Source organism: Citrobacter freundii ATCC 8090 = MTCC 1658 = NBRC 12681, from assembly GCF_011064845.1.
GTDB classification, from domain to species: Bacteria; Pseudomonadota; Gammaproteobacteria; order Enterobacterales; family Enterobacteriaceae; genus Citrobacter; species Citrobacter freundii.
On record NZ_CP049015.1, the window covers coordinates 1,262,622 to 1,317,226 of the forward strand.

General features: G+C 53.7%; 64 protein-coding genes and 1 other annotated feature (2 of these 65 cut by a window edge). Of the genes, 23 read left to right on the forward strand and 41 right to left on the reverse strand.

Features of this window, described 5'->3' with window-relative positions; translation table 11 throughout:
* Positions 1–1,540: the final stretch of a mechanosensitive channel MscK gene (gene mscK / locus G4551_RS06015; protein ID WP_003835917.1), read on the forward strand. 1,826 nt of this gene lie to the left of the window's left edge; only the last 1,540 of its 3,366 coding nucleotides appear in the window; the start codon falls outside the window, past its left edge; it ends in the stop codon at positions 1,538–1,540.
* A gap of 75 nt (positions 1,541–1,615) precedes the next feature.
* On the opposite strand, the gene rsmS is transcribed toward mscK, so the two are convergent.
* Positions 1,616–1,777, reverse strand: a complete 162-nt coding sequence (rsmS, locus tag G4551_RS06020) for a pleiotropic regulatory protein RsmS (protein WP_003021750.1) — start codon at positions 1,775–1,777, stop codon at positions 1,616–1,618.
* Positions 1,778–1,791: 14 nt separating this feature from the next.
* Positions 1,792–2,319 carry a primosomal replication protein N'' gene (gene priC / locus G4551_RS06025; RefSeq protein WP_003021753.1) on the reverse strand — a complete coding sequence of 176 codons (528 nt, stop codon included), beginning with the start codon at positions 2,317–2,319 and terminating at the stop codon, positions 1,792–1,794.
* A 69-nt stretch (positions 2,320–2,388) separates the two neighbouring features.
* On the opposite strand from priC, the gene G4551_RS06030 reads away from it, so the two are divergent.
* The 8 genes from G4551_RS06030 (at position 2,389) to hemH (ending at position 10,633) form a co-directional block, all read left to right on the forward strand.
* Positions 2,389–2,766, forward strand: coding sequence for a DUF454 family protein (locus G4551_RS06030; protein WP_003835914.1), 378 nt, complete (start codon positions 2,389–2,391; stop codon positions 2,764–2,766).
* A gap of 193 nt (positions 2,767–2,959) precedes the next feature.
* The gene (gene apt / locus G4551_RS06035; RefSeq protein ID WP_003021759.1) at positions 2,960–3,511 is read left to right on the forward strand and encodes an adenine phosphoribosyltransferase; all 552 of its coding nucleotides are present in this window, start codon (positions 2,960–2,962) and stop codon (positions 3,509–3,511) included.
* A gap of 210 nt (positions 3,512–3,721) precedes the next feature.
* The gene (dnaX, locus tag G4551_RS06040) at positions 3,722–5,653 is read left to right on the forward strand and encodes a DNA polymerase III subunit gamma/tau (protein WP_003835912.1); all 1,932 of its coding nucleotides are present in this window, start codon (positions 3,722–3,724) and stop codon (positions 5,651–5,653) included.
* Positions 4,986–5,050, forward strand: a sequence feature (DnaX frameshifting element). It overlaps the preceding gene by 65 nt.
* Before the next feature lie 57 nt (positions 5,654–5,710).
* Positions 5,711–6,040 carry a YbaB/EbfC family nucleoid-associated protein gene (locus G4551_RS06045; RefSeq protein ID WP_003021764.1) on the forward strand — a complete coding sequence of 110 codons (330 nt, stop codon included), beginning with the start codon at positions 5,711–5,713 and terminating at the stop codon, positions 6,038–6,040.
* A complete protein-coding gene (gene recR, locus G4551_RS06050) occupies positions 6,040–6,645 on the forward strand; it encodes a recombination mediator RecR (RefSeq protein ID WP_003021767.1) in 606 nt (201 codons plus the stop codon). The genes G4551_RS06045 and recR overlap by 1 nt, the downstream gene beginning before the upstream one ends.
* Positions 6,646–6,755: 110 nt before the next feature.
* The gene (gene htpG / locus G4551_RS06055) at positions 6,756–8,630 is read left to right on the forward strand and encodes a molecular chaperone HtpG (protein WP_003021770.1); all 1,875 of its coding nucleotides are present in this window, start codon (positions 6,756–6,758) and stop codon (positions 8,628–8,630) included.
* Positions 8,631–8,862: 232 nt separating this feature from the next.
* On the forward strand, positions 8,863–9,507 hold the full coding sequence (adk, locus tag G4551_RS06060; RefSeq protein WP_003021773.1) for an adenylate kinase: 645 nt from the start codon (positions 8,863–8,865) through the stop codon (positions 9,505–9,507).
* 163 nt (positions 9,508–9,670) lie between these two features.
* Positions 9,671–10,633: a ferrochelatase gene (gene hemH, locus G4551_RS06065; RefSeq protein WP_003021775.1), complete on the forward strand. Its 963-nt coding sequence runs from the start codon at positions 9,671–9,673 to the stop codon at positions 10,631–10,633.
* Here the strand turns inward: hemH and aes are convergent.
* Positions 10,630–11,589: an acetyl esterase gene (gene aes, locus G4551_RS06070; protein ID WP_003835907.1), complete on the reverse strand. Its 960-nt coding sequence runs from the start codon at positions 11,587–11,589 to the stop codon at positions 10,630–10,632. The genes hemH and aes overlap by 4 nt on opposite strands.
* Before the next feature lie 152 nt (positions 11,590–11,741).
* Between aes and gsk the strand changes: the two genes are divergently transcribed.
* A complete protein-coding gene (gene gsk, locus G4551_RS06075) occupies positions 11,742–13,046 on the forward strand; it encodes an inosine/guanosine kinase (protein WP_003021781.1) in 1,305 nt (434 codons plus the stop codon).
* Positions 13,047–13,137: 91 nt separating this feature from the next.
* Here the strand turns inward: gsk and ybaL are convergent, their stop codons facing one another.
* Positions 13,138–14,817, reverse strand: coding sequence for a YbaL family putative K(+) efflux transporter (gene ybaL, locus G4551_RS06080; RefSeq protein WP_003835904.1), 1,680 nt, complete (start codon positions 14,815–14,817; stop codon positions 13,138–13,140).
* A gap of 225 nt (positions 14,818–15,042) precedes the next feature.
* Positions 15,043–16,263 carry a fosmidomycin MFS transporter gene (gene fsr / locus G4551_RS06085; protein ID WP_003021788.1) on the reverse strand — a complete coding sequence of 407 codons (1,221 nt, stop codon included), beginning with the start codon at positions 16,261–16,263 and terminating at the stop codon, positions 15,043–15,045.
* 174 nt (positions 16,264–16,437) lie between these two features.
* On the opposite strand from fsr, the gene ushA reads away from it, so the two are divergent.
* Complete coding sequence (gene ushA, locus G4551_RS06090; protein WP_003835902.1) at positions 16,438–18,090, forward strand: bifunctional UDP-sugar hydrolase/5'-nucleotidase UshA; 1,653 nt, start codon at positions 16,438–16,440, stop codon at positions 18,088–18,090.
* A gap of 107 nt (positions 18,091–18,197) precedes the next feature.
* Here ushA and ybaK read toward each other — a convergent pair whose 3' ends face one another.
* From ybaK to copA, 3 genes are all read right to left on the reverse strand, one after another.
* Positions 18,198–18,677, reverse strand: a complete 480-nt coding sequence (gene ybaK / locus G4551_RS06095) for a Cys-tRNA(Pro)/Cys-tRNA(Cys) deacylase YbaK (protein ID WP_003021794.1) — start codon at positions 18,675–18,677, stop codon at positions 18,198–18,200.
* A gap of 202 nt (positions 18,678–18,879) precedes the next feature.
* A complete protein-coding gene (locus G4551_RS06100; protein ID WP_003835900.1) occupies positions 18,880–19,674 on the reverse strand; it encodes a TraB/GumN family protein in 795 nt (264 codons plus the stop codon).
* A 100-nt stretch (positions 19,675–19,774) separates the two neighbouring features.
* Positions 19,775–22,276, reverse strand: a complete 2,502-nt coding sequence (gene copA, locus G4551_RS06105; RefSeq protein ID WP_003835898.1) for a copper-exporting P-type ATPase CopA — start codon at positions 22,274–22,276, stop codon at positions 19,775–19,777.
* 255 nt (positions 22,277–22,531) lie between these two features.
* Between copA and G4551_RS06110 the strand changes: the two genes are divergently transcribed.
* Complete coding sequence (locus G4551_RS06110; protein WP_003835896.1) at positions 22,532–23,233, forward strand: hypothetical protein; 702 nt, start codon at positions 22,532–22,534, stop codon at positions 23,231–23,233.
* A 36-nt stretch (positions 23,234–23,269) separates the two neighbouring features.
* Here G4551_RS06110 and G4551_RS06115 read toward each other — a convergent pair whose 3' ends face one another.
* Positions 23,270–23,521 (reverse strand): Ogr/Delta-like zinc finger protein, encoded by a 252-nt coding sequence (locus G4551_RS06115; protein ID WP_003835893.1) that lies wholly within the window; start codon positions 23,519–23,521, stop codon positions 23,270–23,272.
* Between the two features lie 45 nt (positions 23,522–23,566).
* Positions 23,567–24,697: a phage late control D family protein gene (locus G4551_RS06120; protein WP_042269054.1), complete on the reverse strand. Its 1,131-nt coding sequence runs from the start codon at positions 24,695–24,697 to the stop codon at positions 23,567–23,569.
* Positions 24,698–24,849: 152 nt separating this feature from the next.
* Here G4551_RS06120 and G4551_RS06125 point away from each other — a divergent pair, with 152 nt between their 5' ends.
* Genes G4551_RS06125 through G4551_RS06150 form a run of 6 tightly spaced genes read left to right on the forward strand, consistent with a single transcriptional unit; the run spans position 24,850 to position 30,566 of the window.
* The gene (locus G4551_RS06125) at positions 24,850–26,037 is read left to right on the forward strand and encodes a phage tail sheath subtilisin-like domain-containing protein (RefSeq protein ID WP_003835888.1); all 1,188 of its coding nucleotides are present in this window, start codon (positions 24,850–24,852) and stop codon (positions 26,035–26,037) included.
* On the forward strand, positions 26,038–26,550 hold the full coding sequence (locus tag G4551_RS06130; RefSeq protein ID WP_003835886.1) for a phage major tail tube protein: 513 nt from the start codon (positions 26,038–26,040) through the stop codon (positions 26,548–26,550).
* A 49-nt stretch (positions 26,551–26,599) separates the two neighbouring features.
* Positions 26,600–26,935, forward strand: coding sequence for a hypothetical protein (locus G4551_RS06135; RefSeq protein ID WP_003835883.1), 336 nt, complete (start codon positions 26,600–26,602; stop codon positions 26,933–26,935).
* A 5-nt stretch (positions 26,936–26,940) separates the two neighbouring features.
* A complete protein-coding gene (locus G4551_RS06140) occupies positions 26,941–27,096 on the forward strand; it encodes a GpE family phage tail protein (protein WP_032941227.1) in 156 nt (51 codons plus the stop codon).
* Complete coding sequence (locus tag G4551_RS06145) at positions 27,083–30,061, forward strand: phage tail tape measure protein (protein WP_003835879.1); 2,979 nt, start codon at positions 27,083–27,085, stop codon at positions 30,059–30,061. The genes G4551_RS06140 and G4551_RS06145 overlap by 14 nt, the downstream gene beginning before the upstream one ends.
* Before the next feature lie 16 nt (positions 30,062–30,077).
* Positions 30,078–30,566 carry a phage tail protein gene (locus tag G4551_RS06150; protein WP_003835877.1) on the forward strand — a complete coding sequence of 163 codons (489 nt, stop codon included), beginning with the start codon at positions 30,078–30,080 and terminating at the stop codon, positions 30,564–30,566.
* 194 nt (positions 30,567–30,760) lie between these two features.
* On the opposite strand, the gene G4551_RS06155 is transcribed toward G4551_RS06150, so the two are convergent.
* The 17 genes from G4551_RS06155 to G4551_RS06230 form a co-directional block, all read right to left on the reverse strand.
* Positions 30,761–31,192 carry a tail fiber assembly protein gene (locus G4551_RS06155; protein ID WP_003835876.1) on the reverse strand — a complete coding sequence of 144 codons (432 nt, stop codon included), beginning with the start codon at positions 31,190–31,192 and terminating at the stop codon, positions 30,761–30,763.
* Positions 31,192–32,652 carry a phage tail protein gene (locus G4551_RS23800; protein WP_003835874.1) on the reverse strand — a complete coding sequence of 487 codons (1,461 nt, stop codon included), beginning with the start codon at positions 32,650–32,652 and terminating at the stop codon, positions 31,192–31,194. Before G4551_RS23800 ends, G4551_RS06155 begins: the two co-directional genes overlap by 1 nt.
* Complete coding sequence (locus G4551_RS06165; protein WP_003835872.1) at positions 32,642–33,259, reverse strand: phage tail protein I; 618 nt, start codon at positions 33,257–33,259, stop codon at positions 32,642–32,644. The genes G4551_RS23800 and G4551_RS06165 overlap by 11 nt, the downstream gene beginning before the upstream one ends.
* Positions 33,252–34,148, reverse strand: a complete 897-nt coding sequence (locus tag G4551_RS06170; RefSeq protein ID WP_003835871.1) for a baseplate assembly protein — start codon at positions 34,146–34,148, stop codon at positions 33,252–33,254. Before G4551_RS06170 ends, G4551_RS06165 begins: the two co-directional genes overlap by 8 nt.
* Positions 34,135–34,503, reverse strand: a complete 369-nt coding sequence (locus tag G4551_RS06175) for a GPW/gp25 family protein (protein WP_003835869.1) — start codon at positions 34,501–34,503, stop codon at positions 34,135–34,137. The genes G4551_RS06170 and G4551_RS06175 overlap by 14 nt, the downstream gene beginning before the upstream one ends.
* Entirely contained in the window at positions 34,500–35,081 is a 582-nt protein-coding gene (locus tag G4551_RS06180; RefSeq protein WP_003835867.1) for a phage baseplate assembly protein V, read from the reverse strand. The genes G4551_RS06175 and G4551_RS06180 overlap by 4 nt, the downstream gene beginning before the upstream one ends.
* The gene (locus G4551_RS06185; RefSeq protein ID WP_003835865.1) at positions 35,078–35,716 is read right to left on the reverse strand and encodes a phage virion morphogenesis protein; all 639 of its coding nucleotides are present in this window, start codon (positions 35,714–35,716) and stop codon (positions 35,078–35,080) included. Before G4551_RS06185 ends, G4551_RS06180 begins: the two co-directional genes overlap by 4 nt.
* Entirely contained in the window at positions 35,713–36,177 is a 465-nt protein-coding gene (locus tag G4551_RS06190) for a phage tail protein (RefSeq protein ID WP_003835863.1), read from the reverse strand. Before G4551_RS06190 ends, G4551_RS06185 begins: the two co-directional genes overlap by 4 nt.
* 101 nt (positions 36,178–36,278) lie before the next feature.
* Positions 36,279–36,482, reverse strand: coding sequence for an Rz1-like lysis system protein LysC (lysC, locus tag G4551_RS24085; protein ID WP_124021230.1), 204 nt, complete (start codon positions 36,480–36,482; stop codon positions 36,279–36,281).
* The gene (locus G4551_RS06195) at positions 36,388–36,825 is read right to left on the reverse strand and encodes a DUF2570 domain-containing protein (RefSeq protein ID WP_003835856.1); all 438 of its coding nucleotides are present in this window, start codon (positions 36,823–36,825) and stop codon (positions 36,388–36,390) included. The genes lysC and G4551_RS06195 overlap by 95 nt, the downstream gene beginning before the upstream one ends.
* Complete coding sequence (locus tag G4551_RS06200) at positions 36,822–37,367, reverse strand: lysozyme (protein WP_032941223.1); 546 nt, start codon at positions 37,365–37,367, stop codon at positions 36,822–36,824. Before G4551_RS06200 ends, G4551_RS06195 begins: the two co-directional genes overlap by 4 nt.
* Entirely contained in the window at positions 37,351–37,653 is a 303-nt protein-coding gene (locus G4551_RS06205) for a hypothetical protein (protein ID WP_003835852.1), read from the reverse strand. Before G4551_RS06205 ends, G4551_RS06200 begins: the two co-directional genes overlap by 17 nt.
* Positions 37,644–37,844: a tail protein X gene (locus G4551_RS06210; protein ID WP_003835851.1), complete on the reverse strand. Its 201-nt coding sequence runs from the start codon at positions 37,842–37,844 to the stop codon at positions 37,644–37,646. The genes G4551_RS06205 and G4551_RS06210 overlap by 10 nt, the downstream gene beginning before the upstream one ends.
* A complete protein-coding gene (locus G4551_RS06215) occupies positions 37,844–38,371 on the reverse strand; it encodes a head completion/stabilization protein (protein ID WP_003835850.1) in 528 nt (175 codons plus the stop codon). The genes G4551_RS06210 and G4551_RS06215 overlap by 1 nt, the downstream gene beginning before the upstream one ends.
* 106 nt (positions 38,372–38,477) lie before the next feature.
* On the reverse strand, positions 38,478–39,296 hold the full coding sequence (gene gpM, locus G4551_RS06220; RefSeq protein WP_003835849.1) for a phage terminase small subunit: 819 nt from the start codon (positions 39,294–39,296) through the stop codon (positions 38,478–38,480).
* 51 nt (positions 39,297–39,347) lie between these two features.
* Positions 39,348–40,421: a phage major capsid protein, P2 family gene (locus G4551_RS06225; RefSeq protein ID WP_003835848.1), complete on the reverse strand. Its 1,074-nt coding sequence runs from the start codon at positions 40,419–40,421 to the stop codon at positions 39,348–39,350.
* A gap of 22 nt (positions 40,422–40,443) precedes the next feature.
* Positions 40,444–41,280 carry a GPO family capsid scaffolding protein gene (locus G4551_RS06230; protein WP_003835847.1) on the reverse strand — a complete coding sequence of 279 codons (837 nt, stop codon included), beginning with the start codon at positions 41,278–41,280 and terminating at the stop codon, positions 40,444–40,446.
* A gap of 157 nt (positions 41,281–41,437) precedes the next feature.
* Here G4551_RS06230 and G4551_RS06235 point away from each other — a divergent pair, with 157 nt between their 5' ends.
* The 3 genes from G4551_RS06235 (at position 41,438) to G4551_RS06245 (ending at position 45,353) form a co-directional block, all read left to right on the forward strand.
* Positions 41,438–43,171: a terminase large subunit domain-containing protein gene (locus G4551_RS06235; RefSeq protein ID WP_003835846.1), complete on the forward strand. Its 1,734-nt coding sequence runs from the start codon at positions 41,438–41,440 to the stop codon at positions 43,169–43,171.
* Positions 43,171–44,214 (forward strand): phage portal protein, encoded by a 1,044-nt coding sequence (locus tag G4551_RS06240; protein WP_003835845.1) that lies wholly within the window; start codon positions 43,171–43,173, stop codon positions 44,212–44,214. Before G4551_RS06235 ends, G4551_RS06240 begins: the two co-directional genes overlap by 1 nt.
* 641 nt (positions 44,215–44,855) lie before the next feature.
* On the forward strand, positions 44,856–45,353 hold the full coding sequence (locus G4551_RS06245) for a DUF4760 domain-containing protein (protein WP_003835844.1): 498 nt from the start codon (positions 44,856–44,858) through the stop codon (positions 45,351–45,353).
* 40 nt (positions 45,354–45,393) lie between these two features.
* Here G4551_RS06245 and G4551_RS06250 read toward each other — a convergent pair whose 3' ends face one another.
* The 14 genes from G4551_RS06250 to G4551_RS06320 form a co-directional block, all read right to left on the reverse strand.
* Entirely contained in the window at positions 45,394–46,074 is a 681-nt protein-coding gene (locus tag G4551_RS06250) for a DNA adenine methylase (RefSeq protein ID WP_032941222.1), read from the reverse strand.
* Between the two features lie 102 nt (positions 46,075–46,176).
* Positions 46,177–46,698: a MazG-like family protein gene (locus tag G4551_RS23805; RefSeq protein ID WP_003835841.1), complete on the reverse strand. Its 522-nt coding sequence runs from the start codon at positions 46,696–46,698 to the stop codon at positions 46,177–46,179.
* A 2-nt stretch (positions 46,699–46,700) separates the two neighbouring features.
* The gene (locus tag G4551_RS06265; protein WP_003835840.1) at positions 46,701–49,340 is read right to left on the reverse strand and encodes a replication endonuclease; all 2,640 of its coding nucleotides are present in this window, start codon (positions 49,338–49,340) and stop codon (positions 46,701–46,703) included.
* The gene (locus G4551_RS06270; protein ID WP_003835837.1) at positions 49,333–50,340 is read right to left on the reverse strand and encodes a DNA cytosine methyltransferase; all 1,008 of its coding nucleotides are present in this window, start codon (positions 50,338–50,340) and stop codon (positions 49,333–49,335) included. The genes G4551_RS06265 and G4551_RS06270 overlap by 8 nt, the downstream gene beginning before the upstream one ends.
* 10 nt (positions 50,341–50,350) lie before the next feature.
* Complete coding sequence (locus G4551_RS06275; protein WP_016155221.1) at positions 50,351–50,524, reverse strand: hypothetical protein; 174 nt, start codon at positions 50,522–50,524, stop codon at positions 50,351–50,353.
* A complete protein-coding gene (locus G4551_RS06280; RefSeq protein WP_003835835.1) occupies positions 50,521–50,727 on the reverse strand; it encodes a hypothetical protein in 207 nt (68 codons plus the stop codon). The genes G4551_RS06275 and G4551_RS06280 overlap by 4 nt, the downstream gene beginning before the upstream one ends.
* Complete coding sequence (locus tag G4551_RS06285; protein WP_003835833.1) at positions 50,727–51,692, reverse strand: DNA adenine methylase; 966 nt, start codon at positions 51,690–51,692, stop codon at positions 50,727–50,729. Before G4551_RS06285 ends, G4551_RS06280 begins: the two co-directional genes overlap by 1 nt.
* Positions 51,693–51,702: 10 nt before the next feature.
* Positions 51,703–52,254, reverse strand: a complete 552-nt coding sequence (locus tag G4551_RS06290) for a 3'-5' exonuclease (protein WP_003835831.1) — start codon at positions 52,252–52,254, stop codon at positions 51,703–51,705.
* On the reverse strand, positions 52,251–52,475 hold the full coding sequence (locus G4551_RS06295) for a hypothetical protein (RefSeq protein ID WP_003835830.1): 225 nt from the start codon (positions 52,473–52,475) through the stop codon (positions 52,251–52,253). The genes G4551_RS06290 and G4551_RS06295 overlap by 4 nt, the downstream gene beginning before the upstream one ends.
* Positions 52,476–52,542: 67 nt before the next feature.
* Entirely contained in the window at positions 52,543–52,815 is a 273-nt protein-coding gene (locus G4551_RS06300; protein WP_003835828.1) for a hypothetical protein, read from the reverse strand.
* 18 nt (positions 52,816–52,833) lie between these two features.
* The gene (locus G4551_RS06305; RefSeq protein ID WP_003835825.1) at positions 52,834–53,061 is read right to left on the reverse strand and encodes a phage filamentation protein Fil family protein; all 228 of its coding nucleotides are present in this window, start codon (positions 53,059–53,061) and stop codon (positions 52,834–52,836) included.
* Between the two features lie 12 nt (positions 53,062–53,073).
* Positions 53,074–53,253: a hypothetical protein gene (locus G4551_RS06310; protein ID WP_032941215.1), complete on the reverse strand. Its 180-nt coding sequence runs from the start codon at positions 53,251–53,253 to the stop codon at positions 53,074–53,076.
* Positions 53,254–53,265: 12 nt separating this feature from the next.
* A complete protein-coding gene (locus tag G4551_RS06315) occupies positions 53,266–53,523 on the reverse strand; it encodes a DUF4761 family protein (RefSeq protein ID WP_003835823.1) in 258 nt (85 codons plus the stop codon).
* A 13-nt stretch (positions 53,524–53,536) separates the two neighbouring features.
* Positions 53,537–53,872, reverse strand: a complete 336-nt coding sequence (locus G4551_RS06320) for a hypothetical protein (protein ID WP_003835821.1) — start codon at positions 53,870–53,872, stop codon at positions 53,537–53,539.
* Between the two features lie 249 nt (positions 53,873–54,121).
* Here G4551_RS06320 and G4551_RS23810 point away from each other — a divergent pair, with 249 nt between their 5' ends.
* Both G4551_RS23810 and G4551_RS06330 read left to right on the forward strand, forming a co-directional pair.
* Positions 54,122–54,421, forward strand: a complete 300-nt coding sequence (locus G4551_RS23810; RefSeq protein ID WP_003835818.1) for a helix-turn-helix domain-containing protein — start codon at positions 54,122–54,124, stop codon at positions 54,419–54,421.
* 69 nt (positions 54,422–54,490) lie between these two features.
* On the forward strand, positions 54,491–54,605 hold the 5' portion of the coding sequence (locus G4551_RS06330; protein WP_003835817.1) for a phage integrase. Its footprint extends 908 nt past the window's final position; the window shows 115 of its 1,023 coding nt (coding positions 1–115); it begins with the start codon at positions 54,491–54,493; the stop codon falls past the right edge of the window.

Consider the following 54,605-nt stretch of genomic DNA (forward strand, 5'->3'; position numbering starts at 1 on the left):
TGGCGTGGCAATTCGTCATTTTGGTATGCCAGCAAAACAAACTAGCCATTGGCGCCGCCAAATCGTGCGTATTAGCCTGGCGCTGTTGCCGCTTAATTTTTGGTCGGTCATTGCTGAACTGTCACCGCTCAATCTGATGGACGATGTGCTGGGTCAGGTGGTGATTTTCCTCAACCTGCTGCTGATCGCCTTCCTGGTATGGCCAATGTGCCGCGAAAGCTGGCGTGATAAAGAGTCGCATGGTCTGCGTCTGGTGACGATTACCGTGCTGTCTATTATCCCGATAGCATTAATGGTGCTGACGGCGACCGGCTATTTCTACACCACGCTGCGTCTGGCGGGACGCTGGATTGAAACGGTTTATCTGGTCATTCTCTGGAACCTGCTGTACCAGACCGTGCTGCGTGGGTTGAGCGTCGCGGCACGACGTATCGCCTGGCGTCGTGCGCTGGCGCGTCGTCAGAACCTGGTGAAAGAAGGAGCGGAAGGTGCCGAACCGCAGGAAGAACCGACCATCGCGCTTGAGCAGGTTAACCAGCAAACGCTGCGTATAACTATGCTGGTGATGGTTGCCCTGTTTGGTGTCTTGTTCTGGGCCATTTGGTCTGATTTGATCACCGTGTTCAGCTATCTCGACAGCATTACGCTCTGGCATTACAACGGTACCGAAGCGGGTGCGGCAGTGGTGAAAGACGTCACCATGGGTAGCCTGCTGTTTGCGATTATTGCCTCAATGGTCGCGTGGGCGCTGATCCGTAACTTACCCGGCCTGTTGGAAGTGCTGGTGCTCTCGCGACTGAAGATGCGTCAGGGCGCTTCGTATGCGATCACCACGATCCTTAACTACGCGATCATCGCCATCGGCGCGATGACGGTCTTCGGATCGCTCGGTGTTTCGTGGGATAAGCTACAGTGGCTGGCAGCAGCCCTGTCGGTTGGTCTTGGTTTTGGTTTGCAGGAAATCTTCGGTAACTTTGTTTCGGGTCTGATTATTCTGTTTGAACGCCCGGTCCGCATCGGCGATACCGTGACTATCGGTACGTTCTCAGGAACGGTCAGCAAGATCCGTATCCGTGCCACCACCATTACCGACTTCGATCGCAAAGAGGTGATCATCCCGAACAAAGCCTTTGTGACGGAGCGTTTGATCAACTGGTCGCTTTCCGATACCACCACGCGTCTGGTAATCCGCATCGGCGTGGCCTACGGTTCGGATCTGGACAAAGTGAAGAAAGTGCTGCTGCAGGCGGCGATGGAACACCCGAAAGTGATGCACGATCCGGAGCCTGCTGTGTTCTTTACCGCCTTCGGCGCCAGCACGCTGGATCATGAACTGCGTTTATACGTGCGTGAACTGCGCGATCGTAGTCACACGGTTGATGAACTGAACCGTGCGGTCGATCGTTTGTGCCGTGAAAACGACATTGATATCGCCTTTAACCAGCTTGAAGTGCACCTGCACAACGCGAAGGGCGACACCGTGACCGAGGTTAAGCGTGACATCATTAAAGGTGATGATCCGACGCCTTCGGTAGGTTAATAGAAAAACTCATCAGGCCTGCGAGCTTCGATTCATTCGTAGGCCTGGTAAGTGCAACGCTATCAGGCATTTCAGCTATAGCGCGTTTTTTGAAGAAGAGAGCTGTTTCTTTTCGTAATCCCGTTTAACAATCTCCAGCGCCTTCAGTACGGTTTCAGGTGCAACCTGATTTTCCTCAAGTAAAACAATCAAATCGACGGCCAGTTTGACCTCGTCCGGGGCGTTCTCTAATGACATAAATTCTCCGGGGATTAACGGGTTAAACGCGCCAACACGTTTTCTATTCTTGCCAGAGCATGACGGCAGCGCGCCAGTCGCGCCTCGAATGCTTCTACTTCACGATGAAGTTTTTGCTGTTCTGCAAAGCCGGTAGCCTGAGCCAGACGCTCTTTGCGTTCACGCGTCATTTCAACCAGACGGCGTTCAAACTCCTGATGTTGGACCCGCTTGCGCTGCCAGCGCGCCAGACCTGGAGATGCGCTGTCCCACTCGCGTAGCGACCAACTGGCAGTTTCACGTGAAATCGCCTCTAACTGTGAGGCAAGGTGTTCCGCAAGCCAGGTGATTTGTGGTAGTTGTTGCTGCTCAACGGCGCGACGTAGGGCAGTAAGATTATCGTCAGCTTCATCCAGGCAGGCCTGCAGCAATGTGCTGCGCGTGTGAAACAGATGCCTGTCAAAGCGGGCGCTAAGCGTTGTGTGGTGCGCCAGCGGAGCACAACGCTGTCGCAGGCGGTTAAGCTGGTTTTCGAGCGTCTGTAACAGCATGGCGGTTTTCACAACAACACTCCGATGAAAATGAGAACTGTTATGCTAAAGTAGCGATTCTCTGTGTTAAGTACTGATATTATGCAACGCATTATTCTAATCATCATTGGCTGGATAGCGGTAGTGCTAGGTACGCTGGGCGTAGTATTGCCTCTGTTACCGACGACGCCGTTTATACTGCTGGCCGCCTGGTGTTTTGCCCGCTCATCGCCGCGTTTTCACGACTGGTTGCTTTACCGTTCGTGGTTCGGCGGGTATCTGCGTCACTGGCAAAAACATCGCGCGATGCCGCCGGGAGCAAAACCGCGCGCTATTTTTTTGATCCTGGTGACGTTTGCTATTTCCCTCTGGCTGGTCAATATGATGTGGGTACGCGGCCTGCTGCTGGTTATTCTCGCCTGTTTACTGATTTTTATGTGGCGGATCCCGGTGATTGATGAAAAACAACAAAAGCAGTAAAGCGCAATAATCGCTGTTGCAATTGTCTCTCGCAGCCAGTAAATTCGACCGTTTTCGAGCACAGGCGCAGATGGTCAAAGGTTAACCAAGTGTAACCTTGGCCCTAATATAGACACAAAATCATTCAAGATACGTCGAGGATGAAGTGTATAGTGCGCCGTGAAGTAATACTGTATTAATCAGGCACAAACTTATGACCGCGACTGCACAGCAGCTTGAGTTTCTCAAAAATAGCATCAAAAGCATCCACGACTACCCAAAACCGGGCATTCTTTTCCGTGATGTCACCAGTTTACTGGAAGATCCGAAAGCCTACGCCCTCAGCATTGAATTGCTGGTTGAGCGCTACAAAAATGCGGGGATCACTAAAGTGGTTGGCACCGAAGCGCGTGGCTTCCTGTTTGGCGCGCCGGTAGCGTTGGGGCTGGGCGTCGGCTTTGTTCCGGTACGCAAACCGCGTAAGCTTCCGCGTGAAGTTATTGCTGAGACCTATGAGCTGGAGTACGGCACCGATCAGCTGGAAATCCACGTTGATGCCATCAAACCGGGTGATAAAGTCCTGGTTGTGGACGATCTTCTGGCAACTGGCGGCACGATTGAAGCGACCGTGAAGCTGATCCGCCGTCTGGGTGGCGAAGTGACCGATGCTGCCTTTATCATTAACTTGTTTGATCTGGGCGGCGAGCAGCGTCTGGAAAAGCAGGGGCTGACCTGTTATAGCCTGGTTCCATTCCCGGGCCACTAATTTAGGGCTATCTTTTTTGCCATTTTGGCCCCGGTCAGTGCTCGAAATCCTCACGTACTGCGTGTACGCTCCGGTTTCTGTGCGCTGCCCGAAACCAAACTGACTGCAACGATAACGCCCGAATATAACGTGTCAACCTCGCCGTTGCTGCGAGGTTGTGTTAGCATTACCCTCCTGTGAATCCACCCTCCAGCCTTTCAGAGCCTGCCAATGAGTTATCAGGTCTTAGCCCGAAAATGGCGCCCACAAACCTTTGCTGACGTCGTCGGCCAGGAACATGTGCTGACGGCACTGGCGAACGGCTTGTCGTTAGGGCGTATTCATCATGCTTATTTGTTTTCCGGTACCCGTGGCGTCGGAAAAACCTCTATCGCCCGCTTGCTGGCGAAGGGATTAAACTGTGAAACTGGCATCACCGCTACGCCGTGCGGCGTGTGCGATAACTGCCGGGAAATTGAGCAGGGGCGTTTTGTCGATTTGATTGAAATCGATGCCGCCTCACGCACTAAAGTCGAAGATACTCGCGATCTGCTGGATAACGTTCAGTATGCGCCCGCGCGCGGTCGCTTTAAGGTCTATTTGATCGACGAAGTGCACATGCTGTCGCGCCACAGTTTTAATGCCTTGCTGAAAACGCTCGAAGAGCCGCCCGCGCACGTCAAATTCCTGCTGGCGACCACCGATCCGCAGAAGCTGCCGGTGACCATCCTGTCGCGCTGTCTGCAATTCCATCTTAAAGCGCTGGATGTCGAACAGATTCGCCATCAGCTTGAGCATATTCTCAAAGAAGAGCATATCGCCCATGAACCGCGTGCGCTGCAACTGCTGGCTCGCGCCGCAGACGGCAGCCTGCGCGATGCACTAAGCCTGACCGATCAGGCGATTGCCAGCGGCGATGGTCAGGTCTCGACCGACGCGGTCAGCACCATGCTCGGCACGCTGGACGACGACCAGGCGCTCTCGCTTGTTGAAGCGGTTGTGGCTGCGGACGGCGAACGCGTGATGAGGCTGGTGAACGACGCCGCCGCGCGTGGTATCGAATGGGAAGCGCTGCTGGTTGAGATGTTGGCTTTGCTGCATCGTATTGCCATGGTTCAGCTTTCACCTGCCGCTCTCGGTAGCGATATGGCCGCCATTGAACAGCGTATGCGTGAACTGGCGCGAATTGTACCGCCTACCGATGTGCAGCTTTACTACCAGACCCTGTTAATCGGGCGCAAAGAACTGCCGTATGCGCCGGACAGGCGAATGGGCGTCGAAATGACGCTGCTGCGTGCGCTGGCTTTTCATCCGCGCATGCCGCTCCCGGAACCTGAAGTCCCGCGCCAGTCGTTTGCCCCGGTCGCACCCACAGCGGTGATGACCCCGACGCAGGTGCCACAGCAGCAACCTGCGCCAGCGCAACAGCAACAGAATGTGCCGCTTTCCGATGCCACCAGTCAGGTGCTGGCGGCGCGCAGTCAACTGCAACGTGCTCAGGGAGCAACCAAAGCAAAAAAGAGTGAACCGGCAGCCGCTTCCCGCGCGCGGCCGGTGAATAATGCTGCGCTGGAAAGACTGGCTTCGGTGTCGGAACGTGTTCAGGCGCGCCCGGCAGTCTCTGCGCTGGAAAAAGCACCGGCGAAGAAAGAAGCGTATCGCTGGAAAGCGACCAATCCTGTTGCAGAAGTCAAAGAAGTCGTCGCCACGCCGAAAGCGCTGAAAAAAGCGCTTGAGCATGAAAAAACGCCGGAACTGGCAGCAAAGCTTGCGGCTGAAGCCATTGAACGCGACCCGTGGGCCGCCCAGGTGAGCCAGCTCTCGCTGCCTAAACTGGTGGAGCAGGTGGCGCTTAATGCCTGGAAAGAAGAGAATGGCAACGTGGTTTGCCTGCACCTGCGTTCCACGCAGCGACACCTTAATTCCAGTGGCGCGCAGCAAAAACTGGCCGAAGCACTGAGTTCCTTAACGGGGTCAACGGTTGAATTGACCATCGTTGAAGATGATAATCCTGCGGTGCGTACGCCGCTGGAGTGGCGTCAGGCCATTTATGAAGAGAAGCTCGCGCAGGCGCGTGAGTCGATTATTGCGGATAATAACATCCAGACGCTGCGTCGTTTTTTCGATGCGGAGCTGGACGAAGAGAGTATTCGCCCCATTTGATCGTCAGCCTAATGGTTTGACGGTCGTCATCCCTTAACGTGATTGAGAGAGAAGCCTATGTTTGGTAAAGGCGGTCTGGGTAACCTGATGAAACAGGCCCAGCAGATGCAAGAAAAAATGCAGCAGATGCAGGAAGAAGTCGCCAAGCTGGAAGTGACCGGCGAATCTGGCGCGGGTCTGGTAAAAGTGACCATCAACGGCGCGCATAACTGCCGTCGCGTGGAGATCGATCCAAGCCTGCTGGAAGACGACAAAGAGATGCTGGAAGACCTGGTTGCTGCGGCATTCAACGACGCGGCGCGTCGCATTGAAGAGACGCAGAAAGAGAAGATGGCCTCTGTTTCTTCCGGAATGCAGCTGCCGCCTGGCTTTAAGATGCCGTTCTGATGCAAACCAGCCCGCTGTTAACTCAGCTTATGGAAGCACTGCGCTGTCTGCCGGGCGTTGGCCCGAAGTCGGCGCAGCGCATGGCGTTCACGCTGCTTCAGCGCGATCGCAGCGGCGGGATGCGTCTGGCGCAGGCGTTAACGAAGGCGATGTCGGAAATCGGCCACTGTGCCGATTGCCGCACCTTCACAGAGCAGGACGTCTGCAACATCTGTTCGAACCCGCGTCGCCAGGAAAACGGTCAGATTTGCGTGGTGGAGAGTCCGGCGGACATCTACGCCATTGAGCAAACCGGGCAATTTTCCGGACGTTACTTCGTGCTGATGGGACACCTGTCGCCGCTGGACGGTATCGGGCCTGATGATATCGGGCTGGATCGTCTTGAACAGCGACTGGCGTCTGAGCAAATCAACGAACTGATTCTGGCGACCAATCCCACGGTCGAAGGAGAGGCGACCGCCAACTATATTGCTGAGCTTTGCATGCAATATGGCGTTGAAGCCAGCCGTATCGCCCATGGCGTTCCGGTAGGCGGCGAGCTGGAAATGGTCGATGGCACCACGCTGTCGCACTCTCTGGCAGGACGACACAAGATTAAATTCTGAACAAACGGAGGCCGCGACGGCGGCTTCCGCTTGAAATCCTTCCCGCTTGTCCCCATTTCACCCTCAACGTGTTTTTACCATTGAATATGGCATTGTTGAGGTAGATCTACATGAAAGGACAAGAAACTCGTGGTTTTCAGTCAGAAGTAAAACAGCTTCTGCACCTGATGATCCATTCTCTGTATTCCAATAAAGAAATCTTCCTGCGTGAGCTTATCTCTAACGCCTCGGATGCGGCAGACAAGCTGCGTTTCCGCGCACTGTCTAACCCGGACCTGTATGAAGGTGACGGTGAGCTGCGTGTGCGTGTTTCCTTCGATAAAGATAAGCGTACGTTGACCATTGCCGATAACGGCGTGGGGATGAATCGTGATGACGTTATCGATCATCTGGGGACCATTGCGAAATCCGGCACCAAATCTTTCCTCGAATCCATGGGCTCCGATCAGGCGAAAGACAGCCAGTTGATCGGTCAGTTCGGGGTTGGTTTCTACTCTGCCTTCATCGTGGCGGACAAAGTTACCGTGCGTACCCGTGCTGCGGGTGATAAGCCGGAAAACGGCGTGTTCTGGGAGTCTGCGGGCGAGGGTGAGTACACCGTTGCTGATATTACCAAAGAAGACCGTGGTACCGAAATTACTCTGCATCTGCGTGAAGGCGAAGACGAGTTCCTCGATGACTGGCGCGTACGTTCCATCATCAGCAAATATTCCGACCATATTGCGCTGCCGGTAGAGATCGAAAAATCCGAAGAGAAAGACGGCGAGACCGTGGTTTCCTGGGAAAAAATCAACAAGGCGCAGGCGCTGTGGACCCGTAACAAGTCGGAAATCAAAGACGACGAGTACAACGAATTCTACAAGCACATCGCCCACGACTTCACTGACCCGCTGACCTGGAGCCACAACCGTGTGGAAGGTAAGCAGGAGTACACCAGCCTGCTGTATATCCCGTCGCAGGCGCCGTGGGATATGTGGAACCGCGATCACAAGCATGGTCTGAAACTGTACGTCCAGCGTGTCTTCATCATGGACGATGCCGAGCAGTTCATGCCGAACTACCTGCGCTTTGTCCGCGGTCTGATAGATTCTAACGATCTGCCGCTGAACGTTTCTCGCGAGATCCTGCAGGACAGCACCGTCACTCGTAACCTGCGCAGCGCGCTGACCAAACGCGTACTGCAGATGCTGGAAAAACTGGCGAAAGACGACGCGGAAAAATACCAGACCTTCTGGAAGCAGTTCGGCCTGGTGCTGAAAGAAGGCCCGGCGGAAGACCACGCCAACCAGGAAACGATCGCTAAACTGATGCGCTTCGCGTCTACGCACACTGACTCCTCCGCGCAAACCGTGTCGCTGGAAGATTACGTGTCGCGAATGAAAGAAGGGCAGGAGAAAATCTACTACATCACTGCAGACAGCTATGCGGCGGCGAAGAGCAGCCCGCACCTGGAACTGCTGCGTAAGAAAGGCATCGAAGTGCTGCTGCTTTCTGACCGCATCGATGAGTGGATGATGAACTACCTGACCGAGTTCGACGGTAAGGCATTCCAGTCCGTTGCTAAAGCTGACGAGTCCATCGACAAGCTGGCGGATGAAGTTGACGAATCGGCAAAAGAAGCGGAAAAAGCGCTGACGCCGTTCGTTGAGCGTGTGAAAACCCTGTTGGGTGACCGCGTGAAAGAAGTGCGTCTGACTCACCGTCTGACCGACACGCCAGCCATCGTTACCACCGATGCGGATGAAATGAGCACCCAGATGGCGAAACTGTTTGCCGCTGCGGGCCAGGCCGTACCGGAAGTGAAATATATCTTTGAACTGAACCCGGACCACGTGCTGGTAAAACGCACGGCGGATACTCAGGACGAAGCACAGTTCAAAGAGTGGGTTGAGCTGCTGCTGGATCAGGCGCTGTTTGCCGAGCGCGGCACGCTGGAAGACCCGAACCAGTTCATTCGTCGTATGAACCAGTTGCTGGTATCCTGATACCTGTAATGTAATGCCGGATGGCGCTAACGCTTATCCGGCCTACAACATCTTTTTGATCGTAGGCCGGATAAGGTGTTTACACCGCCATCCGGCAATTTCTTTCCTTATTTTCAATTTTCCCGCCATTAACCGTTTCAGCGCAGACTACCTTCCTTGAGCCAATTGCGTGATGGTGGTATCGTTTAGCGCTTTTTAAAAAATATCGACAACCTTTAAGGGGATTTTCGTAATGCGTATCATTCTGCTTGGCGCTCCGGGCGCGGGTAAAGGAACTCAGGCTCAGTTCATCATGGAGAAGTATGGTATTCCGCAAATCTCCACCGGTGATATGCTGCGTGCCGCCGTGAAATCTGGCTCCGAGCTGGGCAAACAAGCGAAAGACATCATGGACGCCGGTAAGCTGGTGACTGATGAGCTGGTGATCGCGCTGGTAAAAGAGCGTATTGCTCAGGAAGACTGCCGTAATGGTTTCCTGCTTGATGGCTTCCCGCGTACTATTCCGCAGGCAGACGCCATGAAAGAAGCGGGCATCAACGTGGACTACGTTCTGGAGTTTGACGTACCTGACGAACTGATCGTTGACCGTATCGTCGGTCGCCGCGTACACGCTGCTTCTGGCCGCGTTTACCACATCAAATTCAACCCGCCTAAGGTTGAAGGCAAAGACGACGTGACCGGCGAAGAGCTGACCACCCGTAAAGACGATCAGGAAGAGACCGTACGTAAGCGCCTGGTGGAATACCATCAGATGACCGCACCGCTGATTGGCTACTACTCTAAAGAAGCGCAGGCGGGTAACACCAAATACGCGAAAGTTGATGGCACTCAGGCAGTTGCTGACGTGCGCGCAGCGCTGGAAAAAATCCTCGGCTAATTTTTTCGCGTAATAAACCTCTTATCAGGTCTGCCATTATCTCGTAGGCCTGATAAGCGCAGCGCCATCAGGCAAATTCTCGTCTTACCTTTCACAGCAATTAGTTCTTCTTTACCGCTTTTCCGCTACAATTATCAACAATTTGAATCGATAAGAGGCGGTAATGCGTCAGACGAAAACCGGTATCCTGCTGGCAAACCTCGGCACTCCCGATGCCCCAACTCCCGAAGCCGTTAAGCGCTACCTGCGCCAGTTTTTAAGCGATCCACGCGTAGTTGATACGTCCCCTGCACTGTGGTGGCCGCTGCTGCGCGGTGTGATTTTGCCGCTGCGAGCGCCGCGTGTGGCAAAGCTGTACCAGTCAATCTGGATGGAAGACGGTTCCCCGCTGATGGTCTACAGCAAGGCGCAACAGCAGGCGCTGGCACAACGTCTGCCTGATACCCCTGTCGCGCTGGGGATGAGCTACGGTTCGCCATCGCTCGAAAGCGCGGTCGATGAACTGTTGGCAAGCGGAGTGGAACACATGGTGGTGTTACCGCTGTACCCGCAATATTCCTGTTCGACGGTTGCAGCAGTCTGGGACGAGCTGGCGCGCATCTTAGCGCGTAAACGCGGTATTCCCGGCGTCTCTTTTATTCGTGATTACGCCGATGACAGCAGCTACATTGATGCGCTGGCCAAGAGTGCCCGGGATTCATTCGCTCAACATGGCGAACCTGATTTACTGCTGCTCTCCTACCACGGCATTCCGCAGCGCTACGCCGATGAAGGCGATGACTACCCGCAGCGCTGTCGCGATACGACGCGTGAGCTGGTTTCAGCGCTTGGTCTGCCGCCGGAAAAAGTCATGATGACCTTCCAGTCTCGCTTTGGCCGCGAACCCTGGCTGACGCCGTATACCGACGAAACGTTAAAAATGCTGGCGGAGAAAGGAACCCGACATATCCAGGTTATGTGTCCGGGCTTCGCGGCTGATTGCCTCGAAACGCTGGAAGAGATAGCGGTGCAAAACCGGGAGATTTTCCTTGAGGCTGGCGGTAAGCAATATGAGTATATTCCGGCGTTGAATGCCACACCGGAACATATCGAAATGATGGTTAAACTGACCGCCGCCTACCGCTAAAGCTGTTGCTTAAAGAAACGCGCGCCGTCCTGCAAAGCTTCATCGGCGGTTTTCATCACCTGCGAATAGTGCAGGAAGGCGTGCAGCGTACCGGGATACATTTTGTACTGGCAGGGCTGCTGATGCGCCTGTAACGTCTGGAATAATAAGCGGCTATCGTCAATCAGTGGATCGAACTCCGCGCCGGCGATAAAACACGGCGGCACGTCACGCGTCAGGTCGTTATTAAACAGGCAATAGTACGGTGACTCGCGATCGTCAGCGCTACGTAGGTACGCGTTTTCATACATCTGCAAGTCCTCGCGGGTTAACCCATCCCACGCTCCGCCCATCAGCCGTCGGCTCAGTGAATCCTGTAGCCCGTAAAGCCCATACCACAACAGCACGCCAGCCACCTTGCCGCAGGCAATGCGTTTATCCCGCAGCCACAGCGCGCTGGCAAGCGCCAGCATGGCTCCGGCGGAATCGCCCGCAAAACCAATCGTATTGATATTGAGGGAATAGTCGCCAGCATGTTGATGATAGTACTGGCAGACGGCGACGATCTCTTCGATGGCTTGTGGGTAGCGGGCCTCCGGCGCCAGCGAATAGTCGATGCCGATCACCGTGCACTGGGTGTAATGCGCAAGTAAACGCATAATACGGTCATGGGTATCCAGATTACCGAGAATAAAACCGCCGCCGTGCAGGTAATACAGCGTGGCCTGGCTTTGGGGCTGCGGAGCGTAGATGCGTGTGGCAACGGGGCCGCACGCGGTAGAAATCACGCATTCTCGGGTATGCATCTGCGGAGCATCGGCATTCCACAGCCGCCGCTCATGAATGTAGTGTTGGCGCTGGGCCACGAAGTCATCGGCAGCGGGCCACGGCGGCAAATCGTCGCGATGAAAATTCACCACGCTTTTCATTTCATCCGAAATTTTGTCGAGTACGGGGATTTTGTTTTCCGGCTTCATAAAACGCTCCTTGTGAAGGTGAGTTATTGTAGAAATTAATCCCGGATAAACTGCGATCTCACCGTCCGATATTGAAACTCAGCGTCGCATCGCATGCGCTGCAGGGAATGTGCTACCATGCATCGCTCAGTTAACCACCCGTAAAATCGACCATGAAATTTCCCGGTAAACGTAAATCCAAACACTATTTTCCCGTCAGCGCGCGCGATCCGTTGCTGCAACAAATTCAGCCAGAAAATGAAACCAGCGCAGCCTGGGTGGTGGGCATCGACCAGACGTTGGTGGATATTGAAGCCAAAGTGGATGATGACTTTGTAAAACGTTATGGATTAAGCGCCGGGCATTCTCTGGTGATTGCCGATGATGTCGCAGAAGCGCTCTATCAGGAACTGGTGCGTGAAAATTTGATCACCCATCAGTTTGCGGGCGGTACGATCGGTAACACGATGCACAACTACTCCGTGCTGGCGGATGACCGCTCGGTGCTGCTGGGCGTGATGTGCAGCAATATCGAGATTGGCAGCTATGCGTACCGTTATTTATGCAATACCTCCAGCCGTACCGATCTGAACTACCTGCAAGGCGTTAATGGACCGATTGGTCGTTGCTTTACGCTGATTGGTGAATCCGGAGAGCGTACCTTCGCCATTAGCCCTGGGCATATGAATAAGCTACGGGCGGATAGCATCCCTGAATCGGTAATTGCCGGAGCGTCCGCGTTGGTGCTGACGTCCTATCTGGTGCGCTGCGAGCCGGGCGAGCCGATGCCGGAAGCGACCATGAAGGCGATTGAATACGCTAAAAAACACAATGTGCCGGTGGTACTGACGCTGGGCACCAAATTCGTCATTGCCGATAACCCGCAATGGTGGCAGGCATTCCTCAAAGAGCATGTCTCTATTCTGGCGATGAATGAAGAAGAGGCTGAAGCGCTGACCGGCGAGAACGATCCGCTGCTGGCGTCTGACAAGGCGCTGGACTGGGTGGATCTGGTGCTGTGCACTGCGGGTCCGGCGGGTCTGTATATGGCGGGCTTTACGGAAGAAGAAGTCAAACGTAAAACCCAGCATCCGCTGCTGCCTGGAGCGATTGCCGAATTCAATCAGTACGAATTCAGCCGCGCCATGCGCCATAAAGACTGTACCAATCCGCTGCGCGTGTATTCGCACATCGCGCCATATATGGGCGGGCCAGAAAAGATAATGAATACCAACGGTGCTGGCGACGGCGCGCTGGCGGCATTGCTGCATGATATTACCGCCAACAGCTATCACCGCAGTAACGTGCCTAACTCCAGCAAGCACAAGTTCACCTGGCTGACCTATTCGTCTCTAGCCCAGGTGTGTAAATATGCTAACCGCGTGAGTTACCAGGTGCTGAACCAGCATTCACCGCGCCTGACGCGCGGTTTGCCGGAACGTGAAGACAGTCTTGAAGAGTCGTACTGGGATCGCTGAGTTCTTGCCCGATGGCGCTACGCTTATCGGGCCTACGCGTAGCAATAGCAGGCCGGATAAGGCGTTTTACGCCGCCATCCGGCACGTAACATTAACTGGCGGTAGCAACTTCACCGGCAGGCGGCGTTTCAATTAGCTCCAGCATGGTACGGGCGATTTCACGCTCGCCCATGACGACCTGATTGGCTCCGCGCTCAGTAATATATTCCACCTCATCGTCATAATGTGCGCGGGCGATAATCTCAATCGACGGGCACTTCTCACGAGCGGAAGCGACAATTTCACCCGCTTCATAGCCATTCGGAATGGTTAGCAACAGCCAGCGTGCGCAATCCAGATGCGCCAGATTCATGATCTCTTCGTTAGCGGCATTTCCCAGCACCGCGCGGATCCCACGCTCGCGCAGTTCATCCACCCGGGTACGTGAGGTTTCGATAACCACCAGCGGGATCCCGGCAGCCATCAATTTCTCACCCAGCAGGCTGCCGACGCGACCAAAGCCAACCAGCAGGGCGTGATTGCAGATATCCACCGGAATTTGCTTCTCTTCTTCGATAGCCTCTTCCAGAGTCTGCTCTTCCAGCGTTTCTGTTTTGGCGAGATATTTTTCTAACACCGCGAACAGCACCGGGTTGAGCATTATGGACAGGATTGCCCCTGCCAGCACCAGATTCTGTCCGGCCTGCGGCAGCAGGTTTAACGCCATTCCCAGACCCGCCAGGATAAAGGCAAATTCACCAATTTGCGCCAGACTGGTGGCAATGGTGAGCGCCGTGCGTTGAGAGTGACCAAACATGCGCACCAGGAAATAGGCGGCAAGGGATTTACCAAAGATGATAATCGCCAGCGTGCCCAGTACTGCCAACGGCTGCTGGATCAGGACTAACGGATCGAACAGCATTCCGACGGAAACGAAGAACAGCACGGCGAACGCATCGCGCAGCGGCAGGGTGTCATGCGCCGCACGGTGGCTCAGCTCAGATTCATTCAGCACCATACCGGCGAAGAACGCGCCCAGTGCAAAGGAGACATCGAACAGCTCTACTGCGCCGAAGGCGATACCTAAGGCGAGGGCGAGGACTGAGAGGGTAAACAGTTCGCGTGAACCGGTTGCGGCGCTGCGGGCCATAATCCACGGTACCAGGCGACGACCCACCAGCATCATAATCGCGATAAACGCCACCACCTTACCGATGGTAATGCCCATATCGACAGCCAGAGAAGCGAAGCCGACATCTTCTTTTTCCAACATTCCGGCGACGGCTGGCAGGAGAACCAGCGTCAGTACCATCATCAGATCTTCGACAATCAGCCAGCCAATGGCAATTTGCCCGCGCTGGCTGTCAATGAGCTGTCGTTCTTCAAGCGCACGCAGTAGCACCACGGTGCTGGCGGTTGAAAGACACAGACCAAACACGATCCCCACCATCAGCGACCAGCCTAATACAGCTGAAAGCGCCATACCCAGCAGCGTTGCCACTGCTATCTGGGCAATCGCGCCGGGAATGGCGATTGACTTTACCGCCATCAAATCCTTCAGGGAAAAGTGCAGCCCGACGCCGAACATCAGCAGAATAACGCCAAGCTCGGCCAGTTCAGGCGCGAGCTTAGTATCAGCAACAAAACCAGGTGTAAATGGACCGGCCAGAACGCCCGCTAACAGATATCCCACCAGAGGAGAAATACGTAGTTTATTGGCAATCATGCCTAATATAAAAGCGAGTACAAGGCCGCCGACAATGGTGGTGATAAGCGGGGTGGCGTGATGCATTCCGTCTCCTTTGGTTGCTGTGATGATCCTAAAAACCCAAACTGCGAGTAATAGTTTATGACAATTTTAATGTTTATGTTTATGAATAATTATTGAATTTTGAAGAAAACAGGATTTTAAAGGAAAAAAAGCACGGATCGGAAAACTACGAGGGGATGTTTGAGGCAAACGCTGATGGTCACTGTAAGTGATGACGACCAAAGTTTACCTTTGGCCGTCAGAAAATCAGGCTTTATGTCGGTTATCAGGTAAGAATATGGTCAGTATCCCCAGAAGTGGCAGGAAAGCACATATTTTGTAGACCAAATCGATACTGGTATGGTCGGCAATCAGCCCTAACACCGCGGCTCCCAAGCCACCCATGCCGAAGGCAAAACCGAAAAATAACCCAGAAACCATGCCGATACGCCCAGGAAGCAACTCCTGTGCGTAAACCAGAATGGCAGAAAACGCCGATGCGAGGATAAAACCAATGATCACGGTTAAAATCCCGGTCCATTCCAGCGTTGCGTAGGGTAAAACGAGGGTAAATGGCGCAACGCCGAGGATAGACCCCCAAATAACATATTTTCTGCCAATTTTATCGCCTAATGGTCCGCCAATCACCGTCCCGGCCGCGACGGCAAACAGGAAGGCAAACAGGTGAAACTGGGCGTTTTGTACCGATAATCCGAATTTTTGCATCAGATAAAAGGTGTAATAGCTGCTGATGCTCGCCATATAGAAGTATTTGGAGAAAATCAGTACCAGCAGGATGCTTACAGCCAGCACCACTTTATTACGCGGCAACGGATTAACGATAGCGACCTTCGGCTTTCCTTTACTCATCCGATGCTGCGCGGCATACCAACGGCTGATTTGTGCCAGGACGACAATCGCTAATAGCGCAGCCAGAACAAACCAGGCCACATTACCCTTACCATATGGCGCGATGATGACAGCCGCCAGCAACGGTCCCAGTGAGCTGCCGAAGTTGCCGCCAACCTGGAAAATCGATTGGGCAAGGCCGTGGCGACCGCCGGAGGCCATACGCGCCACACGGGACGATTCCGGGTGAAATACCGAAGAGCCGGTGCCAACCAGCGCCGCGGCGAGCAGCACCATATGGAAGCTGCCGGCCATGGCCAGCAAAACAAGCCCGCTCAGCGTGAAGCACATTCCTATGGGCAGCGACCACGGCATCGGGTATTTGTCCGTCCAGTAACCCACCACCGGTTGCAGCAGCGAAGAAGCTAACTGGAAGGTTAGGGTGATCATCCCGATCTGCATAAACGTCAGCGAGAACTCTGACTGCAATAGCGGATAAATCGCCAGGATCAGCGACTGAATCATATCGTTTAGCAAATGGGAGAGGCTGATCGCTCCTAAAATGCCAAATGAGGTGCGTGCTTTAGCAACCGACGCTGACGCGCCAGCGACAGGCTGGGTTGGTTCACTTATTGCCATAGAAAGTCACTTCTGTTTGGGTTGCGATTATGAGGGTAATCTAATTTGTTATTATTACCTGACTAACATACCTGCGGAAGGTGTTTGAAGGAAGTCTCATTTCTGAAAACATTTTCGACTATTATTTCATATCATTGTAATTTCAGTCGTTGATTTTGGCTCAGGGAGAGAAATATGAAGTTTTTAAAACGGGGCGTGGCGCTGGCGTTATTAGCCGCATTTACGCTGGCAGGTCAGCCAGCTCAGGCGTACGAAAAAGATAAAACCTACAAAATTACCATTCTGCATACCAACGATCATCACGGTCACTTCTGGCGTAGCGAATATGGGGAATACGGACTGGCGGCGCAAAAAACGCTGGTGGACGGTATTCGTAAAGAGGTGGCTGAGGAAGGGGGCAGCGTACTGCTGCTTTCTGGTGGTGATATCAATACCGGCGTACCGGAGTCCGATCTGCAGGATGCGGAACCTGATTTCCGCGGTATGAACCTGATTGGCTATGACGCGATGGCGGTCGGAAACCACGAGTTTGATAATCCGCTTAGCGTATTGCGCCAGCAGGAAAAATGGTCCAAATTTCCGTTTCTCTCGGCCAACATTTATCAGAAAAGCACCGGCGAGCGTTTATTTAAGCCGTGGGCCATCTTTAAGCGCCAGGATTTAAAAATTGCCGTACTTGGTTTAACCACTGACGATACGGCGAAAATTGGCAACCCCGAGTTCTTTACCGATATCGAATTCCGTAAACCTGCTGATGAAGCCAAACTGGTTATTCAGGAACTGAATATGGGTGAAAAGCCAGACATCATTGTCGCGACCACCCATATGGGACATTATGACAACGGCAACCACGGCTCGAACGCCCCTGGCGATGTCGAAATGGCGCGCAGCCTTCCAGCAGGTTCGCTGGCGATGATTGTCGGTGGCCACTCGCAGGATCCGGTGTGTATGGCTGCGGAAAATAAGAAGCAGGTTGATTACGTACCGGGTACGCCGTGTGCGCCAGATAAGCAAAATGGGATCTGGATTGTACAGGCACACGAGTGGGGCAAATACGTGGGCCGGGCGGACTTTGAGTTCCGTAACGGCGAAATGAAAATGGTTAACTACCAGCTCATTCCCGTTAATCTGAAGAAAAAAGTGACCTGGGACAACGGTAAAAGTGAGCGCGTACTCTACACCCCGGAGATTGTTGAAAATCAGCAAATGCTTTCGCTGCTGACGCCGTTCCAGAATAAAGGTAAAGCGCAGCTCGACGTGAAAATCGGTAGCGTCAATGCGCGCCTCGAAGGCGACCGTAGCAAAGTCCGTTTCGTGCAAACCAATATGGGGCACTTGCTGCTGGCTGCGCAAATGGCGCGAACCAGCGCTGATTTTGGCGTGATGAGCGGCGGCGGTATCCGTGACTCCATCGAAGGTGGCGATATCACCTATAAGAGCGTGCTGAAGGTACAGCCGTTTGGCAACATCGTGGTGTATGCCGATATGAGCGGGAAAGAAGTGATTGATTATCTGACCGCGGTGGCGCAAATGAAGCCGGACTCCGGAGCCTACCCGCAGTTTGCCAACGTCAGCTTTGTAGCGAAAGAAGGCAAGCTTAACGATTTGAAAATCAAAGGCGAACCTGTTGACCCAGCCAAAACCTATCGTATGGCAACGCTGAGCTTCAACGCCACCGGCGGTGATGGCTATCCGCGCATTGATAACAAACCAGGCTATGTGAATACCGGGTTTATTGATGCGGAAGTGCTGAAAGAGTACGTACAGAAGAACTCACCGCTGGATGCCAGTGCGTATGAGCCGAAGGGTGAGGTGAGCTGGCAGTAACAGGGCGGAGTGCCGGATGGCGGTGCTGGCACCTTATCCGGCCTACAGGTCAGTGCGATTTGTAGGCCTTAAAGCTGCGCGCCATCAGGCATTCATTCTATAACCGCTTAATCCCGGCGGGCGATATCGGCGAATTTCGCATCCAGAATTTTCGCCAGATCGCTCGCTGCCAGTTCGATATCCAGCCCGCGTTTGCCGCCGGAAACATAAATGGTGTCAAACGTTTGGGCAGGCGCATCGATAAGCGTCGGCAATCTTTTTTTCTGCCCCAGCGGGCTAATACCGCCTACCAGATAGCCGGTAGTGCGTTGCGCGACCATGGGATCGGCCATATCGACCTTTTTGGCACCCAATGCTTTGGCAACCTTTTTGAGATCCAGTTGACCTGCTACCGGTGTGACGGCGACCGCCAGATGCTTCATGTCGCCATTCACGGCAACCAGCAGCGTTTTGTAAACCTGGTCCGCGTTCAGACCTAACTTTCGCACCACTTCATCACCAAAGTTCGTCTCGGACGGATCGTGATCGTAGGTGTGGATCTGGAAAGAAATTTTGTTTTTTTCGAGTAATTTAACGGCGGGTGTCATAGCAATTTTCCTGGCCCAGACAAAATACGACTCAAGCATACGCCTGATGTCTGTCTAAAAAATAGTACCATCTTGCGCAATAGTATTGGCAGGATGATGACTTTGAGCGACAATCGAACTACACCGACGCTTTAAGCGCCGGGATCATAATAATGATGAAATTCCTCTTTGACGGGCCAATAGAGATATTGGCCATTTTTTTTTACCGTAACATCTCCGGCAAATTTCCTTCTCCGTATAAATGCAGCGCGCCAACGGCCACGACGTAGTGACCAGCAGGCATCGCTCTGAGCCGATCGCGCCAGGCTGTGTTGCGTTGATGCATCAATACGTCATACAACGACTGGCTAAAGGTATTGGGAAGCGTCAGTTCGCTATTGTGCGGCGGCGTTTCAAGCCACCAGCCCATCATCTGCTGGAGCAGTCTGGCATTGGTATGCCAATGCGTCAGAGTATCGTCCAACAGGGCCAGTCCGTTATCAGGCAACTGACATAACAGCTCGATTTGACTGGATGCGCCTTCCAGTTCGATTATCGGTTTATGCGCCTGTTTAGCCGCATTCAACAGTTGATAATCAATCCCGTATTCCGCTCGCAGCCCTAGCTGCTGTGCCTGCGTTGCCTGTAATACCATGGCAATTTGCCACAACGGCTGAGTAGATAACAGGGATGGGGAAATGCCCAGTTCGTTGGTGACTTTACGCAGGTTTTCTAACTGCTCCGGGCTGAGACGTTCTTCGAGTGCAGCAAAGATCGGAAGGTCGGCAAACGGCGCGTCGTCACCGGAAACATCCGCTTCGACAATCAGCGCATCGGCATGCTTGAGCTTTTTGAGTAATTTGGCAGGCAGAGGCGCCATATCGCGGCTGCCCATGTGAATGCTGCCAATCAGATGAAAATGGCGGTTGCCGGGCAAAGAGATGTCGATGGCAGGCCAGGTATAGTGGTTGCCGCGCAGTGCAGACCATAATGCTTTTACCCGGTATAACAAATCCATACGACCTCCCTAAGTGGAGAACCATGCTAGCGCGTGGCCGGAAAAGTCGCAATGTGTGAATTGCCGGATGGCGCAGTTGATAGCGCCATCCGGCAAAGGGTTACTCTTTAGGTTTGAAGCGCAGCAATCGGTTCGCGTTGCTCACCACGGTGATGGAAGAAAGCGCCATCGCCGCCCCGGCGACTACCGGGTTGAGCAGCGTGCCGGTGAACGGCCACAGAATCCCAGCGGCAACCGGGATGCCGATGCTGTTGTAGATAAACGCGCCGAGCAGGTTCTGCTTCATATTGCGTAGCGTTGCCCGGGAGATAGACAGCGCATCCGCAACGCCCATCAGGCTATGACGCATCAGCGTAATCGCGGCTGTTTCAATCGCCACATCGCTGCCGCCACCCATGGCGATCCCTACATCGGCCTGAGCCAGCGCAGGCGCATCGTTGATACCGTCACCGACCATGGCGACCTGACGCCCCTGGCTCTGCAGACGCTTGATCGCCTCGGCCTTACCGTCCGGCAGAACACCCGCAATCACCTCGTCAATACCCGCCTCTTTGGCAATGGCGTTGGCGGTCGTTGGGTTGTCGCCGGTCAGCATCACCAAACGATACCCGGCGCGGTGCAGGCGCTGGAGCGCTGCCACGCTGTCGCTACGCAGTGGATCTCGCACCGCTAACAGCGCTGCTGCTTTACCATCAATCGCCAACAGGACCGGAGTTGAACCCTGGGAAGCCTGAGCGGTGATTTCAGCCTCCATTTCAGTGGTATCTACCTGCTGTTCATTGAGCAGAGCCTGATTTCCCAGCAGCAACGTATGACCTTCGGTCTCGCCGCTGACGCCTAACCCGCGCAGCGTACGGAAACCGTTGACCTGCGGCAGCGAGACATCGCCTGCTTTGTCCAGAATCGCCCTGGCCAGCGGGTGGCTGGAACCCTGTTCAAGGGCTGCAGCCAGATGAATTGCCCGCGCTTCATCGGTGTTGCCAAACGTTTTGATGGCGACAACCTGCGGTTTGCCTTCAGTCAGCGTCCCGGTCTTATCAAAGACGAGAGTATCGAGCGTGCTGGCGCGCTGCAGCGCATCGGCATCGCGTACCAGTACCCCAAACTCAGCGGCACGCCCCACGCCGGAAATAATCGACATCGGCGTTGCCAGACCCAGCGCACAAGGGCAGGCGATAATCAGAACGGTGGTGGCAATGACCAGCGTATAGACAATCTGCGGTGCTGGTCCAAAGAAATACCAGATAGCCGCACTGACCAGCGCAATGGCGACCACGACCGGAACGAACACCGAGGAGATACGGTCGGCCAGTTTGCCAATTTCCGGTTTGCTGCTTTGCGCTTGACGCACCATACGAATAATGCGTGACAGCGTGGTGTGACTGCCAACGGCGCTGGCGCGGAACAGCACGCTACCGTCCTGTACGACCGTACCGGCGTGGACGCTATCGCCTTCACCTTTTTGCTGCGGAATCGGCTCACCGGTGAGCATAGCTTCATCCAGCCAGGCTTCGCCCTGGGTGATTTCGCCATCGACCGGCACGCGGTCGCCGGTGGTCAGGCGCAGTAACATTCCCGCCTGAACGTCTGCCAGCGGCACGTTCTTTTCACCTTCGTCAGTAACGACGCGTGCGGTCGGTGGCGTCAGATCAAGCAGTTTTTCCAGCGCTTTGGACGAGCGCTGGCGAGCCCGCGCTTCCAGCATGTGTCCGAGGTTAATCAGACCAATAATCATGGCGCTGGCTTCATAATAGAGGTGTCGCGCTTCCATTGGGAACCATTGCGGCCAGAGGTTGACGCTCATGGAATAGAGCCAGGCCACCCCGGTTCCGAGCGCCACCAGCGTATCCATGGTCGCGGTGCCGTTCATCAGGCTTTTCCATGCGCTGCGGTAAAAGTGACCGCCCGCGAAAACCATCACCGCAAGCGTTGCCAGACCAATCGTCAGCCACAGGCTGCGGTTGTCATCACTCACCATCATGTTGTCGCCAATCATTCCCCATACCATGACAGGGATACCCAGCAGCAGCGCGACGGCTGCCTGCCAGCGAAAACGTTTCATGGTTGCCACGGCGGTTTCTTGCTGACGCTCGCGGCGCTTAGCATCATCTTCAATGGCTTCTGCGCCGTAGCCTGCTTTTTCTACCGCCTGCACTAAATCTGCGGCGGAGGCACTGCCCATTACCAGCGCAGTGCGTTCCGCCAGGTTTACCCGTGCCTGGGTGACACCCGGTACGCTTTGCAATGCATTTTGTACACGGGTCACACAACTGGCGCAGCTCATGCCGTTTAACAGCAACTGTTGGCTGTCATCATCAGCCGTAGCTGCCGGAAGCTCGGAAGGGACCGCTGCCAGTGCTTCCGACGGGATTGATGACTCCGTCAGCGGTTTAGCCTTTGGGTGGCTTAACTCCGCGCCGTAACCGGCTTGTTTGATGGTTTCAATCAGCGCTTCTGCGCTGGCGCTCCCGGTAACATGCGCCTCTGTCACGGAGACATCCGCTTGCTCAACATCCGGACGTTGTTCCAGACTTTCTTTAACGCGTTTTACGCAGTGACCACAGGACAGGCCGTCCAGGGTTAGATCGATTGTTTGAGACATAACCAACTCCTTCATTGCAGATTTAACTGACTGTGATAAAGGTTAAACCTTCCAGCAAGGGGAAGGTCAAGGGTTTAAATTGCTGATTGAAAGGGATTTTTAAAATCAGCGTCCACATAGCGTCCACACTTCGAAAAAAGTGTCCACTTTACAAAGACAAAGCCTCGCAGATAGTTGCGGGGCTTTTTACTTTTTTTGGTTACTTATAGCGGCTAAACTTCCGACGCAATATCCTCAACTAAAGGAGTGCCATAGATGGCAATGACGACATGCAGGAAGTGTGGTGGCGAAGTGGAACGTAAGGCAAAAAAATGCCCATATTGTGATTCAAAGAGACCTGGTGAACGATGGTGGCATGTAGTTGCCGGTCTTGCCGTTATACTTATTGCTGTACCTAGTGCAATTAAATCTTGCTCTGACCAACCTGAATCTAAGGCCGGTACGACTGAAAACGTTGCTCAATATACGGATACAACTCTTAAGCAGTGGAGAAAGCTGGGAAAAGACGAACGCTTAAAATTTATTGATGGTTACTTAACTCAGGCCAACATTCCTCTATCAGCCTCTGGTGATTTCTACAATTGCATTAGTCAGCATTCGTTTACCAAAGATGATAACGTTAAATCCAAAGAGGCCCTCGACTGGTGCAAACAGGATTATGGTAGAGATCCATCATTGCTCGCTAACATGGTGAATTTTGATACCTTCATGGGTAACGTTAGGTCATTCGATAGTTCGTATCGCCCATTAACATCTGCTATTAAAGACAATATGAATGACCCATCCTCATTCAAGCACATAGAGACTAATTATCGGTTTGTTCTATCTGGATCTGCACCATATGCTGTGGTCACAACAACCTACCAAGGCAGCAATGCTTATGGGGCAACAGTTAAAGATAGTGCATCGGCTAAAGTTGATTTAAATACAGGTAATATTGTTGAGTACCATCAATAAAAAAATAAGCCCCGCAATTATCTGCGGGGCTTTGTTTTATATCGCCAGATTCAGTTGATCCCGACCGCGATGTGATGGCGGAAATGCATCATGAGGAATGAAGCTATCGGGCAGTGGATTTTCTTTCTGTCGCCGGGTCAGGCGCTCCACGCTTTCCAGCGTGGAAAATCCAACTCCACATTCCAGGCTGTTGCACTGATAAAACTTGCGCCGGACGGTGTTGGTGTCATTCATTGGTGAACTGGTTCTGATACGGGCTGACGCACCGCAAATTGGACATCTGAACATAATGGCTCCCCCACGGGAGTTGAACTCCCGGCCATTGTATTCTGCTTATTCCGTTTCGGCTATCCATTCGGGTATTTTGGCTTCCAGCTCCAGCTGCGTGGTAAATCCGCCGCTGTCGTCAATCACATGCTCCGCTTTTGCAATTATCCAGTCCTGGTTGTCTATTTCCGCTTTAAACCCTGACACGGTGCCGTGCATTTCCGGGTAGAGGTCAGCGCGTCCGCGCGCCAGGGTAATGGAGAACTCCGCTGCCCCTCGCTGGAGCTGCTGCCACTTAGCAGCAGCGGCACGCTTTGCCGCCTCTTCGTTCTGGTAAGTTTTCCGCAGGACATATACGTTGCCTTCGGCCCCTTCCATGTAGTCACCTTCGCGGCTGCTGCTCTTCTCTTTTTTTGGTTTTGGCGGCTTGCGGCGTTTAACGCTTACCTTTTTCTTTTTGCCAAAATTCAGATCCAGCCAGTAGGCCTGTACGCCGGTATATGCCTGCCTGTCAGCAATTCGAAACCTGTGTCTATCTCCGTCGCTTCGCGTCAGGGCGAAAGAGGGCAACGCCTTACCGTCTGCCGTTACGCCGCCGCCCGGCTGGATAAATAACAGATAACCATTTTTTACGGTGGCAATGGCTCCCAGCATGTCGGCCATCCTCGTTAAAAATGACATATCGCTTTCTTCGGTCTGGTCAGCGTGGTCAATTTCGATATTCATCAGCATTTCACTGATTTGCGCCTTCAGCTTATAGCGACTGGCAATCGCAGAAACGACGCGTTCTACCGTCACGTCATGCCATGAGACTTCGCGTTTGACGTTAAATTCCTCCCGAAAGTCGGCGCTGCTGGCGGTAATTTGCAGCATATCGGGCGGGCCTTCGTGGGATATTTCATCCACGGTATAAAGCCCCTTGTATATCAACGGCTCACCCTTCCAGCCCATCGATAAAGCCAGTTGCGTGCCGCGCGGCGGCAGCTTAACCATGCCGTCCGCATCATCCACGCTGATGGTTATCTGGTCGGCCTCAAACCCCCGGTTATCGGTCATCGATACCGACATGATCCGGTCATTCAGGTCAGACAGTATTTCGCCCCCTGCGGTGATGCTGTAATCGGGGATCTTTATCGCATCGTCCAGGTTGTCCAGCCAGCTGTTGATTTTCAGATTGAGTGTGTCGATCAGTGTCATAGCGCCTCCGTTGTTCCGCATGATTTCACGCGCGCGCGGGAAGCGATAACCCCTTTTTGTTGTGGGCTGACGGTCAGAATCCTTAATGCGTGAAGTGGTCGGGTGCATAGGGGATTATTGATGCGAACTCAAACAACATAATGGTGGAAAACATGAGCGAAGCGCGTTTCCACGGTGCCCGCGTCAGAGAAAATACCGATCTGGTAACAGCCATTGATGACATTGATTCCAGTGTTATCGGGATTGTTGCTGTGGCGGATGATGCTGACGCTGACACCTTCCCCCTGAATAAACCCGTTCTTCTTCATCGGGTCAACGACGTGCTGGGCCTGACGGGTAAGACCGGCACACTGTACAAGAGCCTGAAAGCAGTTGCCGACCAGGTCAGCACAAAAGTCATCGTAGTGCGTGTCGCACAAGCGGAAGACGGTGAAGGTAAAAAAACGCAGTCGCAGCTGGTGATCGGCGGTACTGAATCCGATGGGACTTATACCGGGATGTATGCCTTTCTGGTAGCGGAACAGGATGAGCGTATCGGATATCGTCCACGCATTCTGTCAGCGCCCGATCTCGATACGGAAGAGGTGACATCCTCCCTGTGTGTGATTGCTGAGAAGCTGCGTGCCTTTGTGTATGCCGGATGCAACGGTTGTGAAACGATGGCGGATGCCATCGCCTACCGCGCAACCTTCGCGTATCGCGAACTGATGCTTATCTGGCCTGACTTCATCGCCTATAACCCCGTGTCCGGTAAGAACGAAGTGTTCCCGGCCCCGGCATATGCCTGCGGTCTGCGTGCGCAAATCGATCACACCCAGGGCTGGCACAAGTCGCTGTCAAACGTCCCGGTAAAAAATGTGCTGGGAATTTCAAAACAGGTGTTCTGGTCACTTCAGGCTGAAGACAGCGACGCCAACGCGCTGAACAACAAAGAAATCACCACGCTTATTAAGCGTAATGGTTTCCGTTTCTGGGGCAACCGCACGCCGGATACCAAAGACTATATCTTTGAAGTCTACACCCGCACCGCGCAGGTTCTGGCAGACAGCATTGCGGAAGCGCAGTTTGAAGATATTGACGAGCCGCTGACCCCGGCGAACGTGAAAGACGTTATCAGTGGCATCCGCGCGAAGCTGGACAAGCTGGTCACGTCAGGGCGTCTTATCGGTGCTGAATGCTGGTATGACGTGGTGGACAACACCACCACTGACCTTCGTCAGGGGCGGGTGCGTGTTCGCTACAAATACACCCCAGTGCCGCCGCTGGAAGATCTGACGCTACATCAGACCTTCACGGATGAATTCTTTGGACCTGCATTCGCTTCTCTGGGAGGTGCGTAAATGGCTGTTCCTCATAAACTCCGCCTGTTCACCTGCTTTGTTAACGGCGATAACCAGATCGGGAAAGTCACCTCGTTTACCCGCCCGAAACTCAGCCGCAAGCTGGAAGACTACCAGGGTGGCGGCATGATTGGATCCGTTGGTGTGGATCTCGGTCTGGACGCCGGGGCGCTGGATTCCTCCATTGAATTTGGCGGCGTGATCAAAGCCCTTTTTCTTGAATATGGCGCGGATATCGACGGCACCCGCCTGCGTTTCGCCGGTGAATACTACACCGATGGCGACAGTCAGCTTGTTGAAGTGGAGCTGCGCGGACGTTTCACCGAGCTTGACGGTGGCGACAGCAAGCAGGGAGAAAACACCGTCGAGAAATACACGTTCAAATCGACGTATTACAAATTCTCTATCGACGATAAGCCGATTATTGAGATTGACCTGCTGAACTTTATCTACAAGAAAGACGGCAAGAACATCTACCCTGACCGCATCACGTCTGCCCTGGGAATGGGCTGATAATTAACCCTGACGGCGGCACATCGTTGTGCTGCCCGGAGACTCAACGATGAAAAAAAATGATACTGCATCAGTAACAGCTGAAGGTGGTGTGACGCTGGCCCAGCCAATTGTACGTGGCGAAGAGAAGATTACCTACGTGGAGATTGGCGAAGCAATTAAACAGTCCGGCTCGCTGCGTGGCCTGTCGCTCTCGGATGTGCTCAATATGAAAACAGACACACTGGTGACGTTGTTCACGCGCGTGACCTCGCCACGTCTTAAAGAAAACGAAATTAAAACGATGGCCACCGCTGATTTTATCGCGCTCTCTCAGGCGATCGTGCCTTTTTTGGTTCCTACGGGCTCTGGAGCACAGAGCGAGCCGGAGACGGAAGCACTGTAACGGTGGTGAAATTCGACCAGATTGAAGAGCTGGTCGCCGATATTGCCGTTGTTTTTAACTGGTCGCGCGCCGATATCTACATGATGGATCCGGGTGAGGTTATCACCTGGCGCGAACGGGCCGCGCGACGTAGCGGAGCCCGTGAAGATGAAGACACTTGATATCCGTATCGCCTTCAGCGCGATCGATAAACTGACCCGACCTGTTGAAACCGCCCGCCAGAGTGTGGGCGGTCTCTCTGATTCTCTCAGGAAAACCCAGACCGACATTAAATCGCTTGGAACACAGTCAAAAGCGTTTGCCCGCCTGCGCGAGAACTTCACCAAAACCACCGAAAAGATCCAGACGACCCAGCGGGAACTGAATGGCCTCCGGCAGGCACAGCAGGCCGGGAACGTGATGACGGACAAACAGCGCGAACACATGGCAATGCTGACGGCAAAGCTGAATCGCCTGAATGAAGTACGCACCCGTGAGAAAGAGAAGCTGCGCGAGGCGACGGCTGTGATGGTCAGGCATGGCATCACGCTGTCCGGCAGTGATCGAACCATCCAGAGCGCCATAAGGCGTACCGAACAGTACAACCAGACGCTGGAGCGCGAACGGCAGATGCTGGCGCGAGTGACACAGGCGCGTGCACGCTATGACCATGCTCAGCAGATGGCCGGTAAGTTACGCGGCGGCGGCGCGGTTGCCATGGGGGCCGCTACCGTTGCCGGTTACGGTGCCGGTCGCTTTCTTGCTCCGGCTGTAGGGTTTGACAGGGAAGTATCCCGCGTCGGGGCGCTGACGCGTCTCGATAAAACCGATCCGCAGTTTGCTGCATTGCGCGAGCAGGCTAAAAAGCTGGGGGCTGAAACGCAGTTCAACTCCCGTGATGCTGCCAGTGGTCAGGCATTTCTCGCTATGGCTGGATTCACGCCACAGGCCATACAGGCAGCTTTACCCGGCGTTCTCAACATGGCGCTGGCCGGTGGGATGGAGCTTGGCGAAAGTGCTGATATCGGCTCAAACATTCTGTCGCAGTTCAAACTGGATCCGAAAGAGATGGACAGGGTCAGTGACGTACTGACTGCGGCGTTTACGCGCACCAACACCGACCTGGCAAACATTGGTGAGGCAATGAAATACGCCGGAACGGGGATGGCCGGGCTGGGTGTCAGCGTTGAGCAGACCACTGCGATGATCGGCGTGATGGCAAACGTGGGGTTGCGCGGCAGCATCGCCGGTACGGGGTTGCAGTCCACGTTCTCCCGTATGGCTGCGCCAACGGGCAAAGCCAAAGATGCGCTCAAAGAACTCGGGGTCAGCGTTGCAGACGCAACCGGGAAAATGCGACCGGCTGAAGTTGTCCTTGCTGATGTTTATAAGGCCGTCAGTAAGTACGGCGATGTGGACAGACTTTCGTTCTTCAAAGACATTGCCGGTGAGGAAGCTGCCAAATCCTTCCAGGCTCTGGTGCAGTCTGCGGGAAGTGGTGAGCTGCAAAAGCTGCTGGCTGAGCTGAAAAAAGCGCAGGGTGAATCTGCCACAGTCGCGAAAAAGATGGCGGATAACCTTGATGGCGATCTGAAAAACCTCGACAGCGCCTGGGAAGGATTTCGCATCCAGATTGAAGAGCTGCTTGACGGGCCACTTCGTGGACTGGTTCAGGGGATCAGTGATGTTGTCGGGGCAATGACCACCTGGGCAAAAGAAAACCCCCGGTTAACGCAGACATTACTGATTATCGGCGGCAGTGCGCTGGCCTTTACGGCCATCATCGGTGGATTGTCTCTGGTTGTTGGGGTATTGCTGGGGCCAATAGCAAAACTGCAACTTGGCTTTGCGTTGCTGACCGGAACAAAAGGACTCGGTCGGGCCATCCCGATGTTTGCTCAGTTGCGCGCGCTTATGGGCGGGCCGATGGGAAGTATCAAAGGCTGGCCCTCTGCATTCTCTTCAATGGCGAGAGGGGCTGGCAGACTGACGGGTATTTTGGGCCCGCTGAGAGGGATGTTGCTGGCGGTATTTGCCTCACCAGGTGCCGCGCTGGGCTCTCTTGTTCGCGGTATCGCGATGCTGGCGCTTCGCCTTACCGGTCTCCCTGTTTTGTGGGGAATGATCACCGGTGCTGTATCGGTGCTTGGCGGCGCGCTGTCGCTGTTACTGAGTCCGATAGGTCTGGTCGGCGCGGCATTTGTCGCGGCTGGCCTGCTTATCTGGAAATACTGGGAGCCCATCAAAGCATTTTTTGCCGGTGTGTTCAGCGGCATTATGGAAAGGCTGGCACCACTCCGGGAGTCGTTTGCACAATTCAGCCCGCTGTTTGACGCTATCAGCAATGGCATCAGTCAGGTGTGGAGCTGGTTTAAAGAACTCCTTACCCCGATGGAGTCCAGCAAAGAGACGCTTGATAAATGCGCCAGCGCCGGGGAAATCTTTGGCAACGTGCTTGGCGGTGCGCTGCAACTGGTGCTGACTCCGGCCAAAGCCCTCATGGACTCACTGGCCTGGATACTTGAAAAGTTGGGTGTGCTGCCTGATGAAGCGGAAAAGGCCAGAAGAAAGCTCGATGATTTGAAAAAAGAACCTGTTATGTGGGAGTGGGATCCACAACAGAAAAAGATGGTGAAGAAAGAGTGGAAGCCTTCTCCCCCGAAAGTTGAAACAGGTACAACACCGCCTCCACCGGCACATACACCGCTGACGGGTGATCAGGGAACTCAGCGTCGACTACAGAAAATATCCGATAACACGGGCGGCATGCTTCAGGAGACGAAAAAACGGATTGGCCCCGGTGATATCGTCTTCAAAAATCTGCCCCGTGCCCTGGCAGTACGTGGTGAATGGCAGGAGTCAAAACTTTCGCGAACCTCTGCCGCTATCGCTCCGCCGCTTGCCCCGGTTGTTGCAGCGGCAGCGGCACCTGTTGTGCAGGCCATGTTACCCCCGGTCAGACGTCCAGGCGACAGCGCCAGAAATGACAGTGCTGCAGGTGGGTTTAACGGTGAAATTCACGTACATCTGCACAACGTGGTGACGCAGAATCCCCGCGAACTGGCGAAGACTGTGGGGGAAATGGTTAAGGCAGAATTAGACCGGCTGACCCGCGCAGGTCGCGGTAGTTTCCGGGACACAGATTAGGTGAACAGGTGACGTTATGATGATGGTTTACGGTATGTTTGTGTTTGAGCTGAGGACGCTACCCCATCAGCAATTACAGCAAAATAAATCCTGGCGGCACGTCAAAAACGAACGAATCAACCGTTCGGCAAGCTGGCAGTACATTGGGGCCGGTGAAGATCAGATCACTCTTTCCGGCGTGCTTTACCCGGAAATTACTGGCGGCGAGGTCTCGCTGACGGTGTTGACCACGCAGGCCTATACCGGACGCCCCTGGCCTTTGATTGATGGCACGGGGCAGATTTACGGGATGTATGTTATCACCGGCTTGCAAACCACCCGATCGGAACTTGACCGTTACGGTAAGGCGAAAAAAATAGAGTTCTCAATCAGTTTTCAGCGTTGTGACGAAGACCTTCGCGAACGGCTTCAGTCTTCCTCTGTCGGTGATCTGTTAACCGGGCTGAAGGATGGTGCCAACACGGCGTATAGTTCGATAAACAGTACGCTGACCGGGTTGGTGTAGCACTTCTGGGTATCGAGCAACGTCATTTCTGGCTGTACTGAAAAATGGCCAGCATAGTCAGAAGTGGTGGTGTGTTCCGGAATACGTTCGTTTCGAACCGAAGAGGTGGTGGCGGAATATGAAGAACGATGTTGCTTAGATGGGAAAATACCGGGTCTTGCTGATGCGAATTGATAAAGCAAAACCCGTATGGACTAAGCCTCTGGAGGAACAGGCCAGATAACATTCTCGGGGTCGATTGTTACATCAACCTCTTTAACCTCATTTTTATACGCCAGCCATGCCGACAATTTAGCCCTGTTGGTGTCGCTGATTTCACCGAGCATCAGTTCCGTGCGCCAGTCCTGCATCACAACGTCAGCGTATGCAAGTAAGCGCTGGCGTTCATTTTCAGCAATAGCAATCAACTCATCACGAGTTGGCGGAGGAATATCTCCCCAGGCAGGAAGGCCATCATCTCCGCTTATACGCTGCTTCCCGGATGGAGGTGTCTGCATAAACTCATCAGCAATATTCTGCTCCACTTCGATAACATCATCCGGCCACGTTCCCGCCTCTATAAATAAATCCTTACGCGACATGTCATAAAATGCGTTAGTTGTTTTGCTGTATCCAAATTCCATCATCAGACTCCCAGTGCGTACCAAAGAAATGCGTTAGGCGATGCAGCCATCGTCGTGCCGTCAAACATCAGTGTTCTGGCTGAAAATGCAGTGTTATCAAAAAACTCATCGTTGATGATGATTGACTGCATAGCCGAGGGGAACGTGGACTGCTTATAACCAAACCCGACAAAAAACGGTCGGTTAACGAATGCCTGGTTGAAGGTAACGCTTGCGGTCCCGTGAACACCTACACCCAGCCCCCATTGCAACATCAGTCCTCCTGGTAGCTTCATGAATCCATTCTGGTACAGGGAATTTGCAAAAAATGAAACGTCAGGGATTTGATTAGCGCCAACACCTACATCACGCAGCGCGGCACTTTTCAGACCAAGGTCTCCCCGAACCGCTGAAGCGTCTGTTCTGCTGAGTAGTGTTCTTGCAAATGCAGTAAAGTCAGCTAGTTCCGCAGTATTTATATCGACGAAATAGGGAAGTTTATTTGTGCTACCAACAATCGCAGCGATTGCGTTAAGGGCAAGATTGTCCCTGGCGGATGCCTGATGGGCAGCGCCTTTTTCTGCAATTTCATACAGATTTTTTCCTGCATGCAGTACATCTCCCAAATCAAGGTTTTGGAGAAACTTCGCCACGTCAGGTATATCCGCGCCGTTTTGGTTTTTCTGCATCGCACCGGTGATACGCGCATCATCACCCGCCGCAACGGTATTGGCTGTTGTACCTGTGTTTTTCGTCGAGCTGTCACCCAGTTGCAGATTCTGGCGGGCCAGTGCCGGATTAGGTAAATCGGCGAGATTGCGATCTTTTGCCAGCCGCGCGCCCGCGTTATCCATCGCAATTTTTACGGCTTTCGGGGTTGCTGCTTGTGTCTCGCTGTCATCCGTCACACTGCTGTTAAGCTGCGTAAAACCTTTAGCTGTAGTGGTTGCATCGGGATGGTTGCGCGACTGTTCGTGGGTGCGCATGAGTCCGTCAGCGTAACTCTTCACTTCAATAATTTTATTATCAACATACTGGCGAGTTGCCAGTACGACAGCCGGATCAATCTTCAGTGTTACCGCTTCGGTACTGCTGACGATCAGGATCACACGGATGGCCTGAACGCGTCCGCTGCCTTCCTGCAACTGCGGTTTGTAGGTCTCCGCACAGTTGGCAACCGCAATCATATCGCCGTCTTTATCAAACAGACCGATTTCACGGATCCACCACCCGCCCACGTCTTCCGGTATGACCTGCTCCGCAATTATCTGACTGGCATTTGCCGGGTCGACGGTCAGCATATTCAGCGGTGCGCGACGAATTTCATGTATCAGCGCGGTCTGGGCCGGATCAGGAGTAGGCAGTACGCCATTGCCATCGCCTACGGCCATCTGGGTGATCTCAACCTTTGTACCCAAAGCCGTGGCTTTTGCCAGTTTTGCGGCCCCGATATTGGTTAGCAGGGCAAAATATTTAGTCGCCATTTGCTGCGATCTCCACGGTATCAATAAAATGGACTGCCGCGCCGGTGTGGTCGCCACCGCTCACGGATATGGTTTCAGGAAAATAGGGGTAAACGGTTAGCGTATCTCCCGTGTAGCAGCCAGCACCTGCTGTGATGATGCCCTGTGTCTGCAATGACAAGGTGAGACCTGTCAGGTGGCGGCTTCTTGGTTTTGCGTCATCAATCAGGCGCTCAAGTTCGCGGTAAGTTTCCTCTGTGATCCCCTGTTCCTGAATGCCGATTTCAAGCCTGAAGGTGCCCGGCTTTTCGTTGCTCTGCCACCACTCGATCACCCGCAGTAAAAACCCAAAAGGCTCAACGACGCGTCTCAGCGCCGAAATCGTGCCTTTGTGACGATGAACGAGCCAGGCGGCTTTAATCACCTGCCGTTTTGTCTGTTCTGACCAGCCTTTGTCCCAGCGGTCAACTGACAGCGCCCAGGCAAGATAGGGAAGCAGTTCAACGGGGCATTCGTCCGGGTTCCACAGTTTGCGAAGGTCAACCGGAATACGGTCAAGCCGTGTGGTGACTTTCTCAACATCCCGCATGAAGCGGCTGGCGGAAGGCGGGAGCAGGCTGTTATTCATCTGTTCCCCCTACCGTGATAGTGAATGACTCGCACCGCGCAGCCTGCGTGTCATCAATAACGATATCGCTGACAGGCTCCGGTAATTCCACTCGCTGAACGCCCTGCACATGCAATGCCGCCATAATGGCGGAGCGGGCAACGTCACGACCTATCTTGCCCTGCTGGCTTATCCACAACCGTAACGCATCCTCTGCGGCGGTGCGGATGGGTTCAGACTCCGGCCCCGGATAGAGATACAGGACGGCGTTGATGTGATAATTCACGATTTCCGCCGCCTGAACCGTCAGACGATCGGCGACCGGCCTTTTGTCGTCAGCAGACAGCGCTTTATTAACGGTTGCCAGTAACGCCTGATCTGGCGTTCCGTCCCCCTCCGTGGAAAGCACAGAGACCACGACCACTGCAGGTGACGGGCTGGTTGCTTTGGCATCAGCCACCTTACCGCTGGCACTTTTGGCAAAATACTCATATGCGCCGGTTGGTCCCGCGACGCTCAGCCCTTCGAACGCACTCTGAATGCGCAGCCGGAATGCAGCGTCGCTTTCATAGACGGCTTCAGTGGTATCCGTGGCTTCCTGCGTGACCAGGCGCTGGGTGTTATTGTTGGCCCCCAGATTATCCAGGTCGCTGAAGGTGGAATGACTCAGCATGCACGCCGCCGCCCCGTCATTTACGCGCTGCATCAGCATCATTTCCCGGTAGGCGAATACCTGGGCAATGGCGTTCAGGGGTTCAGATTCCAGCTCAAGCGCAGCGGCAACAGCGGCCTGTTGCTCCGAAGGAAATGCCGCAATCATGCCCGCTTTGACTTCAACAAGGATCTCTTCGAAGTCCAGCACTTTAATGATCTGCGGCTTTGGTAGTTGCGATAAGTCAACGGTCGCCATGGCTGCTCTCCCGTAGCGTCATCGTGACGGTGGCCGGTTGCATACTCCTGGTGATAATGCCGGTGAGTTCTGCCACTGCCCGCCCATCCTTTGACCAGCGGATATCAATGGTGTTGAGCGCAATTCGGGTTTCCCAGCGTGCCAGCGCGATAACGGCGGCGCTCATGCACTGAAGGCGGGTGGCATCATTCTGCGGCTCATCAATCAGGTCAGGCACCAGACTGCCGTAATCTCTTCGCATCACCCGGCTGGCAAGTGGCGTGGTCAGTATGTCTTTCACTGAATTCCACAACTGATCGGCATCATTCAGGGTGCCGGTGCCGTTGGGATTCATCCCCGTGTAAGTCGCCGTCATTTTGTGCCCTCCGTCCAGCTACCGCCTCTTTGCACGCCACCGTGACCGTGGTTGTCGACCTGCACGCCGTTAGAGGTCATTTTCCCTCCGCTGTGCTCAACATTACCGCGCATCGTGCCGCCTTTCGTCACTTCAAACGTGGCGGTTTTCAGATGTTTAGTGCACTCCACAACGGGCGTATCCAGCGTGACGCCAACAGCCGCCTGAATCTTCGCGGTCTTCATACCGGTGGCTTCCAGCGCGCTGGCGTCGGCGTCGTATCGGACAACTGCACCGTCCGGTGCCGTCATCACGATTTCTTTCAGGCTGCTGCCAGGTGCCGGGTGATTATTGCTGTACAGGCTCCCCAGAATAATGGCGGTCTCCGGGTTGCCGCCGATGCAGGCAATGGAGACCTGCTCCCCAACGGAGGGCGCGATCCAGATCTTGAATGCACCCGCCCGTGGGGTATTCCAGCGCAGCCAACCCGTTTCCAGATTTCCGCTGCGTACGCGGACACACCATTTTTCTTCATCAACGGCAAAAATTACGCCGGTGCGAATGATGTTTTCCAGCAGGCGTATCAGTTCGGCGTTCATCGTGCGGTACTTCCCAGGCTGTTAATGGTGGTGTTGTAAATCAGACGTTCATCCACCGCAGACAGACCCAACAGCTCACGAACAGGGTATTTAGTCACTACACCCGGCCCGACCTGATCACGCTGGCCGTACTGATGAACGCGGGCAATACGCGCAGCCACACCGTCATAACCCACTGTCACCCCCTGCGCATCAGGGCGCATCTTCATAAACCGCAGTGTGCGCAGGCGCTCAAACATCGGCGCTTTACGTGCCGTGTCACGACGCAGCGAGCGCGTGTTAATTTCCAGATAACGATCAATATCGCTGCGGTAAAACGTGCGAATGTCATTACGTTCGGTGTCAAAGCCAGTGATAGTGCGTCCGTATTTCCCCCGCCCGCCGTGCCAGTTTTTCAGCGTCCTGACTTCGTTATTCCAGATAAATTTAATGCCCTGCTGGGAACGAATGATCCGGCGCCTGCGTTGTGGGTAAGCTGCTCCGTCCGGACCTTTTTGCGCCCGGATACGCTGCTGCTGGCTGCGGCGAATTTCCTGCCCGATGAGACGGGCCGAGCGAGTCCGCCCGGACGCAGAGATACCCGCAAGGATATCGCTGAATACCTTATCAAGTTCACGAAAGCGATCGTCACTCATACAGCAGTCTCCCAGGTCACGTCTTCAAACACGGCGTGCCAGTCTCCGCCTGCTGATGGAATACGGGGTTTTGGTTCTGGCAGGTGTTCTGCGTGGACGGTTCCGTCTTCATCGCGACTGACTTTCACGCGCTCCCTGACCGGGATTTCATAAAGAATATCGGCGCTGTCGTCGTCATTGATGGCGACTGAAAACTTAACATCTTTGTTATTCTCAGGGTTAAGCAGCAGGTCTGGCTGGTTGTGCCAGAGCCAGGCCATCAGCGGTAAGGTGAAATCATCAATATCGCCGGGAAAATCCATGGCGAAAAACACCAGGTTATAGCGGTAGGCAAAAGAAGGTGTTTCGCCGGTTGTCTCGATACCGCCGCTTTCCACAAATACGGTGAATTTCTCCGGGTTGGCTTTACACCAGCGGCTGGCGTGGACCATCGCTTCACGCAGTGAGTTAATCTTCAGCATGGTGGCACCTTTTTAACGTGCGAAGCGCTCAATTACGCTCGCAATGATCAGCAGATAAATAAGCGTCCAGAATGGATGCTCAGCAATAAAATCGAATAACGTCACTGTCCGGCTCCCGTGTTCTCATTCAGTCGTTTAAGGCGGCGAATATCGAGTTCACTAATCGCAGCCTTATCGGCATTACAACTATCCAGCGCATCGCGCAGGCGATCACTCCAGTTGGCTATTCCGCCCCAGGTGACGGGGCTTGCCAGTTCCGGCTGCGGCGTCGCGGCTGTCAGGCTTTCCGGCACCGGCTCGTGCACTATCTGTACCCGTGGTACTGGCGGGGCGTTTTTGCAGGCTGTTACTGACAGCAGCAGGCACCACAGTGTTAGCGCACATATCGTTTTTCGTTGCTTCGCGCATCTGCTCACGTCTGATTTCCCCTTGTGCATTTCGTTGCTGTTCATCTGCCTGCCGTTGTGCCAGCAAAGCAGTGACGTCTGCTTTTATTGCCCGCAGTTCACCCATGATTTCGCCGGTACTTTTCAGCTCACGGGAAAGCTCATCATTACGAACCGAATCTTTCCCGCGCTGGTTTGTCTGCCAGAGCAAGCCGCCCGTAACCAGCGCCAGCAGCAGGCAAAGAGTGATTGTCTGATTCATCGCTGTGTCTCGACATCACGCAGGCACCAGGCCTTAAAATCGGTGCGGCGGTTGAGTAATCCCTGCACACGCTTCCCGCTGCTGTTAACAAAATCGGTCAGCCGGTCGCACACAGGAGCCCACTGGTGCGCCTGTGCCAGTTTCCAGATGGTGGTGCGCTGGCGTGTTCCATTTTTGTCTTTGAACCACATCAGGCCAGAACAGCCCAGGTTATAGGCCGCGTCCGTCATGGACTCAAACGCAGACTGTGGCATGTCCGCACCGTTAAAATTCTGGTTAATGCAGTTTTCTGCATGACGCAGGTCATTAATCCAGCGCTTCGCCACTTCGCTTTCGCTGTACAACCGGTTCTGCACATTGCCAGTGGATCCACAGCCGACCGTTGCCACTCCCGCAATGTCACGGTATGGGGTGGCGCGGCAGTCTTCCCATGTGGCAATTTTTACCTGCGCTTCTTCGGATGTACGCAGGGCTTCCGGAGCCAGCGAGATCCCCAGCGCAACAATGACGGCGACGGCGTAGCGCTTAACGGGCAGATTCATCGTCATGCCCGTCATGCTGTAACAGCTCAAGCGCCCGGCGTTCCGCTTCGTGCAGGCTCCTGGCTTCAGACTGACTGAGGATCTGTGCAATCAGATCGTTACGGCGCTTTTGCGCCCGTTCCATCCTGCCACGGTGCAGCCAGGCGCGGGCCAGCGAAAGCGCCCCTAACAGCAGACCCGCCATCGCGATCTTTTCGCTGATGGTCATTACGCCGATACCAGTGACCATCACTGACATAAAAAAAGTGATGTGGTCATTTATCCGCTGGAATATATTCAGCCCCATAGCTGTACCATCTCCCGTTGTTTCTTTTGCCCCTGATCCGGGAGTTCCACCTCCTGACCAGGATTAAGGAATAACTGTCCACTCAGCCCAGGATTGGCTGCGATCACTTTCTCCGTCATCCCCTGCGTGGTGCCGTAATGACGCCAGCACAGTAAATCCACGGTATCGCCCTGTAGTGCCTTCACTTTCATCAGCAAAGCTCCGCCCAGATACGCTGAGCACCGCGAATATCGGCAATAGCCCAGCGCACGTCGCGCCAGAGGTCTTCCGCCTGCGTGTCCAGCGCATCGGCTTTCCGGTCGCTCTTGTTGGTCGTGTCCACGTCGCGGGCGCTCTCAAGGATAAGGGCGCGCGTGGCGGCATAGACCGCACGGCGGTAGCGGTGAATATTGATACTCTCGCCGTTGATTTTTCGCGGCGGTATTTCAGGTTCACCATTCGGTTTAATGGTCGGGGCATCCGCCAGCGTGCTGTAACCTTCTGCCTGCTGTTGCTGCTGCCACTCCTGAAGTTCATCGGTAACATGCGCGACGGCTTCGGTGGTGACATACATCAGCCGTGAAGTGGTTGTCCTGCCCGGAATGCGGCTGGCAAGACGCAGCTCCCGAAGCACAATGTCAGGCCAGAACACTCCGGCAGTGACTTTCTCTTCACCGTCATCAATATCGGTGGTGTCGTTTTCTGCCGGTTCTACTCTGGGTTTTGCCACCATGCTCATAGGGCGCTCTCCGGAAAAATCAGGCGGTGGGCGACCGGAAAAAAGAACACGGAGAGGGTTCAGATCGCCGGTCGCGCCGCCTGTCGACGGGGGTCGAAGTCGTTAATTATTTTTTCGTGCTCTTGCGGGCGGCACTGGCCTTGCCGGTGGTCGTTTTGCGCGGCGTTCTGCTGGCTTTAGTCTTCGCAGGCTCTTTCTTTTCTGCAGCAACGTCACTTTCGGCAGTAGCGGCCACATCACCACCGGCACCCTGAACCTTTTTAAGTGCGCGGGTTAATGCGGCGATCTCACGCTTAACACCGGCGTTCGGGTTGAGGTGCATCGCCTGGCGAAGCAGCTTCAGCGAAGCGCCCTGCGTCTCCGGGTCAGTGGAGGCGCGACGAGCGAAGGCGCAGGCTTTACAAAGTTTGGCAAGCACCTCATCAGGCATGTCACGGTTCGCGACCATCTCCCACAGCGTATCCAGCGGGGCGATGAAGCCGGATAAATCCGCATCAGGATCGGTTCCCGCCAGCGTCAGGATCGGATTGCAAATCTCTTCTGTCAGTACCGTCGTGGCATCACGCCCGAAATTGTCCGGCAGACTGAGGTTATGGCGTATTACGTACTCGCCGATGCGCAGGGCAAGCGCCAGATCACCACAGTCGACAGCCCATACCATCAGGGTTGTGATCACTTCGTCCTGGCGACCGCTGTCGCCTTCAAGCGTGCCGTCAATCCATCCGGCAAAATCGGGCAGAAGTTCTTTTTTAACCTCCGCTTTTGCCGCCCTGGCCTGGATCCCGCTTAACCGTGACTGCGCGAGGCGAAGGCGGTGCAGGATCTGCTCGTGTGCAGTACGCTCGCCCAGGGTTTCTTCACCGGTGTTGAGTCCCGTACGCTGCGCCATGACGCTCTGAAAATGTTTCTGTGCCGGTGTCAGCATCAGTTATGTCCTCCGTTATGACGGGCGCATTGCGTGCGCCCGTGCCGTCAGTTACGCACCGCCACCCTCAGCAGGGGCATCGGCAAACTTAATGCCCTGAATCAGTGCACTTTTGCCGTAGTCTTCCACCACGTAGGCATCGTTCATCGACTGGTAGGTTGCAATACGGTTGTATTCCGGCTCCTCCTTCATCAGGCGGCGCAGAGACCCCTTCTGGAAGTAGATCGACAGGTTGCTGAACGAGGTGATCAGCATGGCGTCTTTCGGGAAGAATGGCGCAAGGAACACCTGCAAACCGCCAATAAAGCGCGAAGAGATAATCAGCTGCCCGGCCATCAGTTCCGTGTTCGGGTTGGTGGTGCTCATCGCGTTAATCAACGGCAGGCGCAGGGTGTTGAACAAATCACGCCCCATCAGCACCACCAGATCCGGCGCGTCCTTGTGCCATTCATCCAGCAGAGAAGAACGGGCATCCTGTACCAGCGCATCCGGGTTGCCATACAGCCCCTTGGCGGTGATTTTGTTATCCATGTCGCGGGTGGAAATGGTCACATCTGACATGACGCGGGCCGCTGCATGCTTACGGATTTGCTCCATCCAGCCGGTATTCACATCCTGAAGCAGCGGGTTAGTGGCGAAATCGGAGATCAGCGCATGCGAGGTGCCGTTAAACCCGATCATGATGCGGTCAAGTGCAATCTGTCGTGCAATTTGCTGGCTGACGCGGGCCTGAAAATCAGGGTGAGCACTCCAGGCATCCAGTTGCGAATAGCTGATGAAGGTGTCGTAGTTCACCTGCTCACAGCGATAGCGACGTGCAGCCAGCTCGTGAGCACTTGCCGGGTTACGGCGCTTCGCTCCGTCGCTGCTGGAGTTGGTGCGGGCAATCGGCCCGGTGGTATCAACCAGGACTTTATCGCCTTCCTGATCGTCAACGCCGATAACGTTAATCTTTTGCGTCAGTTCGGTGCTTTCTTTGGCGGCATTTTCCAGCCGCTGCTGCACGGACGGATCCACCGAATAGCGTTTAGTCAGGTTGCTGACGGTCACGCCGCTCAGTTGTGCCTGACGTTGCATGTACAGCTCAAGCTGCGTGCGGGTATTCCCGGAAAGTACGATTGTCATTAGTCTGTCTCTCTTCGTTAAATCAGTAATCAACCAGCTGTGCGCCATTACCACCGGTGGCAGCAAAGCGGGAGGCCTGGTTACTGTCCTGGGTTTGCAACTGTTCCCGCAGGGTGGTTAATTCACTGGTGAGTTTTTCAACCTTCTGGCTGGCTTCGCTGTTCTTCTGTTCCAGTGAATTGAAACGATCGAGAAGGTCAGAATGAGACTGCGCCACATTTTCAACGGCCTCACGCACCTGGCTGAACTGCTCGCTGTCGGATTTGCGGCCTTTGCCGATGAGGTCCATCACGCGGCTGAGCCACTGCTTACCTTCTTCAGTGCGCTGCTGCGTCAGTTCGATAACCTCCGCTTCCATCGCTTCGGTAAACATTGGCGGCTCAGTTTGCTGGTTATTGAACGCCATAACCTGTGCGCGTTGCTGAGCGGCAAATTTCAGACGGTCAGTGCCAAGGCTGGCCGGGGTGTCCGTCATGGCGAGCCCGACAACATAGGCGTTGCCGTTCAGCGCAAACTGCGGGTGCAGTTCAATGCTGGAATACACCTTTTTGCCTTCATCGGTGAGCTGCTTCATACGTGCCGAAGGCTCGATCTCCGCATAAAGTGCGGTGCGGCCTTTCAACGGGCCATCGGTAATATCTTCGGCGCTGAGTCCGGTAACGTCCCCCATTGCGCTGAAGTCGCTGTTAGGAAGCATTGACAGGTAGTGCTCCACGTTCACACGCGCAGCGTAAACGCTCGGGTCATAACTTTCTGCTGCCGCTTTCAGGTGTTCGCCGCTGATTTCGCGACCGTCAACGGTGGCGCCAGAAACGGCGACGCGAAACTTTTTGCGGGCTGGTTTTGCGGTGCTCGCCATGCTGATTGTCCTGTTACTGGTTGGTTTATGGTCATGATGACAGAGCGTAAGTTGCTGTCTCAACGTGCTTTTGTTGTCGCTGAAGGCACAGAACTGAAAGAGGGCGAAAGCGGGATCGCGCGCGCGGTAATCTTCCCGGCATACAAGGGGAGAAGAGATGATTCAGGACGCTTTTGTACGGCTACGCGCAAAACAACTCTACTGGCAGGGCTACCCGCCAGCGGAGATCTCGCGCCTGATGGGTATCAGCCAGAACACAATTTATTCGTGGAAGAAACGCGACGAATGGGACGAAACGCCAGCTATACAGCGTGTCACGCAATCCATGGATGCTCGTCTTATCCAGCTGACAGACAAGAAAGAGAAGACCGGGGGCGACTTCAAGGAGATTGACCTGCTGACCCGGCAACTGAAAAAGCTGAATGACGGCCAGCCCGCAGAAGCGGCTGGCGGCAAAAAAACACGTAAACGCAAGCTGAAGAACCATTTCACGGATGAACAGATAACGGCACTGCGGGGAAAAATCCTCGACTCCCTGTCCTGGCATCAGCGCGGCTGGTATGAACAACGTCACCACCGTAACCGCATGATCCTTAAGTCGCGTCAGATTGGTGCCACCTGGTATTTCGCCCGTGAAGCGCTGCTTGATGCGCTGCGGGATGATGTGAAATACCCGTATCAGCGTAACCAGATCTTTTTATCGGCTTCCCGGCGTCAGGCGCACCAGTTCAGGGGATTCATTCAGAAAGTGGCGGAAGAGGTGGACGTTGAGCTGAAGGGGGGCGACAAAATTGTGTTGTCCAACGGCGCAGAGCTGCACTTTCTCGGTACATCAGCAGCAACCGCGCAGTCATATACCGGCAACCTTAAATTCGATGAATTCTTTTGGGTCAGCAATTTCACCAACCTGCGCAAAGTGGCGGGGGCGATGGCGACACTGAAAGGGCTGACGCGAACCTACTTTTCCACGCCATCAGGCGAAACGCACGAGGCTTATCCGTTCTGGACGGGCGATCGCTGGAACGAAAAGCGCGCCAAATCGAAGCGGCAGGCGTTTGATGTGACCTGGAAGACGCTCAACAGCGGCCTGTTGTGTCCGGATAAAACCTGGCGTCAGATTGTCACCCTGAAAGACGTTATAGAACACGGCTGGGAGTTTACCGACCTTGAAGAGATACAGGATGAGAACAGCGAGGATGAATTCCAGAACCTGTATATGTGCGAGTTCGTCCGTGATGGTGAGTCGGCGTTCAACCTCAACGCACTGATCAGCTGTGGGGCTGATGGTTACGACGAGTGGCCCGACTGGAAACCTTTTGCCAGCAGACCAATGGGACAGCGCGCGGTCTGGATTGGCTATGACGCCAACGGTAGCAGTGGTAAGGGTGACAGCGGCGGGGTATCCGTCACAGTGCCACCTCTGGTGCCCGGTGGTAAGTTCCGCACGATAGAAACCATCCAGGTACAGGGGCTGGAGTTCGAAGAGCAGGCGAAGGTTATCGAAAACCTGACGTTTAAATATAACGTTCAGCATATTTGTATTGACGTGACCGGTGGTAACGGTGAAGCCGTCTACCAGATAGTGAAAAAGTTCTTCCCCATGGCGGTGCCGTACACCTTTAACCTGGCTTCAAAGCGCGCCCTGGTGTTGAAAATGCTCCATATCATTCGCGCCGGTCGCTGGGAATACGATCGCAGTGAGCGGGCACTTGTGACGGCCTTCAATGCCGTGCGAAAGGTTAAGACACCTGGCGGGTTTATCACCTATGACACTGACCGATCCCGCGGCATCAGCCATGGCGATCTTGCCTGGGCGACGATGCTCGCCATTATCAACGAACCGCTGGGACAGGAAAGAGACGGCAGCGGTGGATTCGCGATGGAGTTCTGATGAAAAAGAGTAAAAAGAGTTACAGCCGCCAGCCAGCCACATCGCGCGACCTGTCTGATGCACTGAGAAGCGCGCCATCGCTGAGTGCCTTCAGCTTTGACGGCCCTTACCGGGCGGAGAGCTATGATCTGCTGGATAACATGTACTGCGCCGATAATGGCCGGTACTTTGAAACGCCGGTTGACTGGTACGGACTGGCGCGCGCATCGCGCAAAACATCATGGCATCAGTCCGCGCTGTACTTTAAGCGCAATGTGTTGCTCGGCTGTTTTATCCCCCACAAATTGCTATCGCGTCAGGCGTTCTCCGGATTTGCCCTCGACTGGTTTGTTTTCGGTAACACCTATCTTGAGCTGCGCACTAACCGACTCGGTGGACCACTCGAACTACGGCACGCCCTGGCGAAATACACACGCAGAGGTACTGACCTTGATACTTACTGGTACGTGCAGGAAGGGAAGGAAGAGTACACCTTCCGGCGCGGTGATGTGTGCCACATCATGAATCCTGATATCAATCAGGAAATCTACGGCATGCCGGAGTATATCGGCGGGTTACTGTCTGCCAGCCTTGCTCACTCTGCCGATACGTTCCGCAAGCTGTACTATGACAACGGCTCTCATGCGGGCTGCATCATCTACATCAGCTCGGCGCAGGCCAATGACAAGAGCGTTGAGGTGGTAAAGAAAACGCTGTCAGAGTCCAGAGGGAAGGGAGCTTTCAAGAATATCCTGCTGCATGCACCTGGCGGCGGCAAAGATGGCGTGCAGATCCTGCCATTCCAGCAGATCACCGCGAAAGATGAATTCATGAACGTCAAGGCATCTTCCCGTGACGATATCCTTGCCGCTCATCGGGTGCCGCCGCAGCTGATGGGGGCCATGCCAGGAGAGAAGGGATCGTTTGGCGACGTGGAGAAAGCCGCACGGGTCTATGCGATTAACGAGCTTATGCCAGTGATGGAGGCCATGAAACACGTCAACGACTGGCTGGGCGAAGAGGTGATCCGGTTTAACCCCTACGCCCTGCTGGAACAGAATTAACCCGCAACGCCTCACCATAAACCACCGCCAGCGCTGACTGTTCCGGCCAGCGCATGGCGAACCGTCCGACACATCATCAAATACTTTAAATATCCCTGCTGCTCTTCCCCCTCGGGAGCGGCGTACTGACGCCTTAACACCGCTCAATACATCGATCACATCAGAGCGCCTGAGCGTCACGCTGGCGGGCGTTTTCCCACACCATCAAAACATAACAGCGCACGACTAAACGACGCGCAAAGCAGCGATTACGGCGTTAATCCGTGTATCTAAAGGGGATCCCCTTCCTGCCCCTGTTGCGGGGGCTGTTCCCCCGTCACCTGCGCGCGACAAACGCCCTTTTTTTTGTGCAGGCACGGATCCCGGCTCAGACCGCGCCAGTACAGGCCGGAAAGGGCATAAACAGGTTCAAAAAAATTGTGCAAATTTGTGCACTATTGTGCGGGTAAAAAAGTGACCGTTTATTTGACTACACATTACCTTTCGGGTAATTTTGTCACAGAAAACCACAGAAAGTGGTGAGTATTGAATTAAAGGAGGTTGGTATGAGAAAAATGTTTGATGAGTTTGACGGCTTCTAAGTCGCATTGACCTCTATGAGGCGGGGAATTTAGCCCCGCCTTTTTTATGGATGAAAGAATATGGACCCGACAACACTACAAATCATCAGTAATGCTATCGTTCTGCTTGGCGTCCTGGTCGCTATCGGAACGATTATCTATAACGTCCGTACGGCAAAGAAAACGCAGACCGCTAACTTTCTCTTCGAGAGTCGTCAGGATACGCAGTACATAGAATCGCTGCACGTTCTGAAGCAGGTGCACCGTTCAGGAAAATCTTTTCGCGCTTACGTCTTTCCCTGCGAAGGCAAAGCGATCACCGAAGAGGAAATGACAGAGCGCCGCAAGTTCCAGTACATCCTGAATTTTTACGAAAGGGTTGCCGTAAGTATCCGCGAAGGTATCTATAACGAGCAGATGATCAAACGAACATCATATACCACCGTTATAGAAACATATGATATTGCCGAACCCCTGATCAAAGCTATCAGGGAGCACATCAATTCAGAAACGACCTATCAAGAGTTTGAATGGCTGGTTAAGCGGTGGAAAGCCAAACCGCTTAAGAAGAATAAGTGACTATTGCTATTGAAGAAGCCGCCAGCCAGGCGGCTTTTTACTACCCTGCATCTACCTCGTTAAGCGCCACCATGATCGCCAGCCTTTCGGCAGATGGTAACGCAGCGAATTTTTCTTTCCAGCGCTTCGCCTTACGCTTAATCCTGTATCGGTCGTTGTAGTCTTTCCCTGCGAACGTATGAGAGTAAGCGCGCTCCTCTTGATAATTCATCCATATTTTCTCCGTTCGAACACCTCCGCGTGTCATGGACTGAAACTCTCGCGAACGCCAACCGGTCAGCGTGTTGTCGTAAAGCTGTGACGGGTAGCCGGATAAAATGACACTCACATTTTCCGGCAGTGACATCAGGCAGCGTAAAAGACGCTCATGGTCAGCAACCGTGTATTCGTGACGGTAACGGGCGGCGCTGGTTCGGGTTTCCAGCAGGTAGGGGGGATCGGCATAAATCAGTACACGACCGGCGCGAGTGAAGTCAAACGTTTCCAGGTAATCTACCGCGTCGCGGTTCACCATATTGATATGCGAAAGCTGGTGTGTGAAAGCGAAGTTTTTAAGCGCTTCCACATCCAGATCAATGCCAATATTGCGTATAGCTGGCGGCTTACGCAACATGATGGCTCCACCGCCCAGGTGGGTTTCAATGTAAGTATCGTGCGGCGGCATTTCGGCGATGATTTTTTGATAAACACCGCTTGCCGCCTTACTTCCCAGATAACTCATCGCCTTATTACCCTCAAAAAAATTAACCTGCAGCACCACCAAAAATGATGGTGCTCGATAAAATGGCCAGCACGGGCAAAAGCGACCATGCCCCGACAATAGCTACAGTTTTCTCCCCTTAACAACCTCACTTCCATAGGTCCACTTGCCGTCTGGAGAAATCATTGCCCCCGCTGAACTCCCCGTCGCCGGATCCCGGTATAGCGCAAGGCCAACTGGGTGAAGCACTTCGGTATTAATGCGAACAATCAGACCCAGCGCCGACAACTGATTCCAGTCCAGCCACTCACAACCACCGACTTTCTCACGGCCAGCCGGGATGGCTGGCAACGCCAGCACCTGCTGCGCGCCTTCGGATTCCTGTACCGGCGTACAATGGCGATCGTAAAATTCGATAATCTGAAGTGCGACGGCAGCGATCTGCACCATCTCTTCGCGCGCCGTTCCTGATTTATGACCGCCAAATTCGTCATGCAAAATTGCCTGGCTAAACTCGCCCACCTCTTCGCTGAGGATGGTTTGCCAGACGAACGGATGTTGATCGCGGTCAGCTCCCCACTTTTCATCCTGCCGGTTCATTTCTGCGATGACTGACCCAATAGCTTTAGTGCTTAAATGCTTCATGTTTACCTCTCGTTTTTTCGCTTAACAGCCTTTTTCCAGCGTGTGACCAGGTCACACACCGCCACATATTCGGAAGTTGGTTTATCTTTCTCGCCTGCGTGCCATGCCTTCACTTCTCGTAACCGGCCACCCTCCGCCACGAGCATTCCACCGCCGTGGCGAACGCGGGCACCACCTGCGATTGATCGCACTACGTCATCACTGACGAAAATCCGACAGCTACGCAGCTGCGCGCCAATACTGTCGATCACTTCTTCGGGGATACCATGCATCTGCGAGGCCTCTTTTTGCTGCGCCTGGCGCAATGCGGCACCGGTCTTTTTCTTCTGGTATTCCGCTACTGCGGCGGCGTAGTTGTCTGCCCGCTTCTCTGCCTCGATCCGCAGTTGCTCGCGCCAACGCTGTTCTGCCTCTTCCGGTGTCAGGCTCATATCTTTCGCAGCGGCCACTTTTGGCCCCCACGTCAATGCAGTTTCATCATCAACAGACGTGCGCAGGCCGCGCGCAGTACGCTCGAAGGCTTGATCTGAGCTTTCGCGGCCAAAGTTTTTCAGTTTGCTGGTGATTTCCTGCCGCTGCTGGCGTGAATATCGGCGCAATTCTTCGATATTCAGCGGAAGTTCTGTCACTTGACTGTCCGGGTGATCAATACCGGCATGCAGCGTCGGTTCTGACGGTGTGGTACCAGCTGGCACCGCCACTTTTAACGGTGGTTTTTCGTCCGTTCCGGAGCGCCCCGTACAGTTATTGACAGAACTCCGAGGGGCCGCTGCGCGGCCTTCTAAGGTCAAAATCTCGACCGGAGACGGCTTACGCTTCGGCACAATTTTGTAATCGGTAGTGCGGGTAAAAATGACTGATTCGCGGCCCGTGTACGGGCAATAGACACCCGTAATTTTGGCGACCGTGTCACCATAATCATTACCGTTTTCGGTGTACTCATAGTTAAGGCGAACGCGCAGACAATCGCGCGCGACAAAGGGGCCACCCTGAGCGTTGGTGTATCCCGGCCAGTCTGGCGCATCGGCTGCTGCACGCGCTGCCTCAAGTTCCGGATGTAATACAAGCTCGCGACTACCTAACCTGCGCAATTCGCGCCAGGTGGTAACGGGGGCACCGCCAATCTGCTGAAACTGGCGGATGTTCCAGCGTGAAGCCCAGGCGCGTACACGTTTCGCCATCTCCCTGACTGGTTTGCCGGATTCAAAATCTAGGTCTCCATCCATGCCGTAACCGTCGATATTTTTTGAGATATATTTCGCGATATAACCGGTCGCAGATCCAAACTCTTCATCAATCGGTTTAACGGTAAAACGGTGCTCTGATGCACCTTTTTCGTTACCGTCCTCTTTCAGGGCGTGTTTGCGAAAAATGGCCGTTGCATACTCTGCTTCTTCAGGGCGCAGGAATAACAATAAGTGCCAGTGTGGAGTTTCATCGTGATGAGGTTCAGCAACACGAAAACCAAATGTACGAATGCCTTCGCGGCTCCATTTGGCCCGCACACGCGCCCAGACTTTGCAAAGATATTTTTGCGTCTGACGCGGGCTTGCATGCTGGTATTTATCATTGCGTTGACCGGAATGAACGTGTGTTGCGTGATACTTCGACGGTGCTGTTAGCGTATAGAACATGCCAACCAACCCCATTTCATTTGCCATATCTTCAAACCCACGCATACGCACCATCAGTTCATGCCGCGCGATCTTAGGGTTGGAAACGCTACCCATCACCTTATCCAGCAATGAACTTCGTTCACCGGTGTCCTGATCTTCCAGCTCCATCGCCTGGAGAAATTCAAAGTTCGCTTTCTTCTGGGCTACCCATTCCCTGAAGCAAGGATCAGAACAATATGGGGATGCCACCTTGCTGACATAGCCGGTCGCGATCATGAGGTGTTCGCGCCAGCGGTCATGGATATGGCGAATTTTGCCCAGCCACCATTTTTCCGAATGGAGCCTTCCGGCTGCTCGTAAAGCCTCGTCGGCATCCAGTTCTTCATCGCAATAACGTTGCCAGCCTGGGATTGCAATATTGAGCGTCGTCGCCTTGCTGGCTATCGCTCCGTAGGCATAGAGCGAGGAAAACTCCAGATCAGCTGTTTGTTCATACTGAAAATCAAACTCGCGCATAAACTCGCTTTTCATCAGATTCGCAAGCTTATACGCCAGTCTTTTCAGGCGTTTTTTGTCTGCCCATGGCAACAGGTGGAAGTCATCGCGCAGTGGGAGAAGGATCGCGGGGAGTGTACTTTGTGGAAGGTATTGCGCATTTACCGCATCCACGCGACGTAAAACATGGCGTTCGAACGTGCCGAACAACCAGCGCATTACATCTTTTGGCTTGTTACGATCGAGGTTTTCAAGATGCTGGGCGAAGCGCTTGCGGATAAATGCCGGGAGACTTTGCACCCTGCGGCGGAGGTAGTTAGCACGGCCTTTGCGGTCAAATGCCTCTCGTGCATCACTCTCGCGCGGGCGCATGGGGGCACGATAAACAGCATCAACAAGATCACCATAGGCGAGCGCCTTGCGCTCACCTTTTGGGGTGAGATATTCAATCGCTGAATCGTCGGCTTTGTTGGGATTGATGGCCTGCCGTTTGGTATTCCATTCCCATGCTAACGCGGCGAGATCAGACATAACTCACCGTCGCCATGTAAGCTTTTATGAACGCTGTTGCCGCTTCAACATTGATGGCGTTTCCGTAGGTGCGCAGTCTTCCCACTCTGGCGGGAACCCCATTAGCCAACGGGAATGATCCGGGGACAACTGGCCTCCACTTTCCATCTTGGCAGCTGAGCCAATCAGCATCTCGCCAGAAACCGTTAAGCGGGCCGGGCCGCAAAGCGCTGCCACATCCTGAAGCCGCTTCTGTATTTTTGTTCCATTGTCGCGATACGTCCGCATAGCTTCCTGCGGGCATGGTGAACGGTCGTTGCTTGTCGTCGGCGTTGGCCATGCTGCCATTTTCACCATCTGCGTAAGTGAGCTGCCCGTCATTCCAGGAGTGATCCCCGATCCGCCCCGCACTCCATCTGTCGCACTTGGTGTTGTCCATCCGGCTAATAATGCTGCTGTCTGAAGGTTCACCCCCCCCTGTCGTTTGAAATTCCCCGCCCCTCTTCCATTGCTGGCAAGCGGCGTCGGCCACCCAATAAGCACGGTCTCGCTGGTGCGGCGCGCCGACGCTCGCAGACGGAAACGCAGTCGCCCCGAAGGCATAGCCCAGGGCTTCCACGTCAGCTTGAACAAGGTCGATCCAGTCGCTCGCGTAAGCGCTTCCAGATTGCTCGCCAAATACCACGACAGGGCGGCGCTGGCCGATAAGCCAATGTGCGGAGGGCCATAAGTGCCGCTCGTCAGCAAACCCAAGTCCTTTGCCTGCCGCGCTGAAAGGTTGGCAAGGGCATGATGCTGTCCATGCAGGACGATCATCGGGCCAGCCTGCGCGACGCAATGCGAGTGACCATCCGCCAATTCCGGCGAAGAAATGGCATTGTCTGAAACCTTTGAGATCATTGGGGGTTACATCCTCAATTGAGCGTGTATCAACAACACCAGGCGCTATATGGCCGGCGTCGATTAAATTGCGCAGATGCTGCGCTGCATGAGGGTCGATTTCGTTGTAATAAGCCGTCATCGCGCACCACCTACACCGTCACGGTGTCGCCGGGCTTAACCTGCCGGGCGTCTTTTTCGGTATCACGGATAATGGTCGTGCTGCTGTACCTGCCCCAGCTCAACACCTCCACCTCAACGATCCAGAAATGGCGGTATGGGCGAACGTCGAGCACGCGAGTGATCACTGCATCAACTGTGTTCATCGGGTGGCGACCTCCCGAATCTCTTCGATTGAATCAAGCAGCAGTCGACGGCGGGTACGTTCGGCAAAGTGACGTTTGCCAGTGTCTTTCCGGTAGCACTCTGTTTTACCGACTACCCACATGGATTCCGTCTGGTGCAACTTCTTGCGCTGCGGGCCATCTTTGGTAATAACGATGCCCGTATGAGTCTTTTTGATGGTCATCAGAAAGGCTCCTGCGTTTCACAGCCCTTGGCAGGGTCGAAGCCTAAAAACATCTCGCCGTAAGTTGCATTCCCCATTACCGGTCCACAATCCGGGCAGCAGCCACCGCCAGCACGATCGCAGCCATCACACACGCGAAGAACGCCAATAACCTCGCCAGCCATATCGCGGCTTTTGGCGCTCACAGAGCGGCGGACACTCAGGGAGTGAAGGTTGAAGGCGGAATAAATTTCGCGGGTATCAGGCGTGTCGCTGTTTGAGATGATCGAGCGGATGCCATGCTGGCGATTGACATCCAGCAAGGCTTTAACCAGCTCACGATGATCGTCCAGGGTGAATGGCTTACCGTAAGCGGTGAAGTTGGCGGTTTCACTGGCTGGAATGTATGGCGGATCGCAGTAAATGACTTTGTCAAAATCCAGTTCCACGATGTAGCGAATGGAATGGCGAAAATCACAATGGATGAAAACGGTGTTTGTGTTATTGGCCTTTTCGGCGAATAAGCGCACTTCCTTTTCAGGGAAGTAAGGCGCGGCATATTTACCGAATGGAACGTTAAATTCCCCCCTCAGATTAGTGCGATACAGCCCGTTAAATCCATGGCGGTTCAGATACAGAAATAATGCGGCATACAGCAAAGCCTGATCAGGCCTGGAGGTATCACTCCACTGCATGGAGTTAAAAAGCGTCCTTCGTGCGTAGTAGCGATCTTCGGTGTTATCGCCATGAAACATCGATCTCGTGATGTTGATCAGGCGTTCGGTATCCATCGTGACCACGCGGAAGAAATTGATCAGCGCGCGATTGCTGTCGCAAAGAATGTAGCGGCGGTATTCCGTGTTCATAAACACAGTTCCGCTTCCTACAAATGGCTCAATCAGACAATCGGCCTTCGGCAAGTGCTCCAGCAGCTGCGGCATAACGCGAGTTTTACCGCCCGCCCATTTGATTGGTGATCTGATCATTATCTTGCCCTCACAACGATTCGAGGTGTGGGGAAGTCAGGCGTTGCCAGACCTCGCAAACCTGCTCCGCCCGATATACGGCATCGGTCAGCATGTAGGTTGCCGTTGAGCGACGCGGATGCGGCGTATATCCGGTGACACCGGCGATATGGATTAACGTTGAGAGATGGCGAATTTCGAAAGGAGGTATAACCTGCTCTGGGATGCCATAACGGTGGAGAGCATGAGCCAGCGTAGCCACATCAGCTGAATTGCCCGCAGACCAGCAATAGAGTTTTTCGTGTTTTGATGCGGTGGTATTAATAAACCGGCAGGCGGACCGTATGGCGTCAATCTCGCTGCAAGTTGCACTGATAACTTCAGCGCGCTGCGCGTTATCTCCCTTCATGAGCTGCAAAACAGCCTCAGGATAAATGCCCCCTACCGTCCTGATATTTATGGCGCGATAGAACTGCGGACCAATCTGACCTGTCGAGGGCTCGAAGAAAACGCACTCAATAGCAAAGATCGGCGAATCAGGCGCTTTCCCCAGCGCGCGAATATCTAACATGAAGTTATTCATTGTTTGTTACCCTCGTTAATGGTTAATTCGCGGCTGACGATCCACCGCTCGACTGATGAATAAATCTCTTCTGGTGTGGCGCTTTCCTTTTTCAGCTGGCCGACAAAAATACGAAGCAACCCCAAAAGGTGAGCGCGTTCGTGTTTTCGTGCATTGGTGCTTATCTCTACAAACTCCGGATCACTTATTTCGCTATCCAGCTTTATTGACTTAATCGACATGCAACCTCCTGAAAAAGGCAAAACGAATCCCCGGCAAAATGAATGCCGTTAATTTAAGCCTTCTTAATTAGTGGTTAGTGCGAGGTTTTCTTTTAACTTGTTTAAACAACCTTTCGTGCCAGTAATAAAGAAAATCAATAAAAGTCATTCGCGCCCGCGCATGATTCCCGCGAATTGTTTTTTCAAGACCATAAATGATTAAATCAATTGATGGGCTGTCAGGAGTTACAACAATGCGTGCACCATTTTTTAAATTAACAGTAAAGCCTTTCTCCGCGTTTTCTACCGCTTCGCGAATCAGCATTTCCCGTTCCCACGATGTTTTCTCTTCAGTAAACACGTAAGCCTCCTTCTACCGCTACAGTAGTTTTTTGAATGCTCTTGCCAGAGTGGTAAGTAAGCCTTTATTTATCTTTTTCGTATAAACAAAAGGCTTACTCATACCTTTAATAAAGCGAACCTTGTTCGGTTCTGGTTTAAAGAAGCGTCCGTCTGGGCACTCGATCCAACCGCGAGTATTGCGGCAGTGCGTGACCTGGCAACCCTGCCTTAACAGGCTGGCAAGTGATGGAGCGTTATCGTTCATATCTTGTTCCTGCTACAGTTGTCTGCGGGACTTGCGTTCTACTTCTTCGCGTCTGGCTTTAAATTCAGAAAGCTGCTTATCTTTTTGTTGTTTTGCTTTATAGCAATGCTGCCTAATCAGGAACTGAATCAGATTTAAAATCAGCACCGCAAAAATAAAGAGCACTGCACCGATCACCATTTCCATCATCATTGCAGTCCTCATTTATAAGAAACTGCTTTTTTTTAACATACGGTCAATCGTGGCGCAGGCTTCTGCTAATGCGAAATCACGGCCATAGTAATTATCCGTTTCGGCTTTATCGTCACGCTTGTTTATCAAATAAGTCTGACGAGCGTTAAAAATATTACGCGGTGTTTTACGAATGGTGAAACCGCGATAAGCGAAAGTGTTTTTACTGACCTGTACAGCGCCGTGAATACTTCCTGCATGTGATCCGTGTTGTGAATATTGTTTTCGCATTACTGATTACTCCTTATGCGCGGTTTTGTAGAGTGGAACGGCTATTACGCTTCAACACATTGTGTTTGTTTCCGGTGGTGCGGCGATAAGTTGCTTTATCTCGCATCAAGCGGTCGATGTAGTGTTTCTCTTCCGGGGTAATTAGTGCGCGGCAATGTGCTACGGCATCCCAATATTCCTGCAACATGATGAAGCGCTTAGGACGTTTTGAGCCTGGCATGCCTTCGCGGTGAACTGGAAGCTGTGCGCGATCCATCAGGTTGCGAACGCTCTTCAACGTGCGGCCCGTCAGATAAGCAAACTCGACCGGCGTGACGAAAATCTGTTTTTGCAGTTCTTCGGTATTCATGTCCCTAATTCCGTCAGCCTGCGAAGTAGTCATTTTGCAGGTGCGTGCAACGCGGGCTACATCTAATGGGAATTGCCGTAAATGTTGAGATTCTGCGTTTAAAACGATTTCTCGTGATTTTGTCATTTGTTAGACTCCTTGATTACCGCTAGTTGAGGCTTGTTAAGTCCAATGTTGCGGAATGTGTTACATGTTGTAGTTAAGCAACAAGTGACTTGATACGCATAAATATGACGAGAACTCATCATCATGTCAATCACGCAAGGCGAAAAACTTGGGCTTATCAGGGACTCTGAGCGGCTGTCTAAAAGGCAACTAACTGATTTAGTTGGATTAAATTACTCAACCTATGTTGGGTATGAGTTAGGGAGAACTAAGATGACATTAGAGTCAGCAATCAAGCTCTTTGGGCACCCACGATTCCATAAATACCAGGAGTGGTTTATGTACGACCGTACAGACCCGAGCCGAGGCCAAATAGCACCGGCTCTCGCACACAATGGGCCAGACGAAATTCAGTCAGACCCCTCCGGGAAGCAGATTGGTTAACTTTATATAAACATTACATTTTCACTATTTGTTACCAGGATAGTGATCTGACTGTTGGAGGGTTTTCTTATGTCCGTTAAGAAACTCGAAGATGGTCGCTATGAAGTGGATGTAAGGCCGCGCGGGCGCGACGGAAAGCGCATACGGCGGAAGTTTGATAGGAAAGCAGACGCACATGCTTTTG

What these genes read in the sequence shown, in the direction of transcription:
- G4551_RS06315 (WP_003835823.1), bottom strand. Translation starts at nt 53,523, where the DNA reads ATGCGAAAACAATATTCACAACACGGATCACATGCAGGAAGTATTCAC.
- hemH (WP_003021775.1), top strand. Translation starts at nt 9,671, where the DNA reads ATGCGTCAGACGAAAACCGGTATCCTGCTGGCAAACCTCGGCACTCCC.
- G4551_RS06210 (WP_003835851.1), bottom strand. Translation starts at nt 37,844, where the DNA reads ATGAAAGTGAAGGCACTACAGGGCGATACCGTGGATTTACTGTGCTGG.
- G4551_RS06200 (WP_032941223.1), bottom strand. Translation starts at nt 37,367, where the DNA reads ATGAATCTGCCCGTTAAGCGCTACGCCGTCGCCGTCATTGTTGCGCTG.
- G4551_RS06295 (WP_003835830.1), bottom strand. Translation starts at nt 52,475, where the DNA reads ATGTCGATTAAGTCAATAAAGCTGGATAGCGAAATAAGTGATCCGGAG.
- G4551_RS06130 (WP_003835886.1), top strand. Translation starts at nt 26,038, where the DNA reads ATGGCTGTTCCTCATAAACTCCGCCTGTTCACCTGCTTTGTTAACGGC.
- G4551_RS06165 (WP_003835872.1), bottom strand. Translation starts at nt 33,259, where the DNA reads ATGAATAACAGCCTGCTCCCGCCTTCCGCCAGCCGCTTCATGCGGGAT.
- G4551_RS06195 (WP_003835856.1), bottom strand. Translation starts at nt 36,825, where the DNA reads ATGAATCAGACAATCACTCTTTGCCTGCTGCTGGCGCTGGTTACGGGC.
- gsk (WP_003021781.1), top strand. Translation starts at nt 11,742, where the DNA reads ATGAAATTTCCCGGTAAACGTAAATCCAAACACTATTTTCCCGTCAGC.
- G4551_RS06045 (WP_003021764.1), top strand. Translation starts at nt 5,711, where the DNA reads ATGTTTGGTAAAGGCGGTCTGGGTAACCTGATGAAACAGGCCCAGCAG.
- G4551_RS06305 (WP_003835825.1), bottom strand. Translation starts at nt 53,061, where the DNA reads ATGAACGATAACGCTCCATCACTTGCCAGCCTGTTAAGGCAGGGTTGC.
- G4551_RS06110 (WP_003835896.1), top strand. Translation starts at nt 22,532, where the DNA reads ATGGCAATGACGACATGCAGGAAGTGTGGTGGCGAAGTGGAACGTAAG.
- G4551_RS06230 (WP_003835847.1), bottom strand. Translation starts at nt 41,280, where the DNA reads ATGGCGAGCACCGCAAAACCAGCCCGCAAAAAGTTTCGCGTCGCCGTT.
- adk (WP_003021773.1), top strand. Translation starts at nt 8,863, where the DNA reads ATGCGTATCATTCTGCTTGGCGCTCCGGGCGCGGGTAAAGGAACTCAG.
- G4551_RS06235 (WP_003835846.1), top strand. Translation starts at nt 41,438, where the DNA reads ATGATTCAGGACGCTTTTGTACGGCTACGCGCAAAACAACTCTACTGG.
- G4551_RS06185 (WP_003835865.1), bottom strand. Translation starts at nt 35,716, where the DNA reads ATGAGTGACGATCGCTTTCGTGAACTTGATAAGGTATTCAGCGATATC.
- ybaL (WP_003835904.1), bottom strand. Translation starts at nt 14,817, where the DNA reads ATGCATCACGCCACCCCGCTTATCACCACCATTGTCGGCGGCCTTGTA.
- fsr (WP_003021788.1), bottom strand. Translation starts at nt 16,263, where the DNA reads ATGGCAATAAGTGAACCAACCCAGCCTGTCGCTGGCGCGTCAGCGTCG.
- gpM (WP_003835849.1), bottom strand. Translation starts at nt 39,296, where the DNA reads ATGCTGACACCGGCACAGAAACATTTTCAGAGCGTCATGGCGCAGCGT.
- G4551_RS06155 (WP_003835876.1), bottom strand. Translation starts at nt 31,192, where the DNA reads ATGATGGAATTTGGATACAGCAAAACAACTAACGCATTTTATGACATG.
- G4551_RS06245 (WP_003835844.1), top strand. Translation starts at nt 44,856, where the DNA reads ATGGACCCGACAACACTACAAATCATCAGTAATGCTATCGTTCTGCTT.
- G4551_RS06135 (WP_003835883.1), top strand. Translation starts at nt 26,600, where the DNA reads ATGAAAAAAAATGATACTGCATCAGTAACAGCTGAAGGTGGTGTGACG.
- G4551_RS06275 (WP_016155221.1), bottom strand. Translation starts at nt 50,524, where the DNA reads ATGAACACAGTTGATGCAGTGATCACTCGCGTGCTCGACGTTCGCCCA.
- G4551_RS06280 (WP_003835835.1), bottom strand. Translation starts at nt 50,727, where the DNA reads ATGACCATCAAAAAGACTCATACGGGCATCGTTATTACCAAAGATGGC.
- G4551_RS06320 (WP_003835821.1), bottom strand. Translation starts at nt 53,872, where the DNA reads ATGAATACCGAAGAACTGCAAAAACAGATTTTCGTCACGCCGGTCGAG.
- recR (WP_003021767.1), top strand. Translation starts at nt 6,040, where the DNA reads ATGCAAACCAGCCCGCTGTTAACTCAGCTTATGGAAGCACTGCGCTGT.
- G4551_RS06225 (WP_003835848.1), bottom strand. Translation starts at nt 40,421, where the DNA reads ATGACAATCGTACTTTCCGGGAATACCCGCACGCAGCTTGAGCTGTAC.
- G4551_RS06175 (WP_003835869.1), bottom strand. Translation starts at nt 34,503, where the DNA reads ATGACGGCGACTTACACGGGGATGAATCCCAACGGCACCGGCACCCTG.
- G4551_RS06265 (WP_003835840.1), bottom strand. Translation starts at nt 49,340, where the DNA reads ATGTCTGATCTCGCCGCGTTAGCATGGGAATGGAATACCAAACGGCAG.
- G4551_RS06250 (WP_032941222.1), bottom strand. Translation starts at nt 46,074, where the DNA reads ATGAGTTATCTGGGAAGTAAGGCGGCAAGCGGTGTTTATCAAAAAATC.
- G4551_RS06150 (WP_003835877.1), top strand. Translation starts at nt 30,078, where the DNA reads ATGATGATGGTTTACGGTATGTTTGTGTTTGAGCTGAGGACGCTACCC.
- G4551_RS06205 (WP_003835852.1), bottom strand. Translation starts at nt 37,653, where the DNA reads ATGGGGCTGAATATATTCCAGCGGATAAATGACCACATCACTTTTTTT.
- G4551_RS06100 (WP_003835900.1), bottom strand. Translation starts at nt 19,674, where the DNA reads ATGGATTTGTTATACCGGGTAAAAGCATTATGGTCTGCACTGCGCGGC.
- dnaX (WP_003835912.1), top strand. Translation starts at nt 3,722, where the DNA reads ATGAGTTATCAGGTCTTAGCCCGAAAATGGCGCCCACAAACCTTTGCT.
- G4551_RS06170 (WP_003835871.1), bottom strand. Translation starts at nt 34,148, where the DNA reads ATGGCGACCGTTGACTTATCGCAACTACCAAAGCCGCAGATCATTAAA.
- G4551_RS06115 (WP_003835893.1), bottom strand. Translation starts at nt 23,521, where the DNA reads ATGTTCAGATGTCCAATTTGCGGTGCGTCAGCCCGTATCAGAACCAGT.
- G4551_RS06120 (WP_042269054.1), bottom strand. Translation starts at nt 24,697, where the DNA reads ATGACACTGATCGACACACTCAATCTGAAAATCAACAGCTGGCTGGAC.
- G4551_RS06145 (WP_003835879.1), top strand. Translation starts at nt 27,083, where the DNA reads ATGAAGACACTTGATATCCGTATCGCCTTCAGCGCGATCGATAAACTG.
- apt (WP_003021759.1), top strand. Translation starts at nt 2,960, where the DNA reads ATGACCGCGACTGCACAGCAGCTTGAGTTTCTCAAAAATAGCATCAAA.
- G4551_RS06240 (WP_003835845.1), top strand. Translation starts at nt 43,171, where the DNA reads ATGAAAAAGAGTAAAAAGAGTTACAGCCGCCAGCCAGCCACATCGCGC.
- G4551_RS23810 (WP_003835818.1), top strand. Translation starts at nt 54,122, where the DNA reads ATGTCAATCACGCAAGGCGAAAAACTTGGGCTTATCAGGGACTCTGAG.
- G4551_RS06030 (WP_003835914.1), top strand. Translation starts at nt 2,389, where the DNA reads ATGCAACGCATTATTCTAATCATCATTGGCTGGATAGCGGTAGTGCTA.
- G4551_RS06270 (WP_003835837.1), bottom strand. Translation starts at nt 50,340, where the DNA reads ATGACGGCTTATTACAACGAAATCGACCCTCATGCAGCGCAGCATCTG.
- G4551_RS06190 (WP_003835863.1), bottom strand. Translation starts at nt 36,177, where the DNA reads ATGCTGAAGATTAACTCACTGCGTGAAGCGATGGTCCACGCCAGCCGC.
- G4551_RS23800 (WP_003835874.1), bottom strand. Translation starts at nt 32,652, where the DNA reads ATGGCGACTAAATATTTTGCCCTGCTAACCAATATCGGGGCCGCAAAA.
- G4551_RS23805 (WP_003835841.1), bottom strand. Translation starts at nt 46,698, where the DNA reads ATGAAGCATTTAAGCACTAAAGCTATTGGGTCAGTCATCGCAGAAATG.
- ybaK (WP_003021794.1), bottom strand. Translation starts at nt 18,677, where the DNA reads ATGACACCCGCCGTTAAATTACTCGAAAAAAACAAAATTTCTTTCCAG.
- aes (WP_003835907.1), bottom strand. Translation starts at nt 11,589, where the DNA reads ATGAAGCCGGAAAACAAAATCCCCGTACTCGACAAAATTTCGGATGAA.
- G4551_RS06310 (WP_032941215.1), bottom strand. Translation starts at nt 53,253, where the DNA reads ATGATGATGGAAATGGTGATCGGTGCAGTGCTCTTTATTTTTGCGGTG.
- G4551_RS06125 (WP_003835888.1), top strand. Translation starts at nt 24,850, where the DNA reads ATGAGCGAAGCGCGTTTCCACGGTGCCCGCGTCAGAGAAAATACCGAT.
- copA (WP_003835898.1), bottom strand. Translation starts at nt 22,276, where the DNA reads ATGTCTCAAACAATCGATCTAACCCTGGACGGCCTGTCCTGTGGTCAC.
- G4551_RS06180 (WP_003835867.1), bottom strand. Translation starts at nt 35,081, where the DNA reads ATGAACGCCGAACTGATACGCCTGCTGGAAAACATCATTCGCACCGGC.
- G4551_RS06215 (WP_003835850.1), bottom strand. Translation starts at nt 38,371, where the DNA reads ATGAGCATGGTGGCAAAACCCAGAGTAGAACCGGCAGAAAACGACACC.
- htpG (WP_003021770.1), top strand. Translation starts at nt 6,756, where the DNA reads ATGAAAGGACAAGAAACTCGTGGTTTTCAGTCAGAAGTAAAACAGCTT.
- rsmS (WP_003021750.1), bottom strand. Translation starts at nt 1,777, where the DNA reads ATGTCATTAGAGAACGCCCCGGACGAGGTCAAACTGGCCGTCGATTTG.
- G4551_RS06285 (WP_003835833.1), bottom strand. Translation starts at nt 51,692, where the DNA reads ATGATCAGATCACCAATCAAATGGGCGGGCGGTAAAACTCGCGTTATG.
- ushA (WP_003835902.1), top strand. Translation starts at nt 16,438, where the DNA reads ATGAAGTTTTTAAAACGGGGCGTGGCGCTGGCGTTATTAGCCGCATTT.
- G4551_RS06290 (WP_003835831.1), bottom strand. Translation starts at nt 52,254, where the DNA reads ATGAATAACTTCATGTTAGATATTCGCGCGCTGGGGAAAGCGCCTGAT.